This window comes from Paenibacillus pinistramenti (assembly GCF_005869875.1).
GTDB classification, from domain to species: domain Bacteria; phylum Bacillota; class Bacilli; order Paenibacillales; family Paenibacillaceae; genus Fontibacillus; species Fontibacillus pinistramenti.
This window is the reverse complement of record NZ_VAWG01000011.1, coordinates 1-57671: the sequence shown is the minus strand read 5'-3', so window position 1 is coordinate 57671 and position 57671 is coordinate 1. Positions and strand designations below refer to the sequence as shown.

The 57671-nt window shown below is 52.2% G+C and carries 50 protein-coding genes and 2 tRNA genes (1 of these 52 running past the window's edge); 9 read left to right on the top strand and 43 right to left on the bottom strand.

What is annotated here, in order from left to right; genetic code table 11:
• Positions 1-1212: the 3' portion of a sensor histidine kinase gene (locus FCN15_RS13380; protein ID WP_138495496.1), read on the top strand. 249 nt of this gene lie to the left of the window's left edge; 1212 of the gene's 1461 nt are visible here — the last part of the coding sequence; its start codon lies off the left edge, out of view; it ends in the stop codon at positions 1210-1212.
• A 128-nt stretch (positions 1213-1340) separates the two neighbouring features.
• Here FCN15_RS13380 and FCN15_RS13375 read toward each other — a convergent pair whose 3' ends face one another.
• The 5 genes from FCN15_RS13375 to FCN15_RS13355 all read right to left on the bottom strand — a co-directional run bounded on the left by FCN15_RS13375 (position 1341) and on the right by FCN15_RS13355 (position 8158).
• Positions 1341-2243 carry a LysR family transcriptional regulator gene (locus tag FCN15_RS13375; protein ID WP_138495495.1) on the bottom strand — a complete coding sequence of 301 codons (903 nt, stop codon included), beginning with the start codon at positions 2241-2243 and terminating at the stop codon, positions 1341-1343.
• A gap of 222 nt (positions 2244-2465) precedes the next feature.
• Positions 2466-4280, bottom strand: coding sequence for a methyl-accepting chemotaxis protein (locus FCN15_RS13370; RefSeq protein WP_238996682.1), 1815 nt, complete (start codon positions 4278-4280; stop codon positions 2466-2468).
• Positions 4281-4536: 256 nt separating this feature from the next.
• Complete coding sequence (locus FCN15_RS13365) at positions 4537-6447, bottom strand: PTS fructose transporter subunit IIABC (protein WP_138495579.1); 1911 nt, start codon at positions 6445-6447, stop codon at positions 4537-4539.
• 47 nt (positions 6448-6494) lie between these two features.
• On the bottom strand, positions 6495-7409 hold the full coding sequence (pfkB, locus tag FCN15_RS13360; RefSeq protein ID WP_138495494.1) for a 1-phosphofructokinase: 915 nt from the start codon (positions 7407-7409) through the stop codon (positions 6495-6497).
• 2 nt (positions 7410-7411) lie between these two features.
• A complete protein-coding gene (locus FCN15_RS13355) occupies positions 7412-8158 on the bottom strand; it encodes a DeoR/GlpR family DNA-binding transcription regulator (protein WP_138495493.1) in 747 nt (248 codons plus the stop codon).
• A 373-nt stretch (positions 8159-8531) separates the two neighbouring features.
• Between FCN15_RS13355 and FCN15_RS13350 the strand changes: the two genes are divergently transcribed.
• The gene (locus FCN15_RS13350; RefSeq protein ID WP_138495492.1) at positions 8532-9683 is read left to right on the top strand and encodes a glycosyltransferase family 4 protein; all 1152 of its coding nucleotides are present in this window, start codon (positions 8532-8534) and stop codon (positions 9681-9683) included.
• A 74-nt stretch (positions 9684-9757) separates the two neighbouring features.
• Here FCN15_RS13350 and FCN15_RS13345 read toward each other — a convergent pair whose 3' ends face one another.
• The 3 genes from FCN15_RS13345 to FCN15_RS13335 form a co-directional block, all read right to left on the bottom strand.
• Positions 9758-10495 carry a glycerophosphodiester phosphodiesterase gene (locus FCN15_RS13345; RefSeq protein ID WP_138495491.1) on the bottom strand — a complete coding sequence of 246 codons (738 nt, stop codon included), beginning with the start codon at positions 10493-10495 and terminating at the stop codon, positions 9758-9760.
• 117 nt (positions 10496-10612) lie between these two features.
• A complete protein-coding gene (locus FCN15_RS13340) occupies positions 10613-10990 on the bottom strand; it encodes a GIY-YIG nuclease family protein (protein WP_138495578.1) in 378 nt (125 codons plus the stop codon).
• 29 nt (positions 10991-11019) lie between these two features.
• The gene (locus tag FCN15_RS13335; protein ID WP_138495490.1) at positions 11020-11499 is read right to left on the bottom strand and encodes a DUF6530 family protein; all 480 of its coding nucleotides are present in this window, start codon (positions 11497-11499) and stop codon (positions 11020-11022) included.
• A 233-nt stretch (positions 11500-11732) separates the two neighbouring features.
• Between FCN15_RS13335 and FCN15_RS13330 the strand changes: the two genes are divergently transcribed.
• Entirely contained in the window at positions 11733-12701 is a 969-nt protein-coding gene (locus tag FCN15_RS13330; protein ID WP_138495489.1) for a nucleoside hydrolase, read from the top strand.
• Positions 12702-12806: 105 nt separating this feature from the next.
• Here the strand turns inward: FCN15_RS13330 and FCN15_RS13325 are convergent, their stop codons facing one another.
• The 5 genes from FCN15_RS13325 to FCN15_RS13305 all read right to left on the bottom strand — a co-directional run bounded on the left by FCN15_RS13325 (position 12807) and on the right by FCN15_RS13305 (position 18544).
• Positions 12807-13988, bottom strand: coding sequence for an alanyl-tRNA editing protein (locus FCN15_RS13325; RefSeq protein WP_138495488.1), 1182 nt, complete (start codon positions 13986-13988; stop codon positions 12807-12809).
• A gap of 191 nt (positions 13989-14179) precedes the next feature.
• A complete protein-coding gene (locus FCN15_RS13320) occupies positions 14180-15589 on the bottom strand; it encodes an ABC transporter substrate-binding protein (RefSeq protein WP_138495487.1) in 1410 nt (469 codons plus the stop codon).
• Between the two features lie 71 nt (positions 15590-15660).
• Positions 15661-16485 carry a carbohydrate ABC transporter permease gene (locus FCN15_RS13315; protein ID WP_138495486.1) on the bottom strand — a complete coding sequence of 275 codons (825 nt, stop codon included), beginning with the start codon at positions 16483-16485 and terminating at the stop codon, positions 15661-15663.
• Positions 16482-17450, bottom strand: a complete 969-nt coding sequence (locus FCN15_RS13310) for a carbohydrate ABC transporter permease (RefSeq protein ID WP_138495485.1) — start codon at positions 17448-17450, stop codon at positions 16482-16484. Before FCN15_RS13310 ends, FCN15_RS13315 begins: the two co-directional genes overlap by 4 nt.
• Before the next feature lie 194 nt (positions 17451-17644).
• Positions 17645-18544, bottom strand: coding sequence for a stalk domain-containing protein (locus FCN15_RS13305; protein WP_138495484.1), 900 nt, complete (start codon positions 18542-18544; stop codon positions 17645-17647).
• Between the two features lie 193 nt (positions 18545-18737).
• Here FCN15_RS13305 and FCN15_RS13300 point away from each other — a divergent pair, with 193 nt between their 5' ends.
• Entirely contained in the window at positions 18738-19112 is a 375-nt protein-coding gene (locus FCN15_RS13300; protein ID WP_138495483.1) for a DUF488 family protein, N3 subclade, read from the top strand.
• Between the two features lie 11 nt (positions 19113-19123).
• Here FCN15_RS13300 and FCN15_RS13295 read toward each other — a convergent pair whose 3' ends face one another.
• Both FCN15_RS13295 and FCN15_RS13290 read right to left on the bottom strand, forming a co-directional pair.
• Positions 19124-19546, bottom strand: coding sequence for a V4R domain-containing protein (locus FCN15_RS13295; RefSeq protein ID WP_338044378.1), 423 nt, complete (start codon positions 19544-19546; stop codon positions 19124-19126).
• A 119-nt stretch (positions 19547-19665) separates the two neighbouring features.
• On the bottom strand, positions 19666-22056 hold the full coding sequence (locus FCN15_RS13290) for a GH36-type glycosyl hydrolase domain-containing protein (protein WP_138495481.1): 2391 nt from the start codon (positions 22054-22056) through the stop codon (positions 19666-19668).
• Between the two features lie 330 nt (positions 22057-22386).
• Here FCN15_RS13290 and FCN15_RS13285 point away from each other — a divergent pair, with 330 nt between their 5' ends.
• Positions 22387-23550 carry an acyl-CoA dehydrogenase family protein gene (locus FCN15_RS13285; RefSeq protein ID WP_138495480.1) on the top strand — a complete coding sequence of 388 codons (1164 nt, stop codon included), beginning with the start codon at positions 22387-22389 and terminating at the stop codon, positions 23548-23550.
• Between the two features lie 121 nt (positions 23551-23671).
• Here FCN15_RS13285 and FCN15_RS13280 read toward each other — a convergent pair whose 3' ends face one another.
• Entirely contained in the window at positions 23672-25834 is a 2163-nt protein-coding gene (locus tag FCN15_RS13280) for a 5'-nucleotidase C-terminal domain-containing protein (RefSeq protein WP_138495479.1), read from the bottom strand.
• Between the two features lie 538 nt (positions 25835-26372).
• On the opposite strand from FCN15_RS13280, the gene abc-f reads away from it, so the two are divergent.
• The gene (abc-f, locus tag FCN15_RS13275) at positions 26373-27866 is read left to right on the top strand and encodes a ribosomal protection-like ABC-F family protein (RefSeq protein ID WP_138495478.1); all 1494 of its coding nucleotides are present in this window, start codon (positions 26373-26375) and stop codon (positions 27864-27866) included.
• Positions 27867-27951: 85 nt separating this feature from the next.
• Here abc-f and FCN15_RS13270 read toward each other — a convergent pair.
• The 5 genes from FCN15_RS13270 to nrdR all read right to left on the bottom strand — a co-directional run bounded on the left by FCN15_RS13270 (position 27952) and on the right by nrdR (position 30572).
• A tRNA-Ala gene (locus tag FCN15_RS13270) sits at positions 27952-28024 on the bottom strand.
• 13 nt (positions 28025-28037) lie between these two features.
• Positions 28038-28121, bottom strand: a tRNA-Leu gene (locus tag FCN15_RS13265).
• Positions 28122-28697: 576 nt separating this feature from the next.
• On the bottom strand, positions 28698-29630 hold the full coding sequence (locus FCN15_RS13260; protein ID WP_338044377.1) for a DMT family transporter: 933 nt from the start codon (positions 29628-29630) through the stop codon (positions 28698-28700).
• A gap of 21 nt (positions 29631-29651) precedes the next feature.
• Complete coding sequence (locus FCN15_RS13255; RefSeq protein WP_138495476.1) at positions 29652-29972, bottom strand: YnfA family protein; 321 nt, start codon at positions 29970-29972, stop codon at positions 29652-29654.
• 129 nt (positions 29973-30101) lie between these two features.
• Positions 30102-30572: a transcriptional regulator NrdR gene (gene nrdR, locus FCN15_RS13250; RefSeq protein WP_138495475.1), complete on the bottom strand. Its 471-nt coding sequence runs from the start codon at positions 30570-30572 to the stop codon at positions 30102-30104.
• A 139-nt stretch (positions 30573-30711) separates the two neighbouring features.
• On the opposite strand from nrdR, the gene FCN15_RS13245 reads away from it, so the two are divergent.
• Positions 30712-30933 (top strand): alpha/beta-type small acid-soluble spore protein, encoded by a 222-nt coding sequence (locus FCN15_RS13245; protein ID WP_138495474.1) that lies wholly within the window; start codon positions 30712-30714, stop codon positions 30931-30933.
• Between the two features lie 69 nt (positions 30934-31002).
• Here the strand turns inward: FCN15_RS13245 and FCN15_RS13240 are convergent, their stop codons facing one another.
• From FCN15_RS13240 to FCN15_RS13210, 7 genes are all read right to left on the bottom strand, one after another.
• Positions 31003-31566 (bottom strand): lytic transglycosylase domain-containing protein, encoded by a 564-nt coding sequence (locus FCN15_RS13240; protein WP_138495577.1) that lies wholly within the window; start codon positions 31564-31566, stop codon positions 31003-31005.
• On the bottom strand, positions 31563-32159 hold the full coding sequence (gene coaE, locus FCN15_RS13235) for a dephospho-CoA kinase (RefSeq protein ID WP_138495473.1): 597 nt from the start codon (positions 32157-32159) through the stop codon (positions 31563-31565). Before coaE ends, FCN15_RS13240 begins: the two co-directional genes overlap by 4 nt.
• 27 nt (positions 32160-32186) lie before the next feature.
• Positions 32187-33023 carry a DNA-formamidopyrimidine glycosylase gene (mutM, locus tag FCN15_RS13230; protein WP_138495472.1) on the bottom strand — a complete coding sequence of 279 codons (837 nt, stop codon included), beginning with the start codon at positions 33021-33023 and terminating at the stop codon, positions 32187-32189.
• 53 nt (positions 33024-33076) lie between these two features.
• Positions 33077-35743, bottom strand: coding sequence for a DNA polymerase I (polA, locus tag FCN15_RS13225; protein ID WP_138495471.1), 2667 nt, complete (start codon positions 35741-35743; stop codon positions 33077-33079).
• Positions 35744-35950: 207 nt separating this feature from the next.
• On the bottom strand, positions 35951-36610 hold the full coding sequence (gene phoU / locus FCN15_RS13220; RefSeq protein WP_138495470.1) for a phosphate signaling complex protein PhoU: 660 nt from the start codon (positions 36608-36610) through the stop codon (positions 35951-35953).
• A gap of 19 nt (positions 36611-36629) precedes the next feature.
• Entirely contained in the window at positions 36630-37385 is a 756-nt protein-coding gene (gene pstB, locus FCN15_RS13215) for a phosphate ABC transporter ATP-binding protein PstB (protein ID WP_138495469.1), read from the bottom strand.
• 87 nt (positions 37386-37472) lie between these two features.
• Positions 37473-38606: a methyl-accepting chemotaxis protein gene (locus FCN15_RS13210; protein WP_138495468.1), complete on the bottom strand. Its 1134-nt coding sequence runs from the start codon at positions 38604-38606 to the stop codon at positions 37473-37475.
• A gap of 284 nt (positions 38607-38890) precedes the next feature.
• Between FCN15_RS13210 and FCN15_RS13205 the strand changes: the two genes are divergently transcribed.
• Complete coding sequence (locus FCN15_RS13205) at positions 38891-40858, top strand: methyl-accepting chemotaxis protein (protein WP_138495467.1); 1968 nt, start codon at positions 38891-38893, stop codon at positions 40856-40858.
• A gap of 100 nt (positions 40859-40958) precedes the next feature.
• On the opposite strand, the gene FCN15_RS13200 is transcribed toward FCN15_RS13205, so the two are convergent.
• From FCN15_RS13200 to FCN15_RS13170, 7 genes are all read right to left on the bottom strand, one after another.
• Positions 40959-41690, bottom strand: coding sequence for a response regulator transcription factor (locus FCN15_RS13200; protein WP_138495466.1), 732 nt, complete (start codon positions 41688-41690; stop codon positions 40959-40961).
• 138 nt (positions 41691-41828) lie between these two features.
• Positions 41829-43640 (bottom strand): two-component system histidine kinase PnpS, encoded by a 1812-nt coding sequence (gene pnpS / locus FCN15_RS13195; protein ID WP_138495465.1) that lies wholly within the window; start codon positions 43638-43640, stop codon positions 41829-41831.
• A 76-nt stretch (positions 43641-43716) separates the two neighbouring features.
• On the bottom strand, positions 43717-45285 hold the full coding sequence (locus FCN15_RS13190) for a fumarate hydratase (protein WP_138495464.1): 1569 nt from the start codon (positions 45283-45285) through the stop codon (positions 43717-43719).
• Positions 45286-45476: 191 nt separating this feature from the next.
• Positions 45477-46343, bottom strand: a complete 867-nt coding sequence (locus tag FCN15_RS13185) for an SDR family oxidoreductase (RefSeq protein WP_138495463.1) — start codon at positions 46341-46343, stop codon at positions 45477-45479.
• A gap of 220 nt (positions 46344-46563) precedes the next feature.
• Entirely contained in the window at positions 46564-46974 is a 411-nt protein-coding gene (locus FCN15_RS13180; RefSeq protein WP_138495462.1) for a hypothetical protein, read from the bottom strand.
• Between the two features lie 230 nt (positions 46975-47204).
• The gene (icd, locus tag FCN15_RS13175; RefSeq protein WP_138495461.1) at positions 47205-48500 is read right to left on the bottom strand and encodes an NADP-dependent isocitrate dehydrogenase; all 1296 of its coding nucleotides are present in this window, start codon (positions 48498-48500) and stop codon (positions 47205-47207) included.
• Positions 48501-48767: 267 nt separating this feature from the next.
• Entirely contained in the window at positions 48768-49880 is a 1113-nt protein-coding gene (locus FCN15_RS13170) for a citrate synthase (protein ID WP_138495460.1), read from the bottom strand.
• A gap of 345 nt (positions 49881-50225) precedes the next feature.
• Between FCN15_RS13170 and ytvI the strand changes: the two genes are divergently transcribed.
• Positions 50226-51344: a sporulation integral membrane protein YtvI gene (ytvI, locus tag FCN15_RS13165; RefSeq protein WP_138495459.1), complete on the top strand. Its 1119-nt coding sequence runs from the start codon at positions 50226-50228 to the stop codon at positions 51342-51344.
• Between the two features lie 118 nt (positions 51345-51462).
• Here the strand turns inward: ytvI and FCN15_RS13160 are convergent, their stop codons facing one another.
• From FCN15_RS13160 to FCN15_RS13125, 8 genes are all read right to left on the bottom strand, one after another.
• Positions 51463-51855, bottom strand: coding sequence for an FxsA family protein (locus FCN15_RS13160; RefSeq protein ID WP_138495458.1), 393 nt, complete (start codon positions 51853-51855; stop codon positions 51463-51465).
• A 39-nt stretch (positions 51856-51894) separates the two neighbouring features.
• Positions 51895-52404 carry an acyl-CoA thioesterase gene (locus tag FCN15_RS13155; protein ID WP_138495457.1) on the bottom strand — a complete coding sequence of 170 codons (510 nt, stop codon included), beginning with the start codon at positions 52402-52404 and terminating at the stop codon, positions 51895-51897.
• A 98-nt stretch (positions 52405-52502) separates the two neighbouring features.
• A complete protein-coding gene (pyk, locus tag FCN15_RS13150) occupies positions 52503-53924 on the bottom strand; it encodes a pyruvate kinase (RefSeq protein ID WP_138495456.1) in 1422 nt (473 codons plus the stop codon).
• 216 nt (positions 53925-54140) lie between these two features.
• Positions 54141-55097 carry an acetyl-CoA carboxylase carboxyltransferase subunit alpha gene (locus tag FCN15_RS13145; protein WP_138495455.1) on the bottom strand — a complete coding sequence of 319 codons (957 nt, stop codon included), beginning with the start codon at positions 55095-55097 and terminating at the stop codon, positions 54141-54143.
• Complete coding sequence (accD, locus tag FCN15_RS13140) at positions 55087-55992, bottom strand: acetyl-CoA carboxylase, carboxyltransferase subunit beta (RefSeq protein WP_138495454.1); 906 nt, start codon at positions 55990-55992, stop codon at positions 55087-55089. Before accD ends, FCN15_RS13145 begins: the two co-directional genes overlap by 11 nt.
• Positions 55993-56062: 70 nt before the next feature.
• Positions 56063-56251: a glutamate decarboxylase gene (locus FCN15_RS13135; protein ID WP_138495453.1), complete on the bottom strand. Its 189-nt coding sequence runs from the start codon at positions 56249-56251 to the stop codon at positions 56063-56065.
• 395 nt (positions 56252-56646) lie between these two features.
• Entirely contained in the window at positions 56647-57129 is a 483-nt protein-coding gene (locus FCN15_RS13130; protein ID WP_138495576.1) for a phosphatidylglycerophosphatase A family protein, read from the bottom strand.
• Positions 57130-57352: 223 nt separating this feature from the next.
• Positions 57353-57671 (bottom strand): hypothetical protein (locus FCN15_RS13125; protein WP_238996681.1); only part of this gene is annotated, 319 nt, incomplete at its 5' end.

Here is a 57671-nt window from a genome sequence, read left to right as displayed (position 1 = left end):
CATGAATCGATGGAGCATACCGGGGAGTACAGCTTTGCGGAAAATATTCAGAGCAGCTACACGTACGGGTCCTCTGAAACCCTTTCTATTGTGAAAACAGCGGACGGCGAGCAGATCTGCGGCTCGGAGACAAGCGGGGAATTGTGCAGTTCGCTTACTGCGGCAGCAGCCGGCTGGCAGCCTAACGGGGATAAAGTCAGCTTCAAGAAAGTTAATCTCCAGCTGCCCGAATTGAAAGGCCACCGGCATGGGGAGTGGGAGGAATCTCCCGATTCCATCTCCGTCTCCCCTTCCTCAGACAGGCATGATACCCTGATGCTGATTGCAGCGCAGGACATTTATGACAACGGGACTTATATCGGGACGCTGTACGTGGGGAAGGATGTATCCTCGCAGTATTCGCTGTTCAGGCTGCTGTTCCTGGTGCTGATCGCAATCGCCGTCCTGTTCTGTGGTCTGGCCGTCTTCCTGAGCCGGAAAATGTCCGTCAGGGCCATGATCCCGATCCGCGCCGCCTATACGCGGCAGCGTGAATTTGTAGCCGATGCCTCTCATGAGCTCCGGACCCCGCTCAGCGTCATCCAGGCTTCCATAGACACGCTGGAAATGGAGGACAGTCTGGAAAGCGATCCCTTTGCGCACAAGGTGCTCGGCCACATGAAAGAAGAGTCCAAGCGCATGACCAGCTTGTTAGGCAGTATGCTTACGCTGGCCCGGTCGGATGACGATACGCTCCGGCTGAACCGGGCACCCGCCGAGCTTGAGGCTGTGGCCGGGCAAACGGTCGATTCGCTGGTGCCCTTGGCAAAGGCAAAGTCGATCCGGCTTGGGCTGGAGACTCCGGACAGCTGCAACGCCTGCGTAGATTCAGACCGGATCAAGCAGCTAATGCTCATTCTGCTCGACAATGCGCTGAAGTACACGCCTGAGGGCGGCGAGGTTACTCTTTCCCTGAAGGTCCGGGAAGACAAGCGCATGCTGTTCATCTCCGTAACAGATAACGGAATCGGCATCCCCGCCGAAGAGCAGCAGCGCATCTTCGAACGCTTTTACCGGGTCGATAAGTCGCGGACCCGCGAGCTTGGCGGCCATGGCCTCGGCCTTTCAATCGCCCGGTGGATCACCGAGGCGCACGGCGGACAGCTCAGCGTGGCCAGCGCGACCGGACAAGGCAGCACCTTTACAGCTGCCATACCGCTCGTAACCGCATAACAAAGAGGGTGCCCCAGTCATGGTATGACTTTCGGGGCACCCTTTTTGAGTTATTTTCACAGCTTCGGTAATGCAGCTTCTTATTGTTCTGCCTGAATCCAGCGCAGCTTGCAGCAGCAGACCGCCTCTTACAAAGGGACAAACTCCTTTAAAGCTTCAACATAGGCGATCCCGAGCTTCGACAAAGCCGCGTCCTTATGCCGGATCCAGCCCACGTTAATCGTCTCGTCGGAGTCCAGCGGCACGGAAATGATATCGCGTCCGTTCAGCTCTGCGCTGAGCACCCCGGTCGAGATGGTATACCCGTTAAGGCCGATCAGCAGGTTAAAGAGCGTGGCGCGGTCGTTGACGCGGATGCTCTTCTTATGGGATAGGGTGCTCAAAATTTCCTCCGAGAAGTGAAAGGAGTTGTACTCCCCCTGGTCAAAGGACAGATAAGGATAGTCCTGCAGCTGCTCAATCTGTACGATGGACTGCTTGGCGAGCGGATTCTTGACACTGATGAAGATATGCGGGCGGGCTGCGAACAGGCTCGTAAACACAAGGCCGGCGTCCTTCAGCAGCTTGTTAATCACTTTGGAGTTAAATTCATTCAGGTACAGAATGCCGATCTCGCTGCGCAGCGTCTTGACGTCCTCGATAATTTCGTAGGTTTTGGTTTCGCGCAGAGCCAGCTCGTACTCCTCATGGCCATGCTCCTGCACGAGCTTCACAAACGCATTGACAGCAAAAGCATAATGCTGGGCAGACACCGAGAAATGCTGCGGCGACGGCTTGGCGTTCAAGTACCTTCCTTCAAGCAGCTCAGCCTGCTCCACCACTTGGCGGGCATAGCTCAAAAATTCCACACCATCTTTAGAAAGAATAATGCCTTTATTCGTCCGTTCAAAAATCGTAATGTGGAGCTCTTCCTCTAAATCCTTGATCGCGTTGGACAAGCTTGGCTGCGAAATAAACAGCCGTTTGGCCGCTTCGTTCATCGAGCCGCGGGTCGCAATCTCAATGACGTATTTCAACTGCTGTAAGGTCAATGGACCGTCTCCTTTCTGCGTTAGTCCGCTGCGGGTCCGCTGCGCGTCAACTGGCTGCACATCTACTGGCTGCGCGTCCGCTGCTTATCTCTTTAATCCGGCCCTTCTCGAGACCGTCCTGGACGTGATGCAGGGCAATGACAGCGGCAAAGCTTGTACCTCTATTTATAACCTTTAAGGTTCATAAGGAGCAACGGTCAAGCACCAACTCATAGGCAGCTGCTACACTTTAAACCGCTCAATCGAGGCCTGCAGCTCCTGCGCCAGGCTGCTCAAATGGGCGGCAGAGCCGGTTACCTCCTCTACGGAGGCCAGCTGCTGCTGGGCGGCGGCCGCAACACCCTGGGTCAGGTCTTTCGCCTGGTCTGCGACTCCCGCCGACGTTTCGGCCGAAGCCAGCACCTCCTCCGAGGACGCCGACATTTCTTCCGTTACAGCAGACACTTCCTGCAGCTGCGCTGACAGCCCGCGGATATTCTGCAGAATCCGGTCAAAGTTCTGTCCGACATCCAGCATGGCGCTGCGGCCGCTCTGGGCGTAAGCCTTGCTGCTCTCCATGGTCTGGAACAAGCTTGCGGTATCGCGCTGAATTTCTCCGATCAGCGCAGTCACGCTGCCTGCCGATTGTCCGGATTGTTCAGCAAGCTTCTTCACCTCTGCCGCGACAACCGCAAAACCTCTGCCTTCCTCGCCGGCCCGGGCCGCTTCGATAGCTGCGTTAAGGGAAAGCAGGCTGGTTTGAGCCGCAATATCATTGATCGTATTCGTAATTGCCCCGATGTTCTCCGATTTCTTGTTGAGCTGGGCGACGGCATCTGCCAGCCCGGTTATCGACTGGTGAATGTCCTCCATCAGGCGGATGGCATTGGAGACAAATTCATGCCCCGTTATGGCATTGGTTTCAGACTGTTTGGACGCTTCGGCCAGCTCGCTTGCTGAGTCAGCGATTCTGCCGATGCCTATTGACATTTCCTGCATCGTCCGGCTCACCTCGCCTGCTCCGCGGGCCTGGGACTCTGTTCCATCGCTGATCTTCTGGATTTGGTCAGAAATATGACTGGTGGCAGAAGCGCTCTGCTCCGAAGCCGCTGTTAATTCCTGAGAGCTTGCCGCCAGTGTTGCGGCTTTCTCATTGACCTGGAGCACCAGGAAGCGCAGCGATTCAACCATCTGGTTGAAGGAAGCCGTCAGTCTGCCGGGCTCATCCCTAAACAGATAAGTACCTTTCACCGTCAAATCTCCCACTGCTGCACTTTCCATCATTTTCTGCAGATTCGCAAGCGGGCGGGTGATCATGATGACGATCCATCTTGCAATGAGTACGAGAATGATCACAGCTAAAATGACTCCTGCTGAGCTGACTGTTTTGGCCGTCTGCCCGGCTGCATTATTCTCCTTGTTGCGGTCCTCGGAATTTCGATCCGTTAAATCCGTCAGTTCCTGGATCGACTTCTCGATATTCGTCTTAACCGGCATAATCTGGCTGTTGTAAGCTTGGTAGGCTTCCTCTTTCTTGTTATCCAGCCCCAAAGCAATGACTTCATCCGCATTATCAGTCAGTTCATTGATCTGAGTGACCAGCTCGTTATACTGCTCTTTCTCGCCTTGACCGGTCACGAGTGTGCCGTAATTCTCCAACAGAATCTGGTTGGTTGTGATCATCTCCTCATAATGCTTATTCAGATCATGGTTCATGTTCTCGTCTTCTGTCAGAATCAGCCCCAGAATATCCGTCATCGCCGAGCTGAAATTGGCGTTGATCTGGTTCACTGTCTTCACTTTGATCAAATTCTGCTCATACAGCGCTTTCGAGTTGCTGACAGTAAGGTTTATGTAGAAGTAGCTTATTCCGCCGATCAGCATCAGAAACAGGATGGACGTAAGGTTCAGAATGAGCAGCTTGCGCCGGGTGTTCCAGTTGCGGAGATTGAATTTCGCATCAGATTTAGGATCTGATTTAGGATCTGATTTAGGATCTGATTTGGACTTCGGTTTAAATCTGTCTTTAATGATCGATTTCATCTGCAATTTCAACATGACTTCCCTCCAAGATATCCTCCAAATATGGGCGCAGCTTGACTGTAACAAGCCTATATCTCTTTACCGCGACCCCGTACAGAAGCGTCTTGATAAACGCTGCTTACCTTTAATATCGGATTAGGCGGCACCCTTTTTTATTGTTTTCGTGAAAATAATGAAAAATTTTCATTCATATTTATTTTAGAAACTTTATTTAGAAAAAAAGAGAGCCGGCACCCGGTGCCGGTCCTCTCCCTAATGAAAGCCTGCTTGCTTAGGCTTTAATGTTCTTTTTCCAGATGCCCAGAATCAATGCGGACACCACTGCCCCGATCGCTACCGAAAGCAGGAACAGCAGGGCGTGATTCGCAAGCGCCGCTACGAAAATACCGCCGTGCGGAGCCGGAATGTTAATGTGCCAGAGCTGTGTCAAACCGCCTGCAATCGCGGAACCCAGGATACAGGAAGTCAGGATGCGGAGCGGATCTGCTGCCGCAAAAGGAATGGCGCCTTCCGTAATAAAGGATAAACCGAGTACATAGTTCGTGATGCCGGATTTGCGCTCCTCTTCCGTAAACTTCCGTTTGAAAAAGCTTGTAGCCAGCGCGATTGCCAGCGGCGGAACCATACCGCCCGCCATTACGGCGGCCATCAGGGTGCCGTTTGTGTTGCCGCTTGAAGTAAAGACGCCGATGGCAAAGGTATAAGCCGCTTTGTTGAACGGTCCGCCCATGTCAATGGACATCATGCCGCCGAGGACAACTCCCAGCAGAACTGCGTTGCCTGTTCCGAGGTTGTTCAGGCCTGTAACCACCCAGTCGTTAATCGTGCTGAAGACAGGGTCAAAGATATAGTACATGATCGTGCCGGTAATCAGCAGGCCGACAACCGGATACAGCAGAATCGGCTTCAGGCCTTCAATGGTCTTAGGCAGACCCGAGAACAGCTTGCGCAGGCCAATGACGATGTAACCGGCCAGGAAGCCCGCAGCCAAACCGCCGAGAAAGCCGGAATTCGAGTTAACTGCCATCAAGCCGCCGACCATACCAGGCATAAGCGCCGGACGGTCGCCGATGCTCATTGCGATAAAGCCCGCCAGAATCGGGATCAGGAAGTGGAAAGCCCCGTCGCCGCCAATGGACATGAGCAGCTTGTAAATGGGATCATCGGCTCCGCCAACCTGCTCGAACAGGAAGGAGATGGCGATCAGAATACCGCCGCCGACAACAAACGGAAGCATGTGGGAGATCCCGTTCATCAGATCCTTATAGATTTTGGAGCCGATGCTGGCTTTGCCCTGAGCCTGACTGCTCTGCGCCTCTTTAGCGCCGCCGCTGCTGCGGTAAATTGGGGCATCGCCCTGCAGCGCTTTCGTAATCAGCTCCTGCGGCTTGCGAATGCCGTCGCTGACCGGTCTTTGCAGCAATGGCTTGCCGTCGAAACGGGCCATATCGACCTGCTTGTCGGCCGCAATAATAACCCCTTTCGCGCGCCGGATTTCGTCCGGAGTAAGGACATTCTTGGCACCTTCGGAGCCGTTGGTTTCCACGCGGATCTGTACGCCCATTTCCGCTGCTTTCTTCTTCAGGGCGTCTTCCGCCATAAAGGTATGCGCGATCCCTGTCGGGCAGGCCGTAACAGCAACTACAAAATCTTCGGAGCCGTTTGCTGCTTGAGCCCCTTGAACACCTTGATTGCCTTGAACGCTGCGGGAATCTCCGCCTTCATTCTCCTGCTGCTTCGCGTCAAACAAGGCAACCACTTCCTCCGGTGTGGAGGTCATCTTGAGCTGGTCGATGAAACCGCTGTCAATAAGCAGCCTGGAAAGTGAAGCCAACGTCTGCAGATGGAAGTTGCCCGCCCCTTCAGGAACTGCAATCATGAAGAACAAGGCTGCAGGTTCACCGTCCAGGGATTCAAAATCAACACCTCTGGCGCTTTTGGCAAAGACAACCGTCGGTTCATTTACAGCATTCGTCTTCGCGTGAGGCATTGCGATGCCTCCGCCGATCCCGGTGCTGGACTCGGCTTCCCGCTTCAGAATCATTTGCTTGAACAGCACCGGATCATTAATCCGGCCGTGAGCCGCCAGACTGGCAATAAGCTCATCAATTGCTGCTTCTTTCGTAATTGCCTTCAGATCCATAATCATTGTTTCTTTAATGAGCAGATCCGTGATTTTCATCATTCTTCCCCCTAGCTGTAAATAGGTCTAGCTGTTCTATTCCCGGTTTAATTCCATTTCGTTATATGAACTTGTGAACGCAAAGCTTCAATTTCCGCGCCGGTCGCCAGGTCAACGGAGAAAGCCGTTGCGCTTCCGGAAGCAACCCCTGTACGGAAAGCTTCGAGCAGATCTCCCCCGGCTGCCCAGGTGCCGATAAAGCCTGCAATCATGGAATCTCCGGCACCGACTGAATTTTTGACTTTGCCTTTCGGCACATTCGCTTCATAGGTATCCGTTTCGGTCAGAAGCAAAGCTCCTTCGCCTGCCATGGAGACCAAAACGTGCTGCGCGCCAAGCTCAAGCAGCTTCCGGCCGTATTCAGCGACTTCCGTCTTATCCTTCAGCTCGGCTCCAAACAGCTCTCCCAGCTCGTGATGATTAGGTTTGACCAGGAGCGGTTTGTGCTGCAGCGCATTCATGAGAGCATCGCCTGTTGTATCAATTACAAACCGTGCGCCCTTCTCTTGGCATACGCTGATCAGCCGGTCGTAGAAGTCAGCTCCCAGCGTGGGCGGAACACTTCCCGACAAGACAAGGATATCGTCCTGTCCCAGTGCTTCCAGCTGACGAATCAGCTGAGCCGCCTCTTCTTCGCTGATCGCCGGTCCCAGCCCGTTGATCTCCGTCTCTTCCCCGTGCTTCAGCTTGATGTTGATCCGGGTGTCTTCCTGTACCTGTACAAACCCGGTGCGGATGGATTCCGCCTTCAGGCAGTCCTCCACATAACGGCCCGTAAATCCGCCGGTAAATCCGATTGCCGTGCTTACGGTTCCGAGGCGGTTCAGCACGCGGGAGACGTTGATGCCTTTGCCCCCGGGCAGCTTGAGATCCCGCTTCATCCGGTTCAGGCTGTTCAGCTTGAAGTCTTCAACTTCCACGATAAAATCAATGGAAGGATTAAGCGTTACCGTATATATCATGGTCATCCCTCGATTATGTTGGTTTTCTGGGTGATGGAGGCCCGCCAGCGTTCCGGCATTTTATCCGTAATAAGCACTGCTTCTTCCAGATCAAACAGCTTTGCAAAAGTCACCTCGCCAAGCTTGCTGCTGTCTGCCAGCACATAAGACTGGCCGGACAATTCATGCGCTCTGCGTTTGATTAATGCTTCTTCGGGGTCCGGTGTCGTATAACCCAAGACCGGGTCTACACCGTTTGTACCCAAAAAACACTTATCGAACCGGAAGTTCTCAATATTCTGGAGTGCAATGCTTCCGATCACCGCTTTCGTGTGCGTCTTCATCATGCCGCCTAACAAATAGCTGCGGATTCGTTTGCTTACAAGCGCCTCCACATGAGATAAGCCGTTTGTCACCACGGTGATGTCTTTGGCTTCAATAAAAGGAATCATCGCTAGAGTAGTCGTTCCCGCATCCAGAAAAATACATTCGCCGTCCTGCAGCTGGCTCGCTGCGGCGCGGGCGATAGACGCTTTTTCCTGAACGTTTTTGAACGTTTTCTCCTCCATGCCCGGTTCTTTGCCTTTCTCCCCAGGCAGGCTGGCTCCTCCATGGATCCGCTTCAGCAGGTGCCGGCTCTCCAGATCAACCAAATCCCTGCGAATCGTGGATTCAGAAACCCCTATCAAGTCTACAAGCTCTTGTAGCTTCACGATTCCCTGTTCCTGTAAGCGCTCTAAAATCAGGTTGTAACGTTCTTCTGTAAGCATTTTCAACTCCTCCAACTGGTTCAATCATACCATAACTTCCGTCAAAATCAATCACTTTCAATCAAAAATATTCAAAACCCTTCACCCAGACGTTCAAGTAATCGTCAATATTGAAAGAAAGACCAAGAATAACAACAATAAAGGCGAGGAAAAGGAACGGGACCCGCCTCATGCCCTTTTTCAGGGATAAAAGAAAAAACACCCCTGGCAGCCGCTAAACGCCGCTCTAGGCAGCGCCGGCTCCGCATATTGTGATAGAGGAAAAAGGATCTGACTTCATCTGCCGCTCTTAGACATCCTTAACACCCGCTTGATTCAGCCTGAATAATTGGACGTTATACTGAAGGCAATACGAGCAGATTGGAGGTTATCTATGCGATTGGCTTTGTTTACGGACACCTTTCTTCCGCAGACGAACGGCGTAGCCCTCACGCTGAGCCGGCTTACCAAACATCTGGACCGGCGCGGGATCGAGCATATTCTGTTTACTCCGAAATCCGCAGCGGAAGACCGCTATCCTGATTCGATCCGCCCGATTGCCAGCATTCCTTTTCTGCTATATCCCGAATGCCGCCTGGCGCTGCCAAATCTGCCTTTCATCCGCAAACAGCTGGAGGACTTCAAGCCCGATCTTCTTCATCTGGCGACTCCGTTCAATCTCGGCTTATGCGGTCTCCGTTATGCACATACCCATGATCTTCCGCATGTGATCTCCTACCATACCCACTTTGACCGTTATCTCGAATACTACCGCATGAACAGGATTGTCCCCTTTTACTGGAAATATATGAGATGGTTTCATCAATCCTGTGACGCTACCTTCGCACCTTCGCACGAAACGATTAACACGCTGCGGATGCAGGGCTTTCAGCGGCTTCGCCTCTGGTCGCGCGGGGTCGACTGCGACAGGTATAACCCTGAGCTGCGCAGCCCGGAAGTCAGGGAAAAATACGGCATCACCGCTCCGCTGCTGCTGCTGTATGTAGGGCGTATTGCTCCGGAGAAGGACATCACTACCCTGGCCCGGGCCATGCAGCTGCTTCCGGAATCTGTCCGGCAGCAGACACACTGGCTCATCACCGGAGACGGGCCGATGCTGCCCGAGCTGCGCACGCTCGTTCCGGATAACGTCACCTTTACCGGCTACAAGCATGGCGAAGAGCTTGCGCAGCTGTACGCTTCTGCCGATTTGTTTGTATTCCCGTCAAGCACGGAGACGTTCGGGAATGTGGTGGCAGAAGCGATGGCTTCGGGGTTGCCCGTCATCGGAGCCGATGCCGGCGGAGTCCAGGACCTTGTGCAGCCCGGGGTAACGGGCAGCCTTGTAGCGCCGCGCTCTCCGGAGGCACTGGCTGAGGAGATCAGCAGGCTTGCCGGCCAGCCGGCTCTGCTGGCCGAGATGGGCCGCGAGGCAAGGAAGCAGGCTTTAGCCCGGTCGTGGCCCGCTATTTTTGACGGGCTGATCAGCGGCTACGAAGAAGTTGTGGAAGCCAGACGCGGCCACAAGGGAATCCGAACAGGATAAGATTCAGCACCAAAAACCCCTCGCTGCCGGCGCATAAGCCGTGCAAACGAGGGGTTATTCACCTGCCTGTTCAATTATCCCTTCTTGGCCAGCAGCAGCTCGCCCAGCCGGTCGGGGTAATCCGTAATAATCCCTGCAGCTCCCGCTGCCAGCAGCCGCTCCATTTCCGGCTCCTCATTTACGGTAAACGGATGATAGGCGATTCTTTGCTTGGCCGCAGCCTCTACCCATTCCGGCAGCACCGCATAATGGACAGCATGCAGCGCGTCCGCTCCGCAGCGAATCGCATATTCCCACGGCTCGTACAAGCCTTCCATATACAGCAGGCCTGTCCGGATTTCAGGGGCAAGCTGCTTGCATTTTACCAGGGAGTAGTGGTTGAAGCTGGACAGAATAATCCGGTCACTGAGTCCGAAATCGCGCACTTCCCTGATCACCGCTTCCTCCAGACCAGGATAAGGCACCACTCCGTTCTTCAGCTCGATATTCACCATAACGGAAGTAGGACGCACCAGCTCAAGCAGTTCACGCAGCGAAGGAATCTTCTCCCCGGCAAACTCGGGAGCATACCAGGAACCGGCGTCCAGCCCGCGAAGCTCGTCAAATGTGACATCCTTTACAAGCTTCGGCGAGCCGGCAGTCCGCTCGAGCTGCTCGTCGTGAATAAGCACCAATTGGCCGTCTGCCGTCATTTGTACATCCGTTTCAATTCCGTTAGCTCCTAGCTCAATGGCCCGCCGGAATGCAGCCATCGTATTCTCCGGGCAATAGCCTGATGCTCCCCTGTGGGCAATATTTAAACAATGGTTCACTACAATACCTCCAGTTCGACGGTTGGATTTGATTCATTTTACCGGAGTACAATGTTCAGAAATCGCTGCCTTTGTAAATTTTATCGCCTGTTCCAAAAAATATGCCGGCTGGAGCCTTTACTTTGCCCGCCTGTTATAGCCTCTGTCCTCATACGGCTGCAGCTTCTCCAGCCACAGCTCCAGCAGCGCTTCCAGCTCGCCCTTATATTTCTTACGAGCTTCCGGATCGGCAAACTCCTCTTCGGGCTTGAGCTCATCCAGCTCTTCAAACACAAAGCATGCTCCGCCGTACCGGTTCCAGTCCTGCTGCAGCGCACTCATGCTGTTGACATTAGTTTGCTGCGTAAACAGCAGGCGGTTGCGGGCGCCGTCCAAATCCATCGCAGAGCAGACCAGAATTTTTCCATTATCCGTATTGCGGATCTGGTAAATGCCCATCCGGCGGAAGGACTGGGTGTACTGGGACGCCAAATCCTTTTTCCTCTGTTTATCCATCGTCACTGCGGCTCAATCCTCTCTATGGTTTAATATCCCATTTCCTTCAAAATGTTCGAAAGCGTCCTAAGACGCTCTCCGATCAGCTCGCTGTCATCACTAAGCACCTGGCTGAATAGCTTGATGTCTTCCTTGATCCGGTCGTTGTCCGTGGCGACGGCTACGTTCATAGCATCTCCCTGGAGGCCAACCCGGCCTATTACCGGATTCTCCGGGTCAAACAAATCCTGATAGCGGTATGCCTCACGGAAATGGGCAATGCTGCTTGTGACCAGAATGGCAAGGTCCAGAACGCGGTGCAGCGGAAGCTCTTCAGACTGCCGGGACCACTTCTCGCCCGTATACCGCCAAACCTTGGCCGAAATATCAACCTTGCCGCGGTCGTTCCACTGGGCAAGCCCGAGCGACAGCCCTTTCGCATCTGTCTGGCCGGCATACCGGCCGTCCACCTGCTCGTAATTTTCAGAGACGATGACCGGTTTATGCTTTAAGCTTGTTGGAATTTTCATGTGAATACCTGCCTTTGAATTCAATTTGGGACAGTACGGGAAAGGCTTCTATTACTGAGTTGCTGAGTTACTGAATTACTAATTTACTAAATCACTAAATAATCTGAGACCATCTTAACGTTCCCCGTCGGCAAATGTCAACCGCTTGTCGTCCGGCGGCAATTCCCTGATAATAAAGCACAGATGAATGCTCTCATATTTCTAATAATGGACGATCTAAATTGGAGGTAAAAATGATTCAGCAACGCATGATTCTTGACGCAGATACCGGCATTGACGATGCCGCAGCCCTGCTCTACGCCCTGCTTTCCCCCCAGATTAAAGTGGAAGGCATTACGACCTGCTTCGGCAACATTGACGTGGAGCAGGCCACGGACAACACCCTGCGCTTATTGAAGCTGGCCGGGTTGGAACATGAGATCCCGGTCGCCAAAGGGGCTGCCCATCCGCTGGCCCGGACCGAAGTCCGCTTCTCCGAGCACGTTCACGGACAGAACGGAATCGGCGGCGTTATTCTTCCCCCGTCCGATCAGCAGGTGATCCGCCAAACGGCGGCTGAATATATCGTCTCCATGGTGAATGAGCATCCGGGAGAAATTACCCTCGTTACGCTTGCGCGGATGACCAACCTGGCGCAGGCGCTGGAGCTTGATCCAGGTATTGCAGGCAAATTTAGAAAAATTGTTGTAATGGGCGGCAATGTCCTTGTTCCCGGCAATGTGACGCCGGTTGCGGAAGCCAACTTTGCCGGTGACCCCGAGGCAGCAGCCTATGTGTTCCGGTCCGGAGCTCCGCTTACCGTAGTTGGACTAGATGTAACACTGAAGACCCTGTTAACCCGCCGGCAGCTCGGGTACCTGCTTGAGCACGCGCCAGCCGGCAAACAGCCGCTTGTCACCTTCCTGCGGGATTCCCTGGAGCACTATTTCCGGTTCTATCAGGAGGTCAATCATCTGATCGGCGCCTGTCCGATGCATGATCTGCTTGCCGTCCTTGTGGCGGAGAATCCAAGCCTGGTCCAGATTCAGAGACTGCATGCCTTTATCGCAGCCGAAGGCGAGCATGTCGCCGGCATGGTCGTTACCGACCGGAGAGCAAGGCCGCATATCGGACAGCCTGCCGACTTCTGCATGGACGTTGACGGGGAACGGGCGATGAACGCGATGATGGCCGTATTCTTGAGCGACAGCTCCGCCAGCTGAAACCCTCAATTTTCACCCAGAAAAAAAACAGCCGGAACCCAAACACTCTTGGGCTCCGGCTATTTTATTGATGCCGCCTATCCGGGGCGGGTTCCCGCCGCTTCGCTATCCTTGCTCAGCTATCGCACTGCGTGCAAACGCGTAAAACGCTTCTGCCTCTTCCCGGCTGCTGAAGCCGGCTTGAGCCAGCTTGTCGCTGCCTCCGCCTTTCCCGCCGTAGGCGGATAAGTGCGCTTTGAAGAATGCGCCGCAGGCCAGGCTCCCCCCGCCGCTGTAAGCCAGAACAACCTTGCTGTCTCCCCCGGTCAGGAACAGAACGGGAAGCCCGCTGTCTGCGGCAAGCTTGACCGCCAGATTTTGCACGTCTTTAAGGGATTTGTCCTCAAAAATATGCGCAGCAGCACCTCCGTCCGCTCCGGCAAGCAGCTTCTCCGCCATATAAGCGTCGTTTTGCTCCTTCCATGCCGCGAGCTCGGCCTTAAGCGCCGCCTGCTCATTTTCCCATTTGCCGAACCGGTCCAGAATCTCCTCTTTGCCTGTATTAAATTTAGCGGCCAGGGTGTTCAGAATGGACAGGCTGTCATTAAACTCCTGCAGGGCCCGAAGGCCGCATTTGAAATAAATCCGGGTATGGCCCTTCTGCTTCTCTGCCTTCAGCAGCTTGATGATGCCGATCGCACCTGTCGAGGTTACGTGGGTTCCGCCGCAGGCGTTATATTCAATGCCCTCGATTTCGACGATGCGGATTTGACTGGTGACCTTCGGCTGCTTGACCAAGGGCAGCGCTGCAGCCTGCTCCTGGGTGACAAAATAGCTGGTGATGGTGCGGTTAAGATAAATCTGGCGGTTAACCTCCTGCTCCAGCTGCTGAAGCTGAGCCAGGGTCAATTCAGCGGTCTCCACGTCGATCGTGGCGTAATCAGTTCCCATATGAAAGCTTAAAGTCTGTGCGCCATAGAGCGTGAGGCAGACCGCGGACAGCAAATGCTGGCCGCTGTGCTGCTGCATATGGTCGAACCGTCGTTCCCAGTTGAGCGAGCAGCTCACCCCGGCTGCCTCCGGAAAGCGCTCCACCTGATGCCATATCTCCCCGTCCTCATTCACCTGCACCTCAAGCACCGGTATCCCGCCGATGGAGCCGGTATCGCAAGGCTGGCCGCCCCCTTCCGGATAGAAGGCTGTCTCTTCCAGCTTGACGAAGCAGCCGCCGTCCCGCTCCTGCTGTTCCGTAATTGTTGTGTTCCATTCCTGCAGATTTGCATTCTCGTAATAGCGTCTATTCGTCATTGGGTTGTCCTTTCCGCTGCGCTTGCTTGTACTCCTTCCTATTGTAGCTTAATCCCAATCAAAAAAAATCCCCGGATCCCGCCAAAGAGGAGAAATCTCTCTTCCGCAGGAGTCCGGGGAACTGGATACAGATTAATTTGATTCAGATTAATTTGATTCAGATTAATTTGATTCAGATTATTTTGCTCCGGTTATTTTTGCACCGTCTCGTTGTATTGGGCGATCTTGTCCGTAATTTGCTTGGCTGCTTCATCCAGCGCCGCTTTTGGCTCCTGCTTGCCGTTCAGGGCGGACTCGATTGCGCCTTCCACGATCTGGCGGGCTTCAGGGAATACGCCCATCACCGCTCCGGAGGTTGCAGTGGATTCCGTAGAGGCATGCAGCTGGTCAACAGCAGTTTGGAACTGCGGATATTTTGCCATGTTATCCTTCAAGACCTGCTGGTCATAAGCGGCCTTCGTAATCGGGAAGTAGCCCGTATTTACACTCCATTTTGCCTGCACTTCAGGCGTTGCCAGGTACTTGATAAACTCCCAGGCTGCTTTCTGCTCTTCGACCGGCTTGTTGTTCATAATATACAAGCTCGCGCCGCCGACCACCACGCCGCCCTCCTTGGCATCTGCCGGTTTAGGCAGGAAGCCGGTGCCGACTTCAAACTTGCCGCCGACCGACTGCACGATATTGCGGAGAGATGCGGTGGAATCCAGGGTCATCGCAATTTGTCCGGCTGCAAAGGCGGCGTCTGTATCATCCGTGTTCCGGCCAAGATTGGACACAGCCTTCTCGTCGATCATCCGCTTCCACCATTCCAGCGTTTTGACACCGGCATCGGAGTTCAGCAGCGATTCTGTGGCTGAGGATTCACGGCCGTTGCCGTTGTTCACGTAATCCGCATTTTGGTTCGCGAACAGCTGCTCCATGAACCAGCCGTAGATCGCAATCGAAGCGGCCGGTTTGCCGTTCTTCGCCAATGCTTTGGCTGCTTTCTCGAAATCTTCATACGTTTTCGGCGGGTTCTCCGGGTCAAGCCCAGCCGCTTTAAAGGCGTCCTTGTTGTAGTAAAGAATCGGGTTTGAAGTGTTGAACGGCATCGCGTTCAATTTGCCGTCAATCGTATAATAACGGGTAATGTTCGGCTCCAGCTGAGACAGATCATATTGATCCTCATCAATAAACTGCTGAACAGGCGTAATCATTTTGGAATCAATCATGAATTTGCTGCCGATTTCGTACACCTGGATCAGGTCCGGGCCGCTGTTTGACCCGAAGGAGGCCTTCAGCTTGTTCAGACTCTCATCATATTTGCCCTGAAAGACTGCTTCCACCTGAACATCCTTGTGGCTGGAATTAAAGTCGGACACGATTTCGTTAACCGCCTTCTCGTTCGTGCCGGACATGGAGTGCCACCAGGTGACCTTAACTGGCGCAGCCTCCGCTGCGGCCGCCTTGCCGGAAGTGTTGCTGGAGCTGCTGTTTCCGGCAGCGCCGTTTGTGCCTGATCCCGCATTATTGCCTCCGGAGTTGTTCCCGCAGCCTGCCAGAGCTACCGTTAGAGCGGTAGTAATCAGCAGCAGACTTTTTCTCAAACGAAAAGCTTTCATGTACAGATCTCTCCCTTGGTCGAATGATTTTGATTGAGTGGGTATCTATGTAAAGCGGCGGAGCTGAAGGTTCAGCCCTTCAAAGCCCCTGCCGCCATTCCCCGAACCAGCTGTTTCAGCCCAAAGACCAGCAATAGCAAGGAGGGCAGAATTGCAAGCGTAATGCCGGCAAAGACGAGATTCCACGAGGTGGATTCCTGAAATTCCAGCATCGAAATCCCGATCTGGATCGTCCGCATCGGTTTGCTGTTCGTCACCAGCAGCGGCCAGAGATAGGAGTTGTACATATTGAGAAAGGAATAGACCGCAAGCGTGCCAAGCGCTGGCCTGGACAGCGGAAGCATGTGGAACAGGAAGTAGCGGACATGTCCGCACCCGTCCATTTTGGCCGCTTCAAACAGCTCTTTAGGCAGCTGCAGGAAGAACTGCCGGAGCATAAATGTGCCGAACGCCGTCGCCAGAAAGGGAATCGTCAGTCCCTGATAGGTATCCAGCCAGTTCAAGCTGCGCACGGTCAGATAATTCGGGATCATCGTCACTTCCCAGGGCACCATCATCGTCGCCGCAAACAGGCTGAACATGAGCCCCTTGCCTTTAAACTCCATATTGGCAAAAGCGTAGGCCGCACAGCTCGCGGTGACCAGCTGGCCAATCATGACGACGGCGGACACGAAGAACGTATTCCCGATGAAAGAAGCGATCGGCACCATCCTGAATACCTCTTTCATGTTGGCCAGGTGCAGCGCATGCGGGAACAGGCTCGGCGGGTAGGCGCTCGCTTCCGACTGCGTCATGACGGACATGAAGAAGCTGTACACAACCGGGTACAGGACGAGCACCGCTGCTGCGGTCATTACGAGATAGGACAAAGCTTGTCCGGCCGTAAACTTTTTCATTGATAATGCACCTTTCTTTCCACCCATTTGAATTGAATCAGGGTCAGCAGCATAATGACCAGGAACAGCAGAATAGCCTGCGCACTGCCGGTTCCGAAGCGGAAATTAATAAAGGATTCCTGGTAAATGGAGTAGACAAACACGCTGGTGGAGTTCATCGGACCGCCCTGCGTCAAAATGTTGATCTGGCCGAAGGACTGGAAGGCGCCGATCGTGGATACTACCAGCACAAAGAAGAGCGTTGGTGAGAGCAGCGGCATCGTAATCCGGTAAAAAACGCGCAGCGGACCTGCCCCGTCAATCCTGGCGCTTTCGTAAATTTCATCGGGAATGCCCTGCATCCCGCTGGACAGAAGGATGTAATTGAAGCCAAGGTTCATCCAGACGGTCATTATTGATATGGACAGCAGTGCCCAATGCGGATCGATCAGCCAGCCAACCGGTGCCATGCCTGCCTGCTCCAGCAGATAATTCAGCATGCCGAGCGTCGGGTGAAACAGAAACTTCCAGATGACACTGGCCGAGCCGACCGAGATCACCATAGGAAGGGAAAATGCGAATTGGAATAAACGCTTGCCGCGAAGCATGTTATGGGTAAGCACGGCGAGGATGAGCGCGAGCAGAATACCGGCCGGAACTGTCAGCAGTGCAAACAGGGCCGTAGTTTTGATGCCGCTCACAAAGAGTCCTGAGGTGAACAGATCACTGTAATTGTCAAACCCGGTGAAGCCGGCAATTCTTCCGGCAGGGTCTGTGCTGTGCAGACTAAGATAAACGGATTTCACAAGCGGATAAAACAGAAAGACAGCAAACAGCAGCAGAGAGGGAGCCAGAAAGGCATAAGCAAGGGCGTTCTCTTTCAGCCTGCTCCTCTTTAACGAGGCCGCGCGAAGGGGCAGGGCTGATCTGACGGAAGCGGATGTCCGCTCAACCGGCAAGCTCAAGCGTTTATCAAGCTCGCTCATTCGTAAGCCTCCTTTGACATAAAGTCGTCCTGTCCGGACGGGTTACCTTTGTCAGTGTAAGCTTCACGTGTAAGGGGGAGATCAGAGGATTCGTCTGAATATGTAAAAATTTTATAGAATTGTTTGTGCAGAGCAAAACAAAAGAACCCTGCGGCAGCTGTCTGTCCGCAAGGTTCTCTGTTCTTGGAATCTATTTATTTGGCCGGGTCAGCGTCTGGAAACGCTTTGATCGGGTCAGCTGTCTGCGCCGTGCTGTTTAACGTTTCTTCCCCGCTTAGCAGCACCATGTAATACAGCGGGCTCGCAGGCGTTTGGCTGCCTGTGTAGCCGGGTCCGTAATAGACGCCCGCTTTGTCTCCTGCCTGTATATCCTCCCAGTTCACAGGCTGCCCTTCGCGGGTCAGCACGCTTGTTTCCTTGCCGGAAGTTACGGTCAGTTCAGGTGTAAAAGTTCCGTCTTTCGTTGCCCCGAATTTGACCACCCAGCCATCAGCCGTATGTTCTACAGAATGAATAACGTCCTCCCGGAAGAGCGTTTGTCCGCTAACCGTAATGGAAGCCGCATGGGACTGTCCCGGATACGATCTTGTCATAACCGGGCCGTATTCAGCAGTAATGCTCATACCGGCCTGGAGGTCTGTTGCAACTGACGTAGTACCGTCGCTGTTGAGGATTGCGGTGTCCTTGTCGACATTCAGCACGACCCAGCTGTTGTCGCCCTTGCCAAGCACTTCGACCTTGCAGCTGCCGCTGCTTGCTTCAGCCACATTCACAATAACTCCTGTTTGGTGCAAATAACTTTCGGGAGCAGCAACCGTCGTTTCCTCCTCCTGTTTATCCATACTGATCGAACGATTCGCGCCATCATAGTTCAACGTATAGCCAAGCGCTTCGGCTTCGGCGCGGGCCGGCAGGTAAACCTGGCCGTTAATGACGACAGGCTGCATGGATACAGCCTGTCCATCCACAGTGACCTTCATATCGCCCCTTAGTATACCGGTTACCTTGGCGGACAGACCGGAGGCCCCGGCGGCTGTTGCCGCGCCGAGCAGGCCAATCAGGGTCAAATAGACCACTTTTGTCTTCGTTCTCATTCTTCGGACTCCTTCCCCCTTCTAAGGGTTGTGATTAACATTCTCACAGGCTCAGACGGAGGAGGAGTCCAAAAAGTTGCTTCTATTTGCCAATTTGCCAATTTGCCAATTAAACAATTAACCAATTTAACAAACTACTTGCGAAAAGGTATAATAACCCAAAACAAATTGACGGCTGCGGAGATGATAGAATTTGACTGCTTTTTCCCAAGATAATCTATGCCTGAAGCGCATTTATGACCCCTTCTCTCTCACGGATGGAAGACGCATCCTCGTGGACCGCCTGTGGCCGCGCGGCATCAGCCGGGAGCAGGCGGCAATTGACGACTGGTTCAAAGAGATTGCACCCAGCCCCGAGCTGCGAAAATGGTTCGCTCACCGCCCGGAACGGTTTGCAGCGTTTGAAGAGCAGTACCTGCGCGAGCTTGCCGAAGACGCAGAGCGCCAGCGGCTGGCAGCGCAGATCCGCAGCTGGGCCAGCGCCGGAACCGTCACGCTGCTGTATGCGGCCAAAGATCCCGTGCATAACCATGGCGCCGTCCTGCTTGATTTCATCCGCAGGGGGTAGCTCCGGCTCGTCTACAGACGCACCTCGTACTCGCAGTGCTCATCGCCATTCACATTGCATTTTACTTCACGCACTGTGACCGGCCGGTTAAGAATGCGCTGCAGGGCCCCTTCCATGATCGCTCCCTCCAGGTCGCATACCATCTTCTCTTCCTGAACCGGCAGCCCTTTGCAGAAACAGTCCTCGACTGCAATACGGATCGTCCGTTCATCCTGCTTCACGATCGAAGGCAGCCCGATCTTCAGGCTCCGGAAGAGCTCAAACAGCTCTTCAATGCTGGCAGCGGGAAGATTCTCGCCGATCTTGCGCCCAATTGTTGCAGTCGTTCCTCTCCCGCCCATCGGCAGGCCCTGGTACATGCCGATTAACCGGATTGTTCTGAATAGTTCCAGGGGCACGGTATCACCCAGGCTCGTCCGATTGATAGATTTCATATCCTCGAATGTAAAATCAGCTCTGCTCATGTTCCATCTACCTTTCTATGTAACTCCTCTAGCTTGAAGAAAGTATAGTTCATGGAAAATGGAGCACATGTGATTTTGATCACATCCTCTTAAGAGGGGAGCTTCACTACTACCCGGTATACAGCTCCGGGACGAATAACCTTCAGGATTCCGTCTTCCGCCAAATGGCCGTCCACGTACACTTCCTGTACCGAAATCCCAAGCTCCCGCTTCATCTCAATCTGCAGCTCGGCTCCCCGGAAGGTCCGTTTCACCGAAGCTTCCTGCCAGTCTGTTGGCAGCTGCGGCCTGATGCGCAGCCCTTCTTTCGTACCCTGCACACCAAACAGTCCGTCTACAAGGCAGCGATAGACCCAAGGGACGGTCCCCGTGTTGAACAGGTGGCTGGAGCGTCCCGCCGTCTTCGGAAACTGCCGGTAAGCGCCCCGGTAATAATTCGGAATGAATACCGGCAGCTGGCCGCGACGAACGATGTCCTCATGCGCCGGTCCCGGCAGCATTTTCCGCAGCAGGCGATAGGCGTTGTCCTGTTCTCCAGCAGCGTATAGACCATAGATGTAAAAAGCTGCCGCATGATTGTATACCGCGCCGTTCTCCGCGCTGCCCGGATGCTTCTGCGTCACCCTTCCCACGTCTTCACGCATGGCGGTGAAGGATGGAGCAAGCTTTTCCACTCCATAAGGAGTCTCAAGCTGCTCCTCTACTGCCCGCATCAGCTTCTGCCGCTTGATCTCGTCGGCCGCGCCGCTCAGCAGCGCCCATCCCTGCGGATTGATGAAGATGCGCCCTTCCTTGTCGGTTCGGACCCCGAATGTAACACCGTCATCCGTAATTCCACGCGCATACCAGTCGCCGTCCCACAGGTATTGATTGACCACATTGTTGGTCTCTTCGGCCGCCAGGCGGTATTTTTTGCTGGAATCAGGCTGGCCGCTGCGCTCACAGATATCCGCCCAGACACTGAAAGCATAAGCCGTCGCAATGGTCAGCCAGCCGGAGACGCCTTTCCCCTTGTAGCCCACCATGTTCATCGGATCGCACCAGTCGCCCTGGTTAATATAGTTGAGTCCCCGGTCATTCCGGTCCTTGATCAGCCACTGCATCGCGAGATTGATATGCTCCAGAACGGAGGCCGTTTCCCTGCTGTCCGCGAAAGGCACCTGCTCTTCCAAAATGCTGTAGTCACCCGTTTCATCTAAATAGGTGCTGAGGCAGATCGGCAGCCAGACGCAGTGGTCGGTATGCGGAACCTGATTGATATATTTGAGCTCGGCATCCTTGTGCAAAATAATCCCGTCCGGCATCGCCCCGCTTGCCTCCTGCTGGCTCAGCGCCGTCAGAAATGCCGCCCGCGTTGTCTCCGGCCGTATGTAGCTCATGCCCATATGGTCCTGCAGATAATTCCGGGTCTGCGGGTCGGTCGTCAGCCTGTTGGTTGTGCCATGATAGTACATTTGCCGCGGCAGCCAGTGATTCACGAAATTATCGAGATCGGCGTCCGGCGTGTGGATCTCCAGGACCCCTCGGCCTTCCAGCACATACTCGGCGTACTCGCGTTCTGCGCGGACAAAGCCGTCTTCCTCTGCCGATGCATATTCCGCAGCTTTATCCGTGAAATACCTCCTGCGAATCCCCGCAATCTCTTCTTCATCATGGGCCGGTCCAAAAATAAACCGGAATTCGCGCTCCTCACCGGGCGCAAGATCCAGGCGGTACTGCAGCACCGCCGCAGGCGTTTCATAGCGGGCTTCCCCTCCTGCCAGTCGCTCAGACTGGATCGCAGACGGCATCATAATGCCGCCTTCGCCCTCAAATTCCTCTTGGTTCGCTTCCCAGGCATCTGGCCGCTGTTCGGCGAGCAGGAACGTTTTGTCGCTGAAATGCTTGATTTTATCGTAATCCTGATATTTCTGATAAGGCGTAACGGAAGAGGCTACAATGGCCTGAAGATCTCCCCGGTATTCCCCGGATTGGTTCATCCATGACATATAACCGATTGTAAAATAAGGGTAGATGCTGATTTTCCGCTGATCCTGGGACAGGTTTGTCACCTTGACCCGCCACAATTCAAGCGCATCTTCTTTCGGCAGGCTTAGGGTCATTTCGATCAACAGCCCCTGATTCCGGACCCTCCACTGAATATCATGCTTGCCGGCTGAAAACACATAATCCTCCGGCAGCACCCGGACAGGCTCGTAAGGCGCCGAGAAGACCTCCCCGCTCTCCTCATCCTTCACAAACACGAAGCGGCCCGGATGATGCGCATAATAAGGCTGCTCCGGCTGCATAAAGGTCTTGGCCTCCAGATTCGGAGCATGCGAATATTTGGCCGGTTCGGGCTGCATAAACTGGGCAACCGCATACCCGCGGCAGTTCATATGAATCATCATTTTCTCATTCCACAGAAATCCTGAAGCTTTCGGAAGCAGAGTCGGACTCGTTAATTCATAACGCTCCTGATCATCAGTAGGACCCATCATGTAACCGCGCACCTCACCCTTCTAATTTTCTAAAGAAATAGAGACTTGACTTGTGTTCCCGCAGGGGCTTCTTCATTCGCCGGCTGGATTTGTCAGCGCTTTCTGAAAAGGCTTCCCTGAAGGACCTCCAGTAGATCATACCTTATGCGGGTTGGGATTGCACTTTGAAAGACGCTGTATAAATTGGAGAAAATTGAAGTTGCATACAAGTATACGTTTAAAATAACAGGAATACGTACAATTACGGGAAAATGGAGCTTTCTGCTAACCTGCTTTTAACGCGGTCATCCCTATTTGCTATAATGACAAAGGAAGGGAGCGGTTTGATCTATGAGTAAAGACAATCGTTATATCAATCAATATATTCGGAATGAAGAAGAACGGGATCGCGTATACAAAACGGCTGAGCTTGCAGAAGCCTTTGCGCAGCGTGCAGCCAAGCATGACCGGGAGGGCTCATTTCCTTTTGAAAATTTTGCCGATCTGCGCGAAGCCGGCTACCTGAAGCTTACCGTTCCGACAAAGTACGGAGGGGAAGAAATCTCGCTGTATGAATTTCTTCTGCACCAGGAACGTCTGGCCTACGGCGACGGCTCCACTGCCCTGGCTGTCGGCTGGCATTTGGGCCAGATCCTGCATTTGCGCAGCAGCGGCAAATGGCCGGAGGAGCTGTTCGCCTCCTTCTGCCGGTCTGTCGCAGCAGACGGGGCCATGATCAATACGTTTGCGAGCGAAGCGTCCACCGGAAGTCCCAGCCGGGGCGGGCGTCCGGAGACGACCGCCGTTCGGACAGAAGACGGCTGGCTGATCACAGGCCGCAAAACGTTCAGCACCCTTTCGCCGATCCTCGACCGTTTTGTCGTCACCGCTTACCTGCCGGATGAAGACACGACAGCCGAATTCCTCGTTGAGAGGACAGATAAAGTCAGTGTGATCGAAACGTGGGATACCCTGGGGATGCGGGGAACGGGAAGCCATGACGTGGTATTAAACGGCGCTTTCGCCCCCGACGCCCACCGGATCTCCGGCAAAGGCACAGATGACGGTGCAGGCTGGCTGCTGCATATTCCGGCCTGCTATATGGGCATCGCTTTGGCTGCCCGGGACTACGCGCTGGATTTCGCCCGTTCATACAAGCCGAATAATCTGACAGTGCCGATCAGTTCCCTGCCTTCTGTCCAGCAGCAAATCGGGCAGATGGAAGCAGAGCTGCGGACCGCCCGCTCTCTGCTGTTCGCCACTGCCGCCCGCTGGGACCAGGAAGCGGATAACCGGCCTCATATGAAGCCGGATTTAGGTCTCGCCAAATATGTGGTGACCAACCATGCCATCCGGGTCGTAGATCTTGCTATGCGCATTGTCGGCGGCACCAGCTTGTCCCGCAGCCTGCCCTTGGAGCGCTATTACCGGGACGTCCGCGCAGGCCTGCACAATCCTCCAATGGAGAACACCATCATTCAGAATCTGGCTGGGGACGCTTTGAGCGAAGGGTAATTACTTTTTCAAGCAATATTCTCTAAATCTATCCCAGTAAAAATACCCCCTGGTCTTGTCAGAACGTCTACGTTCCGGCAAGCGCCAAGGGGTATTTTTTTTAGAAATATTAAACGGGCCTTTATTTCACTGCCGCAGCCAGCATGAACACCACGTCTCTTCGCGTCAGATCTCCGCCATCAGCCGGGGCTGCAGCCGCGTCACTGCCTGAAGCAGCGGCAATAATCGCCGCCGCTTCACCAGCAGTCAGCTGTTGCTCCGGTTCAAAGGCACCTGCCTGGAAGGCTTCCAGCAGCCCGGCAGCTTGTAAAGCTTTCACAGCAGGCAGCGCCCATGCCGGAATGCTCTCAGCATCGGTAAAGCTCAGCTCCGAATCGGAGGCTGTCAGCTGGAACGCACGGCTCACCATCACGGCAAATTCAGCCCGCGTCACGGGCTGGTCGGGACGGAAGGTGCCGTCTTCATATCCTTTAACCAGTCCTGCCTCTGCCGCAGCCTGGATCACCGAGGCGTCAGCGTCATTGCCAAGGTCCGTGAAGATCATTTTGCTGCCGCCGTTATCTGATCCTGCAGCCTCTCCTGCTTCAGCCGGAAGCGCAGCTCCTTTCAAATCCGTAATACGGCCTTGATTAGTTATTTGGACTTTGCCTACCTTATCCAGATATTCATGGAACACTTCATAGTCAACCAGATTCAGCTCATAGTAACGTCCATCGTCTTTGGCCTGCTTCATCGAGCTGTAGAAATCACCGCCGCCTGCCATGTAGGAATTGGTTGCTACGATATAATAGGCGTTTGGATCTAGATCGGTATAAGTGCCGTCTTCATTCTGGATTTGGACTTTTACAATCCGCTGTCCTTCCTGCTTCTTCTCCCCGGTTACGTCGTCTACTACTTCAGGCTGCTTGGCCGAGTCATAGTAAAAGCGCATGCCCGATACCTGCGGGAACCGGCCTGCCCCGTCTTCTATCCCGCTCACCCCATTTTCCAAAGCGGCTGTAATTTCTTGCCCGGTCATCTTTAGAGCCGACAAGTTATTGCCAAAAGGCATGGTGGTGAGCAGATCGCCAAGCGTGATGTCGCCTGCGCCGATGGATGCACGGATGCCTCCACCGTTCTGAATCGTTACATATCCTTTGGCACTTGGCTCATGAACGATGCTCATTACCTTGGCCCGCATGCCGTCAGCGACCAGGTCGCCCAGATTCGTCTCCTGCTTACGGACATGGTCCCGCTCACCGTCAAGCTCGACGTCTGTCTCACCGACAACGGTCTTCTTTAATTCTTCTAACGAAGCGGCATATTCAGCCAGTTTGGCTTCCGAATCCGCATCGCCTTTGATCACATAGTTCCCCGCGTCGTCCTTGGCATCCAGTGCAATCAGCTGATCCTTCCAGGCCGTCAGCACGCCTTTCTCGTCAAAGGTAACATCCAGCTGGCCCAGGTTATTATCGTATTCACCGGTCTGCACAATCAGCGTCGGCTCCTGATCAGCGTGATGCACCTCTGCATCGTCAAGCTGGGTATGGGAGTGCCCGCCAACGATAACATCCAGGCCTTCAACAGCGTCAGCCAGCTGCTGGTCAACCGTATATCCCAGATGCGTCAAAGCGATGATCTTATTGATTCCCGCAGCTTCAAGCGCGTCAACCTGCTTCTGGGCGCTTTCCACTTCATCCTTGAATGTTATATTCGGACCTGGAGAAGACAGAACCGAGGATTCCGGAGTCGTCAGGCCGATAATCCCGACTTGTTCTCCATTCACTTCTTTAATAATCGCCGGATAGATTTGACCGTCCTCTCCCGGGTCACCGATCGTTTCATGCGTGCTTACGCTCAACGCAGGCTCGGTGCTGAAATCGATATTGGCGCTTACAAACGGGAACTTGGCCTGCTTCACAAAATCAGCCAGCGTCTGAGGTCCTTTGTCAAACTCATGATTGCCGAACGTCATGGCGTCGTAGCCCATTTGATTCATGAAGTACAGATCTGCAAGCCCGTTATACTGATTGAAATACAAGGTCCCGGCAAAAACATCCCCCGCATCCAGCAGCAGTGTGCTGTCATTTCTGGCCGCATTGACCGCTGAGACCCGGCGGGCGATATTATCCAAATGGGCGTGGGTATCGTTCGTATGTAAGATCCGGAGCTCAAACCCCTTTGAAGCTCCCGTGCTCTCCGGGGTATCGGCAGCTGCCGCTCCTCCAGCCAGCCCTGGAAGCATACCTGCAGCAACAATTGCTGCAGCCAGTATTTTGCCAAACGGTTTCTTTGCAGACTCCATCCATTCCATCCTCCGTCCTATTTTACAGAAATTTGGTATCTTCCCTATTAACTATAAGTTTAATAGACTTTCATGTAAATAATAGGAAACTCCTAAACAGCTGCGACTTTCGCTCTGCAAATTCAAGCAAAAATGGGCATATGGATGGAGCCTGCCATGCTAATAACTGCTCAAAGGCCCCGTCTCAGAAGCAGACGAACACCATGAATAGGCACCCGGCCGTAGATGGCTTGCGGAATCCTGGCTTGCGGAATCCCGGCTTGCGGAATCCCGGATTGCAACCCGCTGAGCCGTATGTTATGATGGCACCAAACTTATGAACGGGAGTGATTGAATAATGTAATATTTCTTGCTTGGTTTTAAAGAATAAAGCAGTCTTTGTTTTGTTCTTTTTGCCGACAAGAAAGTTACTTATTCTTTCACTCGGAAAATAATCCCGCTCCAGCCTCTACAGGCTGGTTTGCTGTATTTCTTGAGCTGCAGGAAAGTAACTTTCTTGCAGCTCATTTATTTTTTTAGCAGCAGGAGGGATAAATTTATGACCTTAATTCGTGTATCAAACCTGACCTTCGCCTACGAGGGCAGCTATGATCCTATTTTTGAAGAGGTAAGCTTTCAAATTGATACCGACTGGAAACTGGGCTTCACAGGCAGGAACGGGCGCGGCAAAACCACATTTCTGAACCTGCTCCAGGGCAAATTGGAGTACAGCGGGACGATTTCGTCACAAGTAAGCTTTGACTACTTCCCTTTTGAAGTTCCGCATCCTGAACATCTTACCCTGGATGTCGTGAGCGGGATCCACCCTGACTATGAGCACTGGCAGCTTCTCCGGGAGCTCTCCCTGCTTAAAGTTTCAGAAGACGTGTTATACCGCCCCTATCATTCCTTGTCAAACGGCGAGCAGACCAAAGTTCAGTTAGCCGCTTTGTTTCTGAAGGAGAATCATTTCCTGCTGATTGACGAACCGACCAACCATTTGGACCTCCATGCCAGAAAGCTCGTCAGCGAGTATTTGAACGGGAAGAACGGTTATATACTGGTCTCTCACGATAGGGCGTTTCTTGATCACTGCGTAGACCACATTCTGTCCATCAACAAGACCAATATCGAGATTCAAAAAGGCAATTTCTCCGACTGGTGGGTGAACAAGCAGCGGCAGGATCAATATGAATGGAATGAAAATGAAAAGCTCCGCAAAGACATTAGGCGGCTGTCAGAAGCCTCCAAAAGAACCGGACAGTGGTCCCATGAAGTAGAAAGAACCAAGAACGGAAGTCGCAATTCCGGCTCCAAAGTAGACAAAGGATATGTCGGCCACAAGGCCGCCAAAATGATGAAACGCTCCAAGTCGATTGAACAGCGGCAGCAGGCCGCAATGGAGGAGAAATCCAAGCTTCTGAAAAATATAGAAGCCTCGGAGAGCCTGCAGCTCTCGCAGCTTGCCTATCACAAATCGCTCTTAGCCGAGCTGGATCACGTATCCATCCGATTCGGAGAGCACAGCGTTTGCAGGGACGTCAGCTTCACTATTGAGCAGGGTGACCGGATCGCCGTCACCGGGCCCAACGGCTCCGGCAAGTCAAGTCTGCTAAAGCTGATCCTGGGAGAAGAAATATCGTACTCCGGTACCTTCCGCAAGGGCAGCCAGCTGAAAATTTCGTATGTTTCCCAGGACACCTCCCATTTAAGCGGGAACCTGTCCGGCTATGCCCGCAACCACGGGATCGAGGAAAGCCTGTTTAAGGCAATTCTGCGCAAACTCGACTTCTCCCGCTTGCAGTTCGAGAAAGACATATCTTCATTCAGCGGCGGACAGAAGAAGAAGGTGCTGATCGCCAAGAGCCTGTGTGAACACGCCCATCTGCATATCTGGGACGAACCGCTGAACTTCGTTGATGTCATCTCCAGAATGCAGATCGAAGAAGTGCTGCTTGAGCATGCCCCGACCTTAATCTTTGTGGAGCACGATGAAGAATTTACCCGGCATATCGCGACAAAAATGGTTGAATTGAAAAAAAGAAAACTCTGATAATATCAGAGTTTTCTTTGCTTACTATTATTTACTTAATAATATTTGCTTACTATTCTTTGCTTATTATTCTTTACTACTAGTATGGAGCCTAGGGGGATCGAACCCCTGACCTCATCGCTGCCAGCGATGCGCTCTCCCAGCTGAGCTAAGGCCCCATAAATAAAAGTATGCGGTCGAGAGGACTCGAACCTCCACGGGGGTTAGCCCACACGGACCTGAACCGTGCGCGTCTGCCAATTCCGCCACGACCGCATATGTGTTGTGCTGCTGTTCAGTTAGCAAGTAACTTGATCAGCGACAAGATAGATAATATCACGTTGGCTGAACGCTTGTCAATCCCTTTTTATCATTTCTAATTTAAGCTTATTTCAAGGAACAACAAATCCTCTCACTGCCGATGTGAACGTGCCGCGATAGCCTGCTCCCGCTTCACTCATGATTACAACCTCCTTTTGCTGTCGGATACGCTATACCATATACCGCTTTCGGTCTCTGTCTTGTACCTCCGCCCCATATCTCTTAAGTTAAGGCATTTATACTAAACTTTCTTATTTACAAACAAAAGAACTGCTTTATATACAAACAAAAGAACTTCTTTATATACAAACAAAAGACCTTCTTTACATACAAACAAAAGACCCTGCGGATGCAGAGTCTTTTGTCTATTTTTATCTATGTATAAAGGAGTAGTGAACATCAATTGGAAATCCCGGTTGATCGGGAATCTGCCGGCCCCACCCAGCAAATTCCCTTCAACCAATTTATCATTAAGAGGGTAATTTCAATATACACGGTTTAGATTAACGTTACCTTTAAATAACCTGAAAATTAGCTTAATCTTTCTTGAGACCGTTTAATCATCCTTTGCTTAAACCAGAAGAACAACCCGATTCCCGCCAAGGTTACTGCGCCTCCAACTGCCTGAAGCAGGGAGATCCGCTCATCCAGCAGAACAGAAGCGAGTAGAATGGCGACCGCCGGTTCAGCTACGATTACCATGGAAATCGTGGTGGCTCCTAACGAGCCCAGCAGCCGGTTGAATAACATCTGTCCAAAGATCGTCGGGACGATCGCCAGCAGCAGAAACAGCACCCACTCTTTGACATCATAGGCAAACAGCGCGGTGCCCTGGAGCAGATTGTATACAAGCATAACAACAGCAGCGACAAAAAATACGATATAGCTGTAAGCAATCGGCGGGATTTTCCGGACCAGATTCTGACCTGCCAGCATGTAGAGAGACGAAGCTACGGCTCCGAGCAGCGAAAGCAAATCCCCGTACAAGGCTTGAGAAGAAAGGCCGATGTCGCCCCAAGCCGTCACAGCCGAACCGATTACTGCCACACTCAGGGCCAGCACTCCTCCACCGGTTGTACGTTCCTTAAACATAACGAAAGAGCCTATCATAATAAATAAAGGCTGGAGTGATAGGAGAATCATGGAGCTGGCAACGGAAGTGAGATCCAGGGATTCCATCCACAACAGAAAATGCAGTCCCAGAAAGAATCCGGCAAGTACCAGCAATATTAGATCTTTTCGCGAAAGCTCCTTGATAATAGCGGGTAAAGATACTTTGCGCATCATCGGCGTAATAATTACAAGCGTAAAGAACAGCCTGTACATCCCGAGTATCGAAGCCGGAGCAGATGACCATTTAATTAAAATGGAAGACAATCCGATCGAAATGACCCCGATAGTCAGCAGCACAGCATTGAAATAAAGCGATTTTGTTTCCTTCATGATCGTCGATTCCTTCTTCATTCATTAAAAATTCAGCCTGCTTCACCTGCGTGGTGCAAGCATGACAAGCGCCCCGATCAGACAAATGGCCATGCCGGCCCAGTCGTAGGCATCCGGACTTTTCCGGTCCACCCACCATCCCCACAGGATGGACAGCACGATAAAAATCCCGCCATAAGCCGCATACACACGGCCAAAGGACGAGAAGGACTGCACCGTGGCAACCATGCCGTAGGCGATCAGCAGAACAGCTCCAAACATGCCGTATAACAAGCTTTTCCCGTCGCGAAGCCAGAGCCAGATCAAATAGCCTCCTCCGATTTCAGCCAGTCCAGCTATTACAAACAGCACAGCAGCTCTCATGGAGTTTGTCCTCCCTCATTAGACATTCACACATCTAATCTATATACCGCATTTCTTGCTTTGAGAAAAAAAGTAAAAATCCCGCTCCCAAGGAGCAGGACTTTCCGTTGTTCAACACACACTAGGCCTCTAATTGCTGCCGCTCGAGTCTTTGGACAATAGTCCCTTCAGCTCGCGCATAAACATATCGATGTCTTTGAACTGACGGTATACGGAGGCAAAACGGACATAAGCCACTTCATCGACCGGATATAAATGCTCCATGACGAGCTCGCCGATATTCATGCTCTCCACTTCTGCAACTGCGGTGTTGCGCAGAGAGGTTTCCACCTCGGTCACAATCGATTCCAGCTGTTCTACAGATACCGGGCGTTTCTCACAGGCACGGATTAGACCGCGCAGCATCTTCTCGCGGCTGAATTCTTCCCGGCTGCCGTCCTTCTTAATGACGATGAGCGGCGTTTCCTCAACCATTTCAAAGGTTGTAAACCTGCGGCTGCATTTTTCACATTCCCGCCTCCTGCGGATCGACCGGTTCTCATTCGCAGGCCTGGAATCCAGCACTTTCGTGCCGTGATAATCGCAATAAGGACACTTCAAAGGATGTTCTCCTTTCTTGATTCATCAAGGATTTCTGACAATTGGTTAACAATACCACCAGAAAAAATTCGAACTTTGTGAGTAGTTTTCGCCATACGGCACATAATACAGTTACCAACTCAAGGAGGTGAAAAAGACAATGGCAAACAACAACAGCAGCTCTAACAACCTGGTCGTTAAACAAGCTTCCGGAGCACTCGAGCAAATGAAATATGAAATTGCGCAAGAACTCGGCATTTCTTTTCCACAAGATGGATACGCAGGTAACTTGACTTCTTATGAAAACGGTTCTATCGGGGGTTACATTACGAAACGTCTTGTAACACTGGCAGAACAACAGCTGGCTGGTCAATTCAAATAAAGAACTGACTCAAGGCCGCCTAAGAAGCGCCGGGGAGAATCCTGTATTCTCTCCGGCGTTTTTCCTATGTCAAAAATGTTCATAAATGCTTGTATACTGCTCATAATAATGAACGACACGCTGTACATAATGCCTGGTTTCGCCCAGCGGAATATTCTTGGTGGTCTCTACAGTGCCGTCCCAGGTGCCGTTCTTCAGCCAGCTCTTGACCCGCGTCGGCCCGGCATTATACGCGGCAATCACAGCAATCATATTCCCGTCAAACTGATCGGACAGATTCTTCAGATACCAGGTGCCGATTTCGATATTCGTCCCGGTTTCGTGATTAATCTGATCCATGGTCACGCTTGGCAGCTTGGCCTTTTCAAGAACCCACTGCGCCGTCTCCGGCATAATCTGCATGACGCCAAGCGCGCCCTTCTTGGACTCTTTGCTGGGCTTGTAATTGGTCTCCACCTTGATAATAGCGGCCACCATAAAGGGATCAAGCTGATTATTTTCCGCATGCTTTCTGATATCGTCTTTATAGTAGATCGGATAGAAAAGGGACAGCCAGTGCGTATTCAGGAACAGCAGCAGGACAAATCCCAGGAACACAAGAAGCAGGACTCTCTTTTTGCGGAGCCATTTCATGACAAGCCACAGCTTTTCCAAAATCGTTCGATCTGCTCTTCCGTCTCGGCAAGTCCCCTGCTGTTATCAATGACGATGTCTGCAAGCTGCTTCTTCTGTTCAATATCCATCTGCGATGACAATCTGGCTTCAGCCTCAGCTCCGTCCAGACCGTCCCGCTCTATAAGCCGCATCAGCTGAACCTCTCTCGGAACATAAACGACCATAATCGTTTCATACAAAGATCCCTGGCCGGATTCATACAGCAGCGGGATATCTACCACCACTAACTTCTCCGGGTAATTCGTCTCATACTCCTCAATCCGCCGTTTCGTTTCGGCACGAATGGCAGGATGCGTAATGGCATTTAGCGCGAGGCGTTCCTCCGGATGGGCAAAAATATGGGCCCCCAGCTTCTTCCGGTTCAAAGTCCCGTCCGGCAGCAGCATGTCCCTGCCAAACCGATCCGCGACAGCCTCCAGCACCGGATGCCCGGGTTCCATCACTTCGCGGGCCAATACATCGGCATCAATCAACAGCGCTCCCCGGCTTACCAGCATCCGGGAAACCGTGCTTTTTCCAGTGGCAATTCCGCCTGTCAGCCCGATCTTCAAAATCCATTCACCTCATTACTTCATTGCTCATTCTTGCTCCAGCCGCTGGCAGTTCGGACAGTAATGCGTGCCCCGCCCGCCTACGACTGACTTCTCAATTCTACCGCCGCAGCGGTAACAGCTTTCGTTCTTCCGTCCATAAATTTGCAGCTGATGCTGAAACATCCCCATTTCACCCTGACCATTCACATAGGATTTGATGGAGGAGCCTCCGGCTTCCACCGCTTCCGACAAGGTTGAAACAATGCTGTCAAACAGCGCCGCCCACTCAGCTTCATTCAGGGAATCCGCTGGACGCTCCGGATGGATGCCCGCCCGGAACAGAGCCTCATCCACATAAATATTGCCAAGCCCCACAATGTATTCCTGATTCAGAAGGGCAACCTTGATCTTCGTCTTCCGGCCTGCCAAGGCTTGCTTAAGTGCCTCCAGCGTAAAATGCTCCTCTAGCGGCTCAAGGCCCAGCTTCAGCAACGGTTTATTCCTGAATTCCTCGCCCGGCGCAAACAAATGCATCGTGCCGAACTGGCGGACATCCCGGTAGCGCAGCTCAGTCCCATCCGTAAAATGGAAGATCACATGCGTATGCTTCTCGACGGGTTCACCGCTCTGGTACAATCCATATCGCCCTTCCATCCGCAGATGGGAGACGAGGACGAGGCTGTCCATCTCAATCCGCAGAAATTTCCCTCTCCGGCCAACGCCGGTGATCGTATGCCCGGCCAGCTCCCGGCTGAACAGCTGAACATCATCGGGCCGCTGGATAATCCGCGGAAGATTTACTGTCACTTTCTCTATCTTCTTGCCTGTAATTAATTGAGTTAATGTTCTTCGTACCGTTTCTACTTCAGGTAATTCCGGCATTTTTGCGTTCACCTCATGTCCTATTATACCGGAAAAAGCCTTGCCGCGCCGCTTTATTTGGCTTCATACCAATTGTTACCGCTGCTGACCTCAGCTTTCAGCGGCACCGACAATTCCAGCGCTTTCTCCATCACCTCGGGAACAAGCGTGGTCATCAGCTCCATCTCCTCCCCCGGCACCTCAAATACAAGCTCATCGTGCACCTGCAGCAGCATGCGGCTCTTCAGCTTCCGCTCGCTGAGCGTCTCGGCCATCCGCACCATCGCGAGCTTGATGATATCCGCCGCCGTTCCTTGAATCGGTGTATTCATCGCTGTCCGCTCGGCAAAGGAACGCAGGTTGAAGTTGCTGGCGTTAATCTCCGGCAGATACCGGCGGCGTTCCAGGAGCGTAGTGACATAGCCGTCCCTTTTGGCTTCTTTCACGATGGAATCCATATAAGCCCGCACACCCTGGAAGACGGAAAAATACTGCTCGATAAATTGTCCCGCTTCCTTGCGCGTAATATTCAGATTCTGGGACAGGCCGTAATCGCTGATTCCGTACACAATGCCGAAGTTAACCGCTTTGGCGGAGCGGCGCATATTGGAATCCACCTGTTCCTGCGGAACGCCGAATACGTCGCTCGCCGTCTTCGTATGGATGTCCATTTCATGCAGGAAGGCTTCCTTCAGCCGCTCATCGCCCGAAATGTGAGCCAGAACGCGCAGCTCAATCTGCGAATAGTCGGCGGCCAGAATATGCCATTCCGGTTCGGACGGAACGAATACTTTACGGATCTTGCGGCCTTCCTCAAGCCGGATCGGAATGTTCTGCAGGTTCGGATACTGGCTGCTCAGACGGCCGGTAGCGGTAATCGTCTGCCGATAATAGGTATGGACTTTACCGGTTTCCGGCCGAATTTCCTTCAGCAGACCCTCCACATATGTGGACTGAAGCTTGGCCAGCTGGCGGTAGTCCAAAATATATTTGACGATATCATGGTAAGGTGCCAGCTTCTCCAGCACATCCGCATCGGTGGAATATCCGGTCTTGGTCTTCTTGATGACCGGAAGCTGGAGCTTATCGAACAGAATTTCTCCCAGCTGTTTGGGCGAGTTCAAATTAAATTCGGTGCCGGCAATTTCATAGATCCGGGCCATCAGCTTGTCAATCTGGCTCTGGAATTCGACTCCCAGCTCCTGCAGATCCCCGCGGTTCACCGCGATCCCCTGCTTCTCCATATCTGCAAGGATCCGGGAGACCGGCATTTCCAGCTCGTAGAAGAGGCTGCTCATCCCGTTGTTCTCGAGATCGCTCTTCTGCAGCGGCATAAGCTTCCACAGCGCAGAAGCCTTCTGCGCCAGATGCCGTGCCAGCGTTTCCGCCTCAGGCACCTTATATTTCGCGCCTTTGCCAAACACGCTTTCATCCGAAGGAACAGGAGGCAGGCCGTACTTATCGGCCAGTGCCGAAATGCTCTGATCGCCTCCGGTCGGATCGAGCAGATAGGCTGCAATGCTCACATCAAAAGCAGCACCGGCAAAAGCGATGCCGTGCCAGTGAAGCGCCAGATCGGCGCGGTGCAGATCATACCCGTTCTTCGGGATATCCTCATCCGCGAGCCAGGCGGCTGCCTTTTCCGCTTTCTCCTGCTTCAGCAGTTCATAAGAAACTATGTAATATTTGTCCTGCGCCAAGAAGGCAATGCCTACAACTTCAGCCTGATGCGGATTATCCCCGTTTGTTTCGATGTGAATGAGCTGAACGGAATCCAGCACCTGCTCCAGCTCGGGAAGATTCTCTTCCGTACAAATCACAACGTCCAGCTGCTCCGCTTCCGCTTCGCCGTTCTCTGCGGATGAAGCCGGGCCTCCTTCTGCCGAGAAAGACAACCGCTCCAGCAGGGATTTGAATTCCAGCTTCCGCAGCATTGGGGCAGCCGTCTCCTCATTCAGCCCGGCAAAGGCCATGTCCTCCCAATTCCGGTCCACCGGCATCTCGCGGTGTATGGTCGCAAGCTGCTTGCTCATTCGCGCGTCTTCAGCGTGATTGATCAGATTCTCCTTCATCTTTCCTTTAAGCTCGTCCGTTCTGGCCAGCACTTCCTCTACACTGCCGAACTGGTGAAGCAGCTTGAGCGCCGTCTTCTCGCCGATGCCGGGCACCCCGGGAATATTGTCGGAGGTATCGCCCATAAGACCCTTCAGATCAGTAATCTGCTCGGGCTTAAGTCCGTAGCGGGCTTCAATTTCGGCGTAGCCGTAAGGCTCTACTTCGGTGACGCCTTTACGGGTTAAGGCCACCTGCACACGCTCAGAGACCAGCTGCAGCATATCTTTATCGCCTGTAACAACAAGCACCTGGCGCCCTTCTTCATCCGCCCGTTTGCTGACAGCGCCGATAATATCGTCTGCTTCAAAGCCTTCCGATTCATAGCGGGCGATGCCAAAGCTGTCCAGCAGCTCTTTCAGCACCGGAAACTGCTCGGACAGCTCCGGAGGCGTCTTCTCCCGGCCGCCTTTATAGTCTTTAAATCCTTCATGGCGGAAGGTTTGCTTGCCTGCATCAAACGCAACCAGAATGTGGCTGGGCTTCTGCTCCTGAATCAGCCGCAGCAGCATGTTCGTAAAACCGTAGACCGCATTGGTATGCTGTCCGGCCGAATTCGTGAGCGGCGGCATCGCAAAAAAAGCTCTATATATAATACTGTTCCCGTCGATCAGGATTAATTTATCCATTCCATGCACCTCGTCCCTGGGTTTAGCTTCCTGTCCCTTATGATAACACAGCGCACTACAGCAGCAAAAACAAGAAAAGAACCACAGAACATTTTCTGTGGTTCTGTGGTTCTGTGGTTCTGTGGTTCTGTGGTTCTGTGGTTCTGTGGTTCTGTGGTTCTGTGGTTCTGTGGTCCTTCTGCAGACACATCCTATTTAACCCTCAAATCATTGGTTCAAATCAGGGCGCTGACCGGTTACCAGATATACCGTGCTTTCTCCAATATTGGTCGCATGGTCGCCGATCCGCTCAATATAGCGTCCAACCAGCGTCAGCAGGAGGGCCTGCTGCAGCTGGTCCGGATTGTTCCGGATAACTTCGTACAAATCACGAAGAATCTGACTGTATAGCTGATCCACTTCATCGTCGTCCTGAGCCATTTTATAGGCCAGATCCGTATTCTCATCCAGGTAAGAGGCCAGGGATTCCTCGACCATCTTCTCAACCAGGCTTGCCATTTTCGGGATATCCACAAGCGGTTTAACGAGATTCTGGGTGTTCATCCGCAGCGTGACTTTAGCAACATCCAGAGCCAGGTCGCCCATCCGCTCCAGATCGCTGGAAATTTTGAAGGCGACGATAATTTTCCGCAGATCCTTCGCAACCGGCTGCTGGGTGACGATCAGCTTGGAGCCAAGCTCCATTACCTGCTCCTCCATCTGATTGAGCTCGGCATCCTTGGCCACTACTTCTGCAGCCAGGTCCAGATCCAAATTCTGAAGGGAGGTTACGGCGTTCTGAAGCGCCGCCCTTACATGTTCTCCCATCTCACGGAGCAGCTGCCGCAGGCCTTCCAAACGTAAATCAAACTCTTTTCTCTGTATCATCGGCACATGCCCCTTTCATTTATCCAAAACGGCCGGAGATATAATCTTCGGTCCGGGAATCCCTCGGGTTCGAGAACAGCTGCTGAGTCTCGCTTGCTTCAACAACCTCTCCATTGAGGAAAAATACAGTCCGGCCGGAAATCCGGGCAGCCTGATGCATATTGTGGGTAACCATAACAATCGTATAGCTGGTCTTCAGCTCCTGAACGAGCTCTTCGATCTTCAAGGTTGAGATCGGATCCAGTGCGGACGTTGCTTCGTCCATAAGCAGCACGTCCGGCTGCACCGCAAGCGCGCGGGCAATACAGAGACGCTGCTGCTGGCCGCCGGAGAGACGCAGTGCAGAGCGTTTCAAATAGTCTTTAACCTCATCCCACAGTACAGCTTGGCGGAGACTTCTTTCTACAACCTCATCCAGCTCGCTTCTGCTCCGGGTGCCGTGCAGCCTTGGTCCGTAGGCAACATTATCGTAAATGCTCTTTGGAAAAGGATTCGGCTGCTGAAACACCATGCCGACATTCCGTCTTAAGGCTTCAACTTCAACCTGGTCACCGTATATATCACGTTCACCGATCTCCACCTTGCCTTCAATACGGGTGCCTGGAATCATATCGTTCATACGGTTCAGCGTGCGCAGCAGCGTCGACTTCCCGCAGCCGGAAGGTCCGATAAACGCCGTAATTTCCTTCTCTGGAATGTCCATTGACACATTCTTCAGCGCGTGAAATGAACCGTAGTAGAGATTTAACTGGTTAATGCGGATAATGGGATTCATCGCTATTTCTCCTTCTGCTTGCCCCGAAAATGAAATGTAAACATGATGATTTTACATTTATTTTGTAAAGAAGAATGGCCCAATTTGTTAACCCAGTGTAAAATCTGCCGCGAAGCGCGCCTTTGCATCTTTGTCGATCAGCTTGGGCAGCTCGCGGTAGACATGCTGGGCCAGCTGCCGGGTCTCACTAACCCTCTGCTCAATGACCTCTCCAGCCGCCTCAACCTCACCTGCTGCATGGATCAAATTCTGGAACGTCTGGTCTGCCTTATTGACACGCTGATGGCTGTGCTCCATTTCGGCTCCCGACTCCGCGGCGAGCTCGGTGGCTGCCCGGACAAGGCTGTGGATCTCATTCAGCGCCAGCCCGATTTCTAGAGAAAAAGCTTTTGTCTGTTCGGCCAGGCTCTTGACTTCCATCGCCACCACGCCGAATCCCCGCCCGTGTTCTCCGGCATGCGACGCCTCAATAGCGGCGTTCATCGACAGCATCGTGCTCTTATTCGCTAAATCCCGGATCGCATCCGCAATCCGCATAATGCCGTCCGCTTTCCCAAGCAACTCAGCCATCTGCTCCGACTGCGAGGAAGTCATTGACAAGACCCGGTCAAACGATGCCTTGACACCGTGCAGCTCAAGACGTCCCTCTCTCGTCAGCTCTCCCATTTGGCCGATCTGTTCACCGCTGTGCAGGGCAGCCTGGGACAGCAGTTCCGCCGACTCGCTGATCTTCAGCAGCTCGTTCTGGCAGGAAATCAGCGCCGACTGCCGCGAAGCCTGGGCTGCCCGCTGAAGCTCCCTGGAGATCATCATCAGGGCATGTACGGTCAGCACACCGTCAAGCCGGCCGTTCCGCGTCAGAATAATGCAGTCATAAAAATGCTCCTGATCCCTTCCCAAAGCAGCATCAATCAGGGCTGCCGGGTCCTCGCCGGCAGCCGCAATTAAAGGGGCGGCAGATGCAAAATTTTTGACAGGGCGGTCATAAAACAGCTCTGCAGCAAACCTTCCTGTCAGCTGTCTGTAAAAATGATCCCTCATGACGAGCCCGCAGACCTTCTTCTCCTTGTCTGTCAGCACCAGACAGGGCAGCGCAGGCTGCTCCCTTAAGCGGTTCAGTACGATTCTGCAGGACTCCTCAGCCGGTATTTCCGGAACTCTTATTATGTAACGGTCGGTTAATGGATGGGCGTACTCTTTTTCTAATAATGCTGTCTGCACCACACGGTTCCCCCTTGATTTCGTTCTACTGATTTCGTACTACTGATTTCGTTCTACTTGATTTCTTTCTATTGATACTTCTATAATTACCAAGCTATACAGCTATCATATGACAGAAAAGTCAGTAGAATGTTTTGGGGATGTTACGGGAATGTTTGAATCCCAGAAATTACCTCGGCTTATTGTGAAAAATTTCATGAAAAGAATGCGAGTTTTTACCGATAAAGGTAACACAGCCATTACATATAGAGACAAAGTTTAGCAGGAACAGGAGAGAAATTAGAATGAGAGTTACCCAAGCCCTATCGCTTCGCAGCAAGCTTATGATTACGTTTATTGTGGTCATCCTGATTCCGGCAGTGGCCATTGGCGCCCTGTCATATGAATCATCGAAGAAGAGCGTTAAGGATCAGCTGATTGACAGCGCACAATCCAGCGTACAAACGGCAGATCAGATCCTCACCCAAATTATTGGCTCGAAGGTTATTGATATTGACGCTTACGCGAAGGTTTTCAATTTTAACCAGACGGCAGATCCTGAAACCTCTGGACTGCTTAGCAGCCTGGGCACCTATTTGGATACGCATACCGAGGTCCAGAATATTTATATAGGAACCGATACAGGCACCATGATCCGAGGCAAGCTTGACGCCTCCGCAACCGCAGATTATGATCCGCGTGTCCGTCCCTGGTACAAATCCGCCATGGCTCAGCCCGGCAAGAGCGTGATCTCAGCTGTATCGACGGATAAGAACAATAAAGCTGTCATTTTTATCTCCAAAACCCTTTCGGACGGCCGCGGAGTTCTTGGTTTGTCACTCGATCTCAGCAAGCTTCAGGAGATGACGAAGACCTCTATTGGCAAAGAAGGATATATTATGATCATGGACACGGCTCATCAATATGTTGTTCACCCGTCAGAGACACTGGGCAAGCCGGTGGAGGCAGGCTTTGTGACCACATTGTTTGCGTCAGAGCAAGCTCATTTCGATTATATGTTCAATGGCAGTAAGAAAGAGATGGTATTCGTTACCAATGAGCTGACCGGATGGAAGGTTGCCGGAACGATGTATTCCTCAGAAGTAGCGGCCGCTGCAGCGCCGATCCGGAACACAACAGCCATCGTCCTTGTGATTTCTATCCTGCTGTTCGGTGCCGGCGCGCTCTGGATCGTGCATTCCCTGCTGCGGCCGCTCAAGCGCCTTGGACAATATGCCGAGCAGATCAGCGGCGGAGATCTGACCTTGCGGGTTGCGACAGACAGCTCGGATGAAATCGGCCAGCTGTCCAGACATTTTCAGCATATGGTGGATAATCTGCATCAAATGATCGTTCAAATTCAGGAAATGACCTTGAACCTGTCCGCTTCCTCACAGCAGCTGACCGCCGGAGCGGATCAAACCATTGCTGCAATTGAGCATGTCACCACAGCCATTCAGGAGGTAGCTGCAGGCAGTGAAAAACAGCTGACCACCATCCAAACCGGTTCGGACAAGGTAAGCGGCATTTCCCGGGGCGTAGCAGGCATCTCCGCTTCCCTTCAGGAGCTGGCCAAGCAGTCTGAAGCAGAGCTTAAGCTGACGGATGACGGCAGCGAAGCTATCGGCATGAGTGTCATGAAAATGGCTGGCATTCAGGAAACCGTCCAGGAGCTCGATGCCATGATTGCGGATCTGAATGAGCGATCGGAGAATATCAGCGCTATTATCAGCACAATCTCCGATATCGCCGGCCAGACGAATCTCTTGGCTTTAAATGCTTCCATCGAAGCAGCAAGAGCCGGTGAGCACGGAAGAGGCTTCAGCGTCGTAGCTACAGAGGTGCGGAAGCTGGCGGAGATGTCTAGTTATTCCGCACAGCAGATCAGCGAGCTCGTTACGGCCATCCAGATGAAAGTGAGCGATTCCCTGCAAGCCATGAATACGGTGAAAGAACGGGTTGACGAAGGGATGGATTCCGTAGACCTGTCCGGACGCTCTTTCGCCCGCATCCGCAGATCGGTGAGCAAATCGTCTAAGCAAATCGACGGAGTCCGCGCAGCCTCTTCAGAGCTGGAGCAGGACGGGCAGAGCGTTATGGCGGCCATGCAGCAAATTGCCGGCATTTCTGAAGAAGCGGCAGGCAACACGCAGACCGTGTCCGCAGCAGCCGAAGAGCAGCTTGCCTCCATCATCGAAATCGGAAATTCCGCTTCGGAGCTTAGCAGACTTGCTGAGAATCTGCAGAAGCTCGTCAGCAGATTTAAGATTTAAGTTAAACCCTGAACCTTCAGCATAAGAAACGGACAAGAAAAAGGAAGGCCTCGATCAAGAGAGGCCTTCCTTCTTCACGTTTAAATTAATTTCAACCGGATTATATTTTCTGGGATAATTCCTTCTTCTTCTTCACAACCAGCTTGTACCCTACACCCCTGATCGAATCAATATGGACGGATTCGGGGTCAAGCTCCAGCTTCTTGCGGAGCGAGCTGACATGCACGTCAACCGTACGCTGTCCGCCAATATAGTCGAACCCCCAAACAGCGTTCATCAGATCGTCGCGCGTCATTACAACTCCCGGTTTGCGGGCAAGATAAAGCAGAACCTCAAATTCCTTCGGCCGGAGAGTGATTGACTCCCCGCCCAATGTCACCTCGTATTTCTCCGGGAAAATCACCAGCTCCCCAAGCACAATGCGGGAGTCTGAGTCCGTTACCGGTTTAATGATCTCTTCTTCACCTGAAGATCTCCGGAGCACAGCAGCAACACGGGCCAGCAGCTCCGCTACGCCAAATGGTTTCGTAATATAGTCGTCTGCTCCCGATTTCAGGCCTTGGACCACTTCTTCTTCAGCGTTCTTGGCCGTCAGAATAATAATCGGAGTTCCGACACCTTCACTTCTAAGCCTGGACATAATTTCGAATCCGTTCATCCCCGGAAGCATCAGATCCAGAAGGATCAGATCATAAGCGGAGCTTAAGCCTTTCTCACAGCCGCTTTGGCCGTTCTCTTCCACCGTTACCTCATAGCCTTCGTTCTTCAGATTGTAAGACAGCAGCCGTGACAGCGTCGGCTCGTCCTCAATAACCAGCAGTCGCTTAGCCATAGGAACCCCCATTTTCCTCTTCTGAGATAAGTTCAGGACTGATCCCGGAACCCGTTTATTATGAGCATAGCACAAAAATGTTAAGCCGGTGTAAAATCACCGATATTCGGGGGAAGCGGCACAAGGCCGCTCCTCATCTCAGTCCATAACCTGCACGATAGGAAGGTCCAGAATAAACGAAGAGCCCTCTCCTACTTTGCTTTCCACCCGGATATTTCCGTGGTTCAAATCGACCAAATGTTTAACAATAGACAAGCCGAGCCCTGTACCGCCTGAGCTCCTGGAGCGTGCTTTGTCCACTCTATAGAATCGTTCGAAGATGCGGGGCAGATCCTTCTTCGGAATACCGATTCCCGTGTCGGCGACAACAAAACGGATCTTATCCCCCTCTTCATCCTCCAGCATTTGGGCCGTCAGTTTGACCCTGCCCCCTTCAAGGGTGTAGCTGATCGCATTGGACAGCAGATTCATAAAAATCTGCCGCAGCCGGTCCTCATCCCCCTCGATGAACAGCCCTTCCGGCACCTCCATCACCAAGGCAATGGACTTCTTGTCTGCGGAAGCCTTCAACACTTCGAATAGGCTCTCAAATAAAGGACGCAGCTCGATCGGCTCATATGCCAGCGGAACGCGGCGCGATTCAATCTTGGACAGCTCCAGAATATCTCCGATCAGCCGGTTCAGCCGGTCTCCTTCATCGTAAATGATCTGCAGAAAAGAGCGCGCGGTCTCCTCATCCTTAACTCCGCCAGTCAAAAGCGTTTCGGCAAATCCCTTAACCGCTGCAATCGGCGTCTTAAGTTCATGGGACACATTGGCGACAAATTCGCTGCGCATTCGTTCTAGCTTTCGAATCTCGGTAACGTCCTGGAGGTGAAAGAGCATCCCCCGATATCCTTCCTCCTCATCCTCTTCGTCCATCGGCACTACATCAATTCGCAAAATTTTCTCTTCAGGGTCGTAAACCGTTATCTCTTCTGAATTATAGCTTCTTCGGGTTACGCCTTCCTCAATAAACCGCGTCAGCTCATAGCTTCGCTTAATCTCTTGATAAGGGCGGCCAAGCGCTTCCTGTTCCCGGATTCTGAGAATCCGGCACGCAGCCCGGTTCACCAGCGCAATACAGCCGTCCACATCCACGATCAGGATCCCGCCCGTCATATTGTCAAGCACGCTCTGGAGCAGATCCTCATTCTCCCGGATGATCCGCAGCTGCTGCTGGAGACTGTCTGCCATACCGTTGATGGCCTTGCCCAGCTGCCCGATCTCATCTACCCTGCCCTGCAGGTAGACTCTCGCGTCATAATCGAGTCTGGAGATGCGGTTGGCCACCTGCGTAATTTTGTTCAGCGGTTTGGTGATGCTGTAGGCAAGCCGGTAGCTGAATAGTCCGGCCGCAATGAACAAGACGAGCAGGCCGCCGATCATAAGGCTCCAGGCCTTCCACAAGCCTTCTTTCACTGTATGCAGGCTTACTGCAAGGCGGATATAGCCGTCAAATCCCTGATCAGAAACCACATGCTCTGCGACGTACAGCATATCCTCTTTCATCGTATTGCTGAACCGGGTTGAGATGCCGGGGCTGCCAAAGCCGACCTGGCCTGCTGATTTGATTTCTTTGCGGTTCAAATGATTTTCCATTTTAGCCGCATTATTTTCCGAATCACCTACTACGGTTCCATCCGCCAGGATAAACGTTACCCGCAAGCCGGAGATTTGATCCAGTTCGACCGCTTTGGAGGAATAATAGCTCACCGCATCGGGGTTGTTGTCAGTAGGCTGGAAGGGAAACGTGCTGGAGAGCAGATTAATTTCCCGGACCATATTGTCTTCAAGAGCAGAGATATGCGAATCTTTAAAAACCTTGGCCATCGTAAAACCGGCCGCGCACATGGAGATGCCGACCAGCCCCATCAAGATCAGGGCCAGCCTTGTACGGAATGATCTCATAAAGCACTCCTATCCAATAAAGTCCTTTAATATTTATATTTCTCTATGGTGTTGCTTACCGCTATTCCTTACCGTTCTATTTGAACACAGGCTCTTTAAACTGGCCCAGCTTCTCCAGCGAATCCTTTTCTACTTCCGCATGCAGGCTGTTCCCATGAGAATCCATCGTTACGATGGCCGCAAAACCGTCGACCTCCAGATGCCACATGGCTTCCGGAATGCCAAACTCCATAAAGTCAACGCCATTCACCTGTTTGATGCACTCTGCATAATATTGGGCTGCGCCGCCAATGGCGTTCAAATAGACTCCTCCGTGCTCCTGCAGAGCAGCCAGCGTTTTAGGGCCCATCCCGCCTTTTCCAATGACGGCCCGGATGCCGAACTTCTTCATGATGTCGCCTTGATAAGGCTCCTCCCGGATGCTGGTCGTCGGACCGGCAGCCTTAACATGCCAGCCATTCTCATCCTTGAGCATGACTGGTCCGCAGTGATAGATCACCGAGCCATTCAAATCAAGCGGCGCATCATGATCCATCAAATATTTATGAAGCGCATCCCGGCCTGTGTGCATCTCTCCCTTGATGACAACGACATCACCTACATGCAGGCTGCGGATTTGTTCTTCGGTAATCGGCGTATGCAGAACAACTTGCTTGGAGGAGGTTGCAGCGGTTTGCTCTTCCGTTTCCATAAGGACTTCCTGCATCTCCTCCTGCTCCGTTTCCGCAGCGGACATGGAGACCTCGAAGCCTCTTGGATAAATCCAGCTGTTGATTTCTCCCGTTGAAGCGTCGATCACAACACCCTGACGGCGGAACGCCCAGCAGTTATAAGCTACGGACACATAAAAGCTTGCCGGCAGCCGGTTCATCGCTCCAACTTTGCAGCCCAGCAGCGTTACTTCGCCGCCGAAGCCCATGGTGCCAATCCCCAGCTTGTTGGCATTGTCCATGACGTAGTTCTCCAGTTCAGCCAGCTGTGGGTTCGGGTTATTATCTTCAAGATGACGGAACAGCTGCTGCTTCGCCAGCTCATAGCCGGTCGTGCGGTCGCCGCCGATGCCGACACCGATGAACCCGGCGCTGCAGCCCTGCCCCTGGGCTTGATAAATCGCATGCATAATGCATTTGCGGATGCCGTCCAGATCACGCCCGGCCTTGCCGAGTCCTTCCAGCTCAGCCGGAAGGCTGTACTGGATATTTTTATTCTCACATCCGCCGCCCTTCAGGATCAGCCGCAGATCAATTTCGTCTTTCTCCCACTGCTCAAAGTGAATGACAGGGGTTCCCGCTCCCAGATTGTCCCCGCTGTTCTCTCCTGTCAGGGAATCAACCGAATTCGGACGCAGTTTGCCTTCTTTGGTAGCTCTTACGATAGCGGCATGAATGTCCCGCTTCATTTGAATTTGATTCGCGCCGATTGGCGTATGAACAATAAAAGTCGGCATGCCGGTATCCTGGCAAATCGGCGAAATCTGCTCTTCAGCCATTGTAATATTGTCAGCAATCGTTGACAGGGCCAAGCCCGCACGGGTCGCTTTATTCTCTGCGGCCTTGCCGCGCTGTACAGCTGCCCGCACATCTCCAGGGAGATTGGTCGAAGTTTCTACAACCAGTTCATATACACTTTGTTCGAATGAGTTCATGACGAAGCTTCCCCTTTCTTTGCAGTTCCAGCAATTCTATTGCTATCATAACACAGGGTCTGCCCTCAATACTGCCTTCATTTGTAAAAGATTTAAAGCGCATACATCCTTGCTGCAACAGCACAAAAAGCCCTGCCTCCAAGCGGGATTTCCGTCTTGGAAGGCAGGGTTCTCGTAACAGATATAAACCTTTAACCGTTCACTACAGTGCCGCCGTTGATATGGATCGTTTGGCCGCTGATATAGGAAGAATCCTCACAGGCAAGGAATACGTAGGCCGGCGCCAGCTCTTCCGGCTGCCCAGGCCGCTTCATCGGCGTATCAGCGCCGAATTTCTTCACTTTCTCCGCATCAAACGTGGATGGGATCAGCGGCGTCCAGATCGGACCCGGTGCCACTGCGTTGACGCGGATTCCTTGTCCAACAATATTATTGGACAAGGCCCGTGTAAAGCTCACAATCGCGCCCTTCGTCGAGGAATAATCGAGCAGCGTCGGATTCCCCTCATATGCCGTGATGGAGGCTGTATTAATGATGGCACTGCCTTTCTTCAGATGAGGCATCGCTGCCTTGACGAAATAGAACATTCCGAAAATATTCGTGCGGAACGTCTTCTCAAGCTGGGCAGAGGTAATATCCTCAATGCTCTGCTGGGGATGCTGCTCACCGGCATTGTTGACGAGAATATCGAGGCCGCCGAAGGCTTCTACAGTCTGTTTGACCGCATCGGCCGCAAAGGTTTCGTCGCCGACATCGCCTTTGATGAGCAGCGCCTTCACGCCCTCCTGCTCAATTTCCTGTTTCGTCTTCTCCGCATCCTGATCCTCACTCAAATATACGATGGCCACATTGGCCCCTTCCTTGGCGTATGCAACCGCAGCGGCGCGGCCGATCCCGCTGTCCCCTCCGGTAATCAAGGCATTCTTGCCTTTAAGTTTGCCTGCAGCTTTATAATTCCCTTCATATTGCGGAAGTGGGTTCATTTGACTTTCCTGTCCTGGCTGCTGATTCTGATGCTGCGCCGGCAAGGTTTGTTCCGGCTGCTGATTTTGCGGCATGATATAAGACTCCTTTCTCATCGTCCATAGAATATGGTCTAGATTAGAATGGCCCAATTGGCGCCTCTTATGCTGAATTTTTCCGCGCGCCAATCCTTTATCTCTTACCACCAACCGGATTTCCCTAAACAACTGCAGAAAAAAAGACACCCCGCTTGGCCCCAGCGGAGCCGTAACGGAATGTCTTCTGCACTTGTACAACTATCTCTCAATTTCTCTCTTAAATAATATGCCGGTAAACCATAAAGAAGCTCATTACAAGAACGACAACTGCCAGCAAAGTGCTGAAGCTGCGGATTTTGCCAAGAGCAGAAGTATCTCCGCCCATTTTCGCTACACGCAGAGGTTTGCCCAGCATCCCGCTCAGACCTCCGGCAATCAGGAACAGTACTCCCACCACGGTCGTCCAGGCCATCGTGTATTCGCCTTTAACCACCAGGTAAATCCCTGTCAGCAGCTGAAGGACAAGTCCATATTGAGCATATCGGTTCAATAGTCCGATTAAGCTCAGCATGCCTTCACGGCTGGCTTGGGAGAGCCGGCCAATTCCCCCCACAACAAATGGAAGCACCAAATAAAATCCTAACGCCAGCGAACCTAAAATGTGCAGAAACATAATAATCTTGAACAATTTGATTCTACATCCTTTCACTTATCAAAATCCGAATCTGTGCTTCTAGCTATTCCCATCTATTATAGCGGTTAGCTTGTCAGCCTGCAAAGGAAACCCGCAGTTTCTTCGAAAAAGAAAAAGACGGAGCCGCCAGGTCTCCGCCTTAAAATCAAAAACGGCTGCCGCACCGGTACAACCGGCGCCTGCAGCCATTCAGCATTATTATAAGAGAGCCTTATCAGCTGCTCTTACATGTTCTTGATCAATTCATCCGCGAATTCGGAGCATTTAACCTGCGTCGCGCCTTCCATCAGACGCGCAAAGTCATAGGTTACCGTCTTGTTGTTGATCGACGTCTCCAGGCCTTTATAGATCAGGTCTGCCGCTTCCTGCCAGCCCAAATGCTCCAGCATCATAACGCCGGACAAAATAACCGAACCCGGGTTAACGACATCCTTGTCTGCATATTTAGGCGCTGTTCCATGAGTAGCTTCAAAGATCGCATGGCCGGTCACATAGTTAATGTTCGCGCCCGGAGCAATCCCGATTCCGCCTACCTGAGCTGCAAGCGCATCGGACAGGTAGTCCCCGTTCAGGTTCAAGGTCGCAATTACATCAAAATCCTTAGGACGGGTGAGCACTTGCTGCAGAGCGATGTCCGCAATCGCATCCTTGATAATGATCTTGCCTTCCTTCTCCGCTGCTTCCTGAGCCGCATTTGCTGCATCCACACCGGACTCTTCCTTAATGCGGTCGTACTGAGCCCAAGTAAACACCTTATCGCCGAACTCGGCTTCAGCTACTTCATATCCCCAGTTCTTGAAGGCGCCTTCTGTGAATTTCATAATGTTGCCTTTGTGAACCAGCGTTACACTCTTCCGGCCGTGTTTAACTGCATATTCCACAGCAGCGCGGACCAGACGCTTTGAGCCTTCAGAGGAAACCGGCTTGATCCCGATGCCGGACGTTTCAGGGAAGCGGATCTTGTTAACGCCCATTTCGTTCTGCAGGAACTGAATCACTTTCTTAACTTCTTCAGAGCCTTCTTTATATTCGATACCTGCATAAATGTCTTCCGTATTCTCCCGGAAAATCACCATGTCCACATCCTCTGGACGTTTCACAGGGGACGGCACGCCGTCGAAATAACGGACTGGACGCAGACATACATAAAGGTCCAGCTCTTGGCGCAGAGCCACGTTCAGGGAGCGGATTCCGCCGCCGATCGGTGTGGTCAATGGACCCTTGATCGCAACGATGTACTCACGGATCGCTGTCAGCGTATCCGCAGGCAGCCATTCGCCGTATGTATTAAAAGCCTTCTCACCGGCAAACACTTCATACCAGGCGATTTTCTTCTCACCGCCATAGGCCTTCTCTACTGCTGCATCCAGCACCCGTTTGGAAGCCTTCCAAATATCTCTTCCTGTACCGTCTCCTTCGATAAAAGGCACGATCGGGTTGTTTGGCACGACAAGCTTGCCGTCCTGAATTGCAATTTTCTCACCTTCAGTAGGCAGGTCAAATTTCTCCAACTTTGGCATGATTTCAAGTTCCTCCTTGGTAGGTGTTATGATTTCGAAATCTCAGCGAAAGCGGGCCGGCAGCAGGCAGACAGGGCGCACCATCGGATGGTGAATGTCCCTGGAACAGAAATTGTCCTGGAAAACGCCCTATTCATCGAACAATATATTATTCATCGAACAATATATTGAACTATGCATCGAACAATACTTTGCATCGAACGCCCTGCAGCATCCCGGCCGGCTGACGCCTTCACGTGAGAATAGTGTAACATAAAACCGAGATCACTATCTCATCTCGATTGGAATGTATTTTTGGTTGTAAGGACCTGTATATTCGGCGCGTGGACGAATAATCCGGTTATTATCAAGCTGCTCCAGAATATGAGCGGTCCAGCCGGACAGGCGGCTGATCGCAAAAATCGGCGTGAACAAGTCTTTCGGAATACCCAGCATCGTATAAACAGAGGCCGAATAGAAGTCTACGTTTGGCTTCAGCCCTTTCTGGCCTGTAACGAGAGCTTCTACCTTCACGGAAATATCGAACAGCGTTGTATCCCCCTGCATCAGTCCGAGCTGACGGGACATGTGCTGCAGATGTTTGGCCCGCGGGTCTCCGTTCTTGTAGACGCGGTGGCCGAATCCCATGATCTTGTCTTTATTCTGGATCTTGCGCTGGATATATCCTTCGGCATTCTCAACCGTACCGATCTCCTGAAGCATCTCCATAACGGCCTCATTAGCCCCGCCGTGGAGCGGCCCTTTCAAGGTTCCGACCGCTGACGTCACGCCGGAATAGATATCGGATAAGGTGGCGATGGTCACTCTTGCGGAGAAAGTCGACGCATTCAGCTCGTGATCGGCATGCAGAACGAGCGCTTTGTCCAATGCAAGCACAGAAGTAGCATCCGGTTCCTCACCTGTCAGCATGTACAGGAAGTTATGCGCAATCGAAACACCTTCCAGCGGCTTGACCGGTTCTTTCCCCTCGCGGATCCGCGCATAGGCGGCAATAATGGTTGGCAGCTGGGCCTGCAGCTTGATGGCCTTCAGCTGATTGGCTTCTCTCGAATTGTCATTCGCTGTCTCATCGTACAAAGCAAGAGCAGATACGGCGGTGCGCAGAACAGCCATCGTATTCGCATCCTTGGGGTAAAGCTTAAGCTGTTCCAGCAAACTGTCCGGAACCGCAGAAAATACGTTGAACAGCCCTTTCAGCTGTGCCAGCTCCTGCTGGTTCGGCAAATGTCCGTTCCAAAGCAGAAATGCCGTCTCCTCAAAAGTAGCCTGCTCTGCTAATTCGTCGATGTTGATGCCGCGGTAAGCAAGTACGCCGTCTTCAATGGAACTGATAGAGGAAGCAGCAGCAACAATGCCTTCCAGACCCTTGGTAGCTGTCATAAAACACCTCTCCTTTGTGAACGAATTGTGTCAACAAGCAGAATGAAAACAGTTACATTTCAAAAGTTTAAAAATTTTACGAAAATAAATAGCAGAGTGCCACGTCAATTTGTTCAGTAAATTGTCAGAATAAAATTGACACAAGGTGGAATCTTCTATCATCATACTGGATTTTTTCAAGCAAGGGAACAATATTAGCGGTTCTTACAGCATTAAATTGTTTTATCACTTACATAAAGTTTTTTTTGGAATCGGTTACAATTCAATGATTTTTCTCACGATTTGCCTTTAAAGAAGCTTTTCCTGCATACTATAGAGTGAGACAAGGACCTGGGAGGGGTTTCTATGGATCAGATCATCGTAAAACGGATTTTACGAGGTTTTTGGGTTTTGCTTGCCCTTGCCTTGGTACTGCTCGGCGCCTATTGGCTGCTCCCGCTGCTTTACCCGTTTCTCATTGCCTGGTTAATTGCATACTCTATGAGACCATTTGTGGGATTTCTCCAAAAGCGCGCAAGAATGCCAAGATGGCTTGCTGTCTTTCTGGGCCTGCTGGTGTACTTTGGGGGGGCTGTGCTGGTATTATCAGCGGCCGTCACCCGTATGGTCAAAGAGATTATCCACCTGACCGAATCTTTTGACACCTATGTGGATCAGGTCCGGAATTTCTTTATCCGCTGGTCCAACAGCGAAGGCATTCAAAATCTCGTCTATGAAATCAACAAATTCATTCAGAACAACCCGAAATACGAGGATACCATCAATAAAAATATCAACAAAACCACCGATACGATCAGCGCGGCTGTCACCCATTTTGTCACCGATTTTCTAAACGGCATTGTTAACATCCTGACTTCGCTGCCGCATTTCCTGCTGATCCTCATCGTAACGATCCTCGCTACCTTCTTTATTGAGAAGAATTGGGAAAAGCACAGCTTAACCCTTACCGGCTGGGTTCCCGCCCCGCTGCGCAAGACGACCGGCGAGATATGGATTAGCCTAAAAAAGGCTTTATTCGGCTACCTGCGTTCGCTCTTTATCATGGTATCCATTACGGCAGTTATCGTATTGATCGGCCTGCTGATCTTAAGAGTGGATTCGGCTTTCACACTAGCCATCCTGATCGGTCTTGTGGACCTCCTGCCCTATTTGGGTGTCGGCACCGTCATGGTTCCCTGGATTCTGTATCACTTCGCCATCGGGGATCTCCGGCTTGGAATCGGCCTGCTGATTCTCTACGGAGTGATTACAGTCGCCAGACATCTGATTGAGCCCAAAGTGCTGGCAACAAGTGTTGGACTTGATCCGCTGCCGACTCTGGTCGCCATGTTTGTAGGCCTTAAACTGTTCGGCGTTCTCGGGCTGATTATTGGGCCTGTATCATTTGTGGTCATTCTGGCGATCTACAAAACAGGCGTACTCAATGATCTGCGAAATTATATTATGAACGGACGTGTTAGGTAAAAGAGTCAGCCTGGCCGGGCACAAACCCGGCACCGCCTATCCTTATGCCTTATTCATGAAACATGAAGAGCCATGCCCTCAGAGCGAGGATCATGGCTCTTATTGTTCCGCGGGGGAATCAGCGCCGGAAGAAGGTGATGGTTCCATTCTTCAGCTTCTTCTCGACCCATTTGCGGATTGGGTAACGAAGCAGCGGCCGGGTCAGCGGGAACACCATTAAGAAGCCGACGATATCCGTCAGAAAGCCCGGAATAAGCAGCAAGATGCCGCCGCCAAAAACGCAGATCCCGTCCAGCAGCATCCTGCCCGGCACCTGCCCGTCGTTTGCTTTCATCTTGGCGTCCGCCATTAATTTGCGGCCCTCAAACTGCATCATCAGCCCGCCGATGATCGAAGTTGCCAGTGTTAGAAAAATCGTCTTGCCAAGGCCCAGATGATTGCCTACATATACGAACCCGTAAAATTCCAAAATGGGAACCAGCAAAATTACTGCGTACAGCCATTTGCGCATCTCATTACCCCTTACTCTTTGCTGTTCAGATCTTATAAGCTATGAAAGCTGCCCTTTCAGAATATTGTACAGCTCCGGCAGGGTTTTATCCAGTCGGACAGGCTTCATCTCTTTGGTGACCCACGCGTGAGAGGAGGTGCCGGTCACGAGCAGCTCACCCGGACGCTCTCTGCCATCAGGCCAAGCTTTTTCCATTTCGTCAATTGAAGCTCCCTCAGCATTATTCCACTTCCGGATCTCATACTGAAATTGCAGCCGCAGCGGGCTGAATTGAAGAACACGGGTAAACACGGCAATCCAGTCATCATACAGGGCAGGTCGCTTGTATTTAACCTCCAGATCAGTGACCGGCAGCAGGACTCCTCTTTCCTCCATATCCCGGTATGTAAAGCCAAACTGGCGGATAAACTCGGTCCGCCCCATCTCAAACCAGTTCAAATAGTTGGCATGGTACACTACCGCCATCTGGTCTGTCTCCTGATACCTTACTCTAAGCTTATGCGTAAACCAGGAGCTGGAGAATTCAGGCGTATCCGTTCGTTCTTTCATCCCTTCTAACTCCCTTCATATGGCAAAAAAAGCAATGGGTCCGCAGGCGGATAACCATTGCTTTTGCCGAGATTCCTGCAGCCCGAAGGCTGTAGAATTTATTTCTTGATTTGTCCGATTTTGATCAGGTTTGTGGAACCGGAACGGCCAAGCGGAATACCTGCAGTAATGACTACGAGGTCGCCTTCTTTCACGAGACCGGAATCCAGACCGCCTTTCATGGCTTTATCGAACATGGCATCTGTAGAATCAGCCACTTCGCCTTTAACCGGTGTTACGCCCCAAGCAAGAGCCAGACGGCGCAGGGTTTGATCTTCCGTAGTGACGGCGATAATCGGCGATTGCGGACGGTATTTGGATACCATACGTGCGGTATGTCCGGTTTCAGTCGACGTAATGATCGCTTTAGCATTCAAATCCATAGCGGAGCTTGCAACTGCTTGGCTGATCGCTTCCGTAACAGTGGATTGCTGTGCATGGCTTTGCTTCTCGAAGATTTCACGGTAAGCCAAAGCGGATTCCGCTTTCTCCGCAATGCGGGACATGGTCAGCACGGATTCAACCGGATATTTACCAGCAGCGGTTTCACCAGACAGCATGATTGCGTCAGTTCCGTCGAAGATTGCGTTCGCAACGTCACTCGCTTCAGCGCGGGTCGGTCTAGGGTTGCGCTGCATGGAATCCAGCATTTGTGTAGCTGTAATAACCGGTTTACCTACGCGGTTACATTTATGAATCATCATCTTCTGCACCAAAGGTACATCTTCAGCAGGAATTTCTACGCCAAGGTCACCACGGGCAACCATCAAACCGTCAGAAACCTCGAGGATTTCGTCCAGGTTGTCCACGCCTTGCTGGTTCTCGATCTTGGAGATGATTTGAATGTGTTTGGCGTTATGCTTCTCAAGCAGCGCGCGGATCTCAAGGACGTCACTTGCTTTGCACACAAAAGAAGCCGCGATGAAGTCAATGTTCTGTTCGATACCGAACACAATGTCATTCGCGTCTTTCTCAGTGATACCCGGCAGGGAAATTGCTACGCCCGGTACATTTACGCCTTTTTTGCTCTTGATTGTTCCGCCGTTAACAATGCGGCACTTGATCTCAGTTCCTTGAATGTCTACTACAGTAAGACCGATCAAACCGTCGTCAATCAGAATGGTGGAGCCTACTTCAACGTCGTTCGGCAGTTCATTATAAGTAACGGAAATACGGTTTTGGTCGCCCAAAATTTCTTCCGTAGTCAATGTAATAAATTCGTCTTGAACCAGTTCGATTGGTTCAACGGCCAATTTGCCGGTACGGATCTCAGGACCTTTAGTATCGAGCAGGATCGCAACCGATTTGCCCAATTCCTGGCTTGCTTGACGGATATTCTTGATCCGGTTGCCGTGCTCTTCAAAATCTCCATGGGAGAAATTGAGACGGGCTACGTTCATGCCAGCCATAATTAATTTCTTTGTGTTTTCCAATGATTCACTGGAAGGACCGATAGTACATACGATTTTTGTTTTACGCATTGGGTTTTCCTCCGTTTTTTTTGAATTCTCTCTTTAATTCGTCATAATCCAACACACTTTTTCCAACTATTAAATCTACTACAATCTTCCTCGTTTGTATAGGATATTTGTCATTGATTTCTCTTGGCTTTGTCTGTATTCAAACGTGAAAATCCTTGATGTTCAAACACAGATTCCATCTGCTTTGTAGAAAAAAAGCATTTCGGCCTGATCAGCCTATTTATCAGCGAACTTGCCGATCTTCCGGAATTTGGCATATCTTTGCTCCAGAAGCTCGTCTGCGGTTAAAGCGGACAGGTCCTCCAGGCTGCGGATAAGCGCTTCTTTAATGGCAGAAGCAGTCTCCTCATAAGAACGGTGGGCGCCGCCGCGCGGCTCAGGCACGATCTCCTCGATCACTTCCATTTCAAGCAGGTCCTTAGCCGTAATCTTCATGGCTTCAGCCGCCTGATCGGCTTTGGAAGCATCCTTCCACAAAATGGAGGCTGCGCCGTTTGGCGAGATAGCGGAATAAATCGAATTCTCAAGCATCAGAACACGGTTGCCGACGCCAAGCGCAAGCGCACCTCCGCTGCCGCCTTCTCCGATAACCACACAAATAACCGGAACCCGAAGCAGTGCCATTTCTTTCAGGTTACGGGCGATCGCCTCCGACTGGCCGCGTTCTTCAGCTGTACTGCCTGGATAAGCGCCTTTGGTATCAATTAGTGTAATTATCGGACGTCCAAACTTGTTGGCCTGATGCATCAGGCGCAGCGCTTTGCGGAATCCTTCCGGATGCGGGCTTCCAAAGAATCTTGCAATGTTGTCCTTCGTATCCTTGCCCCGCTGCTGGCCCACTACGGTAACAGGTACACCGTTCAGCTTGGCAAGTCCGCCGACAACAGCCAGATCGTCCCCAAACATCCGGTCCCCGTGCAGCTCGACAAAATCCGTAAAAATAAGCCCGATCAAATCCAGCGACGTCGGACGCTGATGATGCCGGGCCAGATGCATTTTCTGTGAAGGAGAAAGATTGCTGTACACTTCCTCTTCAAGCTGGCGATATCGATCCTCAAGCCTCGCAATTTCTTCGCTGAAATCAATTCCCTTCTCAGCTCCGAACTGCTGCAGCTCTTCAATTTTCTTCCGCATTTCAACAAGCGGTGCTTCAAAAGGCATTTCACCCGCCAATTGCAGTTCCTCCCTTCACACCATGCAAATCAAGCAGCTTGGATAAAGTCGCTTTCAAATCCTTGCGGTGGGACACAAGGTCAAGCTGACCGTGCTGCAGGTTAAATTCCGCGGTCTGGAAGTCATCCGGCAGCTTCTGGCGAATCGTCTGCTCAATAACGATCCGGCCCGCAAAACCGAATATCGCTCCCGGCTCGGCTATAATGATATCCCCAAGCATGGCGAAGCTGGCCGAAACGCCTCCTGTAGTCGGATCCGTAATTACCGATATGTAGAGGCCGCCGCGCTCATGAAAACGAGCCAGAGCAGCGCTGGTCTTGGCCATCTGCATCAAGCTTAGAATGCTCTCCTGCATCCGCGCACCGCCTGAAGTGGAGAAAATGATCAGCGGCAGGTCTTTCTCGGTTGCCACCTCAATGGCTCTCGTGATCTTCTCCCCGACAACTGAACCCATGCTGCCTGTAAAGAAATCAAAGCTCATGACAGCAAGCACGGCCGGGAATCCGCCAATCAGGCCTTGTCCGGTCACAACGGCTTCCTTCAGACCAGATTTCAGCTTCTGCTGGTCCAGCTTGGAAGCATAGCCCGGAAATTCAAGAGGATCCAGTGATTCCAGATTCTCGTCAAACTCTGTGAAGCTGTCCTCGTCCACCGTATAGCGGATGCGTTCCATCGCATTCAGTCGCATATGATAGCCGCAGTTGGAGCAGACCTTGAAGTTCTTCTCCAGCTCTTTGCTGTATTGAATACTGCCGCACTTCGGACATTTATTCATCAAACCTTCAGGAATCTCGCGCTTTGGGCGTTCTCCCGCTTCATCCGAACGGCCTTGTCCCACACGCTCTGAAGGAATGGTCGCGTATTTTCTTTTTTTCTGAAACAAATCTTTGAACAAAAGCTACACCTCTTCAGCCGTTAATGTATTGGCCGCATCTTGCAGTTCATGCGATCCCCAAACGTTTATGTTACGGATGCAGAATCAGATTCAGGACTTCCTGGACTTCCTCTAGCTCGCCTGATGGTACAAGAATCTCATAATGCCCCTTAGACATATTCACAGGACGGATGTGAACCAGAAACCCTTCTTCTGAAAGCTTCAGCTTTATCGATTCTGCCATCTTGGCGGTAGGAGCAATGTAAATAACCGTCCACATTATTGATCGTGAAGCCCCCTTACAAACGTTCTGAACCCGAATAATAGAATAATGATAACATAACCTTCATTTTTCTCGCAACAAACCCGCCTCAGTCCGGACGGGTCTGCAGGGCACCGCTGCCAGTCAGCAGCCCTTGTTTCGGCTTTGTCCAGAGGCGCTCATCACCCGTCTGGTTCTCCTATTGCTATTCAACAAACGCACCGCCCGCACCTGCTTGTTCCAGGCATAATATGGACATAATTTAATTTATTTGCCGAAATAAAAAAAGCTGCAAAAGCGGCGGTGCTGGTCACGGGGCCTGTCCGGGCAAGGGCCGGCACTCAGGCCGGCTGAGCGCCCGGATGCCTGTATAAATCTGGCTGTTTGCACAAACCGGCCTGATGAAGCTCTTTTTACATATATTTCTTGGCACCTTCATTCTTATGGGCGATCCGGGCGGATGCTGCTGCCGCTATTCCTGCGACCAGGTCATCTAGAAAGACATGAATCTTACCGGTCTTGTCGTTAAGAACGCCGATGATCCCGGGTTTGACCTTGTCCAAATATCCGAGGCTGGTAAGCCCGATCATGCCGAATACGCTTGTGATGCCCAGCGCCATCGTTTCATCCACGCCATACAGCGGTTCGTCGGCCTCCAAAATCGCCTGGAGCGGCTGAGGCAGCGCGCCTTTCTCCGCCAGCTCATCAAGCGCAATGCCGGTAAATAATGTGTACTGGACCTCTCTTTTGCCAAGTACGGATATGACGCTGTCCAAGCAGTCCTTCTGCTTGAGTTCAGGATGATACGGGACCTGGAGCTGATAAACAATTGAAGCTATGGATTCAAGGCTGACCCCTCTTTTGCGCAGCTGGGCCTCGGCAATTTCGTAAGACATCATGATCCCTCCCGATTCTCCCATTAAAAGTACGCCCGCCAGTTGACCGGGTATCTGTTCTTGCGTGTTCCTAAGTGTATGCGGCATAGAGCGAAAACGTTCATAAAACGCAAAAGAAAAAGCGCTGCTTCCGGCGGTACCGGAAAGACAGCACTTGATTGCTGGCAGAAGCCTCATGCGGTTCTGTCTGTTCATTGATTGGAGGGGCAGGTCATTCGGCCGGTCATTTAATCCGGACGGTTCCTTGGCCAAGCAGGCTCTCCATCGCCTTGATCAGCTCCGGCGACGGCTTGATGCTGTACCGCTCGCTGAGCGCGAGCAGCCTGCCGCTGCTCTCGTAGAACAGCACCGTGGGCAGCGGCCCCGGGTGCTGCTGAAGCAGCAGCTTCAGCTGCTCCAGCAGCCGGGCGTCCTCCGCCGCCGCGGCGATTTTGATGAAGACGCGCTGCGCGCGCGTCTTCCCGGCAGGGCCGCCGGCCCCCTTCGGGGGGGCCGGCGACGGCGGCGCCTTGCGAGGCGCGGCGGCGGAGGGCGCGCCCGGG

Excerpts from the sequence above, each read along its gene's own strand:
- FCN15_RS13370 (WP_238996682.1), bottom strand. The coding sequence starts at position 4,280 with ATGTTGAAATTGCAGATGAAATCGATCATTAAAGACAGATTTAAACCG.
- FCN15_RS13130 (WP_138495576.1), bottom strand. The coding sequence starts at position 57,129 with ATGTCTTACGAAATTGCCGAGGCCCAGCTGCGCAAAAGAGGGGTCAGC.
- FCN15_RS13185 (WP_138495463.1), bottom strand. The coding sequence starts at position 46,343 with ATGCCGCAAAATCAGCAGCCGGAACAAACCTTGCCGGCGCAGCATCAG.
- ytvI (WP_138495459.1), top strand. The coding sequence starts at position 50,226 with ATGGATCAGATCATCGTAAAACGGATTTTACGAGGTTTTTGGGTTTTG.
- FCN15_RS13290 (WP_138495481.1), bottom strand. The coding sequence starts at position 22,056 with ATGATGGGTCCTACTGATGATCAGGAGCGTTATGAATTAACGAGTCCG.
- FCN15_RS13155 (WP_138495457.1), bottom strand. The coding sequence starts at position 52,404 with ATGAAAGAACGAACGGATACGCCTGAATTCTCCAGCTCCTGGTTTACG.
- FCN15_RS13320 (WP_138495487.1), bottom strand. The coding sequence starts at position 15,589 with ATGAAAGCTTTTCGTTTGAGAAAAAGTCTGCTGCTGATTACTACCGCT.
- FCN15_RS13170 (WP_138495460.1), bottom strand. The coding sequence starts at position 49,880 with ATGACAGCTACCAAGGGTCTGGAAGGCATTGTTGCTGCTGCTTCCTCT.
- FCN15_RS13350 (WP_138495492.1), top strand. The coding sequence starts at position 8,532 with ATGCGATTGGCTTTGTTTACGGACACCTTTCTTCCGCAGACGAACGGC.
- FCN15_RS13315 (WP_138495486.1), bottom strand. The coding sequence starts at position 16,485 with ATGAAAAAGTTTACGGCCGGACAAGCTTTGTCCTATCTCGTAATGACC.
- FCN15_RS13330 (WP_138495489.1), top strand. The coding sequence starts at position 11,733 with ATGATTCAGCAACGCATGATTCTTGACGCAGATACCGGCATTGACGAT.
- FCN15_RS13340 (WP_138495578.1), bottom strand. The coding sequence starts at position 10,990 with ATGGATAAACAGAGGAAAAAGGATTTGGCGTCCCAGTACACCCAGTCC.
- FCN15_RS13365 (WP_138495579.1), bottom strand. The coding sequence starts at position 6,447 with ATGAAAATCACGGATCTGCTCATTAAAGAAACAATGATTATGGATCTG.
- abc-f (WP_138495478.1), top strand. The coding sequence starts at position 26,373 with ATGACCTTAATTCGTGTATCAAACCTGACCTTCGCCTACGAGGGCAGC.
- icd (WP_138495461.1), bottom strand. The coding sequence starts at position 48,500 with ATGCCAAAGTTGGAGAAATTTGACCTGCCTACTGAAGGTGAGAAAATT.
- pyk (WP_138495456.1), bottom strand. The coding sequence starts at position 53,924 with ATGCGTAAAACAAAAATCGTATGTACTATCGGTCCTTCCAGTGAATCA.
- FCN15_RS13200 (WP_138495466.1), bottom strand. The coding sequence starts at position 41,690 with ATGGCTAAGCGACTGCTGGTTATTGAGGACGAGCCGACGCTGTCACGG.
- FCN15_RS13245 (WP_138495474.1), top strand. The coding sequence starts at position 30,712 with ATGGCAAACAACAACAGCAGCTCTAACAACCTGGTCGTTAAACAAGCT.
- FCN15_RS13255 (WP_138495476.1), bottom strand. The coding sequence starts at position 29,972 with ATGAGAGCTGCTGTGCTGTTTGTAATAGCTGGACTGGCTGAAATCGGA.
- FCN15_RS13310 (WP_138495485.1), bottom strand. The coding sequence starts at position 17,450 with ATGAGCGAGCTTGATAAACGCTTGAGCTTGCCGGTTGAGCGGACATCC.
- FCN15_RS13205 (WP_138495467.1), top strand. The coding sequence starts at position 38,891 with ATGAGAGTTACCCAAGCCCTATCGCTTCGCAGCAAGCTTATGATTACG.
- FCN15_RS13135 (WP_138495453.1), bottom strand. The coding sequence starts at position 56,251 with ATGTGGACGGTTATTTACATTGCTCCTACCGCCAAGATGGCAGAATCG.
- FCN15_RS13240 (WP_138495577.1), bottom strand. The coding sequence starts at position 31,566 with ATGAAATGGCTCCGCAAAAAGAGAGTCCTGCTTCTTGTGTTCCTGGGA.
- FCN15_RS13260 (WP_338044377.1), bottom strand. The coding sequence starts at position 29,630 with ATGAAGAAGGAATCGACGATCATGAAGGAAACAAAATCGCTTTATTTC.
- pnpS (WP_138495465.1), bottom strand. The coding sequence starts at position 43,640 with ATGAGATCATTCCGTACAAGGCTGGCCCTGATCTTGATGGGGCTGGTC.
- pfkB (WP_138495494.1), bottom strand. The coding sequence starts at position 7,409 with ATGATATATACGGTAACGCTTAATCCTTCCATTGATTTTATCGTGGAA.
- FCN15_RS13160 (WP_138495458.1), bottom strand. The coding sequence starts at position 51,855 with ATGCGCAAATGGCTGTACGCAGTAATTTTGCTGGTTCCCATTTTGGAA.
- FCN15_RS13305 (WP_138495484.1), bottom strand. The coding sequence starts at position 18,544 with ATGAGAACGAAGACAAAAGTGGTCTATTTGACCCTGATTGGCCTGCTC.
- pstB (WP_138495469.1), bottom strand. The coding sequence starts at position 37,385 with ATGAATCCCATTATCCGCATTAACCAGTTAAATCTCTACTACGGTTCA.
- FCN15_RS13280 (WP_138495479.1), bottom strand. The coding sequence starts at position 25,834 with ATGGAGTCTGCAAAGAAACCGTTTGGCAAAATACTGGCTGCAGCAATT.
- FCN15_RS13335 (WP_138495490.1), bottom strand. The coding sequence starts at position 11,499 with ATGAAAATTCCAACAAGCTTAAAGCATAAACCGGTCATCGTCTCTGAA.
- phoU (WP_138495470.1), bottom strand. The coding sequence starts at position 36,610 with ATGATACAGAGAAAAGAGTTTGATTTACGTTTGGAAGGCCTGCGGCAG.
- FCN15_RS13190 (WP_138495464.1), bottom strand. The coding sequence starts at position 45,285 with ATGAACTCATTCGAACAAAGTGTATATGAACTGGTTGTAGAAACTTCG.
- FCN15_RS13295 (WP_338044378.1), bottom strand. The coding sequence starts at position 19,546 with ATGAAATCTATCAATCGGACGAGCCTGGGTGATACCGTGCCCCTGGAA.
- polA (WP_138495471.1), bottom strand. The coding sequence starts at position 35,743 with ATGGATAAATTAATCCTGATCGACGGGAACAGTATTATATATAGAGCT.
- FCN15_RS13325 (WP_138495488.1), bottom strand. The coding sequence starts at position 13,988 with ATGACGAATAGACGCTATTACGAGAATGCAAATCTGCAGGAATGGAAC.
- mutM (WP_138495472.1), bottom strand. The coding sequence starts at position 33,023 with ATGCCGGAATTACCTGAAGTAGAAACGGTACGAAGAACATTAACTCAA.
- FCN15_RS13285 (WP_138495480.1), top strand. The coding sequence starts at position 22,387 with ATGAGTAAAGACAATCGTTATATCAATCAATATATTCGGAATGAAGAA.
- FCN15_RS13355 (WP_138495493.1), bottom strand. The coding sequence starts at position 8,158 with ATGCTTACAGAAGAACGTTACAACCTGATTTTAGAGCGCTTACAGGAA.